General features: G+C 66.8%; 52 protein-coding genes and 1 tRNA gene (1 of these 53 running past the window's edge). 18 read left to right on the top strand and 35 right to left on the bottom strand.

Going from position 1 to position 57,671, the window contains the following annotated elements; translation table 11 throughout:
- The 4 genes in view from QH195_RS11475 to QH195_RS11460 are tightly spaced (at most 6 nt apart) and all read left to right on the top strand, a layout consistent with a single transcriptional unit that may run on beyond the window.
- A protein-coding gene (locus tag QH195_RS11475; RefSeq protein ID WP_280435336.1) for an STM4014 family protein crosses the window boundary here: on the top strand, positions 1 to 598 show its 3' portion. It extends 539 nt beyond the left edge of the window; only the last 598 of its 1,137 coding nucleotides appear in the window; its start codon lies off the left edge, out of view; it ends in the stop codon at positions 596 to 598.
- 1 nt (position 599) lies between these two features.
- Entirely contained in the window at positions 600 to 1,505 is a 906-nt protein-coding gene (locus QH195_RS11470) for an STM4013/SEN3800 family hydrolase (RefSeq protein ID WP_280435335.1), read from the top strand.
- The gene (locus tag QH195_RS11465; RefSeq protein ID WP_280435334.1) at positions 1,502 to 2,836 is read left to right on the top strand and encodes an STM4012 family radical SAM protein; all 1,335 of its coding nucleotides are present in this window, start codon (positions 1,502 to 1,504) and stop codon (positions 2,834 to 2,836) included. The genes QH195_RS11470 and QH195_RS11465 overlap by 4 nt, the downstream gene beginning before the upstream one ends.
- A 6-nt stretch (positions 2,837 to 2,842) precedes the next feature.
- On the top strand, positions 2,843 to 3,766 hold the full coding sequence (locus QH195_RS11460; RefSeq protein WP_280435333.1) for an STM4011 family radical SAM protein: 924 nt from the start codon (positions 2,843 to 2,845) through the stop codon (positions 3,764 to 3,766).
- 22 nt (positions 3,767 to 3,788) lie between these two features.
- On the opposite strand, the gene cycA is transcribed toward QH195_RS11460, so the two are convergent.
- A complete protein-coding gene (gene cycA, locus QH195_RS11455; RefSeq protein WP_280435332.1) occupies positions 3,789 to 5,267 on the bottom strand; it encodes a D-serine/D-alanine/glycine transporter in 1,479 nt (492 codons plus the stop codon).
- Between the two features lie 280 nt (positions 5,268 to 5,547).
- On the opposite strand from cycA, the gene QH195_RS11450 reads away from it, so the two are divergent.
- Complete coding sequence (locus QH195_RS11450) at positions 5,548 to 6,012, top strand: tRNA (cytidine(34)-2'-O)-methyltransferase (protein ID WP_280435331.1); 465 nt, start codon at positions 5,548 to 5,550, stop codon at positions 6,010 to 6,012.
- A 6-nt stretch (positions 6,013 to 6,018) separates the two neighbouring features.
- Here QH195_RS11450 and QH195_RS11445 read toward each other — a convergent pair whose 3' ends face one another.
- From QH195_RS11445 to QH195_RS11430, 4 genes are all read right to left on the bottom strand, one after another.
- Positions 6,019 to 6,246, bottom strand: coding sequence for a DUF167 domain-containing protein (locus QH195_RS11445; RefSeq protein ID WP_280435330.1), 228 nt, complete (start codon positions 6,244 to 6,246; stop codon positions 6,019 to 6,021).
- 6 nt (positions 6,247 to 6,252) lie between these two features.
- On the bottom strand, positions 6,253 to 7,317 hold the full coding sequence (locus tag QH195_RS11440) for a DUF4349 domain-containing protein (RefSeq protein WP_280435329.1): 1,065 nt from the start codon (positions 7,315 to 7,317) through the stop codon (positions 6,253 to 6,255).
- Between the two features lie 300 nt (positions 7,318 to 7,617).
- Positions 7,618 to 11,043: an error-prone DNA polymerase gene (locus tag QH195_RS11435; RefSeq protein WP_280435328.1), complete on the bottom strand. Its 3,426-nt coding sequence runs from the start codon at positions 11,041 to 11,043 to the stop codon at positions 7,618 to 7,620.
- 8 nt (positions 11,044 to 11,051) lie between these two features.
- Entirely contained in the window at positions 11,052 to 11,504 is a 453-nt protein-coding gene (locus tag QH195_RS11430; protein ID WP_280421645.1) for a hypothetical protein, read from the bottom strand.
- A 134-nt stretch (positions 11,505 to 11,638) separates the two neighbouring features.
- Between QH195_RS11430 and QH195_RS11425 the strand changes: the two genes are divergently transcribed.
- Together QH195_RS11425 and QH195_RS11420 are read left to right on the top strand one after the other, a co-directional pair.
- Entirely contained in the window at positions 11,639 to 12,649 is a 1,011-nt protein-coding gene (locus QH195_RS11425) for an SDR family NAD(P)-dependent oxidoreductase (RefSeq protein ID WP_280421646.1), read from the top strand.
- Between the two features lie 28 nt (positions 12,650 to 12,677).
- Positions 12,678 to 13,241 (top strand): hypothetical protein, encoded by a 564-nt coding sequence (locus QH195_RS11420; RefSeq protein ID WP_280435327.1) that lies wholly within the window; start codon positions 12,678 to 12,680, stop codon positions 13,239 to 13,241.
- A gap of 117 nt (positions 13,242 to 13,358) precedes the next feature.
- Here the strand turns inward: QH195_RS11420 and QH195_RS11415 are convergent, their stop codons facing one another.
- Entirely contained in the window at positions 13,359 to 14,615 is a 1,257-nt protein-coding gene (locus QH195_RS11415; RefSeq protein WP_280435326.1) for a serine hydrolase, read from the bottom strand.
- Positions 14,616 to 14,835: 220 nt separating this feature from the next.
- Here QH195_RS11415 and QH195_RS11410 point away from each other — a divergent pair, with 220 nt between their 5' ends.
- On the top strand, positions 14,836 to 16,383 hold the full coding sequence (locus QH195_RS11410) for an MFS transporter (RefSeq protein WP_280421649.1): 1,548 nt from the start codon (positions 14,836 to 14,838) through the stop codon (positions 16,381 to 16,383).
- A 196-nt stretch (positions 16,384 to 16,579) separates the two neighbouring features.
- Here the strand turns inward: QH195_RS11410 and QH195_RS11405 are convergent, their stop codons facing one another.
- On the bottom strand, positions 16,580 to 17,590 hold the full coding sequence (locus tag QH195_RS11405; protein ID WP_280435325.1) for a sulfite exporter TauE/SafE family protein: 1,011 nt from the start codon (positions 17,588 to 17,590) through the stop codon (positions 16,580 to 16,582).
- A 171-nt stretch (positions 17,591 to 17,761) separates the two neighbouring features.
- On the opposite strand from QH195_RS11405, the gene QH195_RS11400 reads away from it, so the two are divergent.
- Entirely contained in the window at positions 17,762 to 18,787 is a 1,026-nt protein-coding gene (locus QH195_RS11400; RefSeq protein WP_280435324.1) for an NADP-dependent oxidoreductase, read from the top strand.
- 7 nt (positions 18,788 to 18,794) lie between these two features.
- Here QH195_RS11400 and QH195_RS11395 read toward each other — a convergent pair whose 3' ends face one another.
- Both QH195_RS11395 and QH195_RS11390 read right to left on the bottom strand, forming a co-directional pair.
- Entirely contained in the window at positions 18,795 to 19,343 is a 549-nt protein-coding gene (locus QH195_RS11395; protein WP_280423020.1) for a DUF6069 family protein, read from the bottom strand.
- A gap of 182 nt (positions 19,344 to 19,525) precedes the next feature.
- On the bottom strand, positions 19,526 to 20,452 hold the full coding sequence (locus tag QH195_RS11390; protein WP_432278387.1) for a D-isomer specific 2-hydroxyacid dehydrogenase family protein: 927 nt from the start codon (positions 20,450 to 20,452) through the stop codon (positions 19,526 to 19,528).
- Between the two features lie 97 nt (positions 20,453 to 20,549).
- On the opposite strand from QH195_RS11390, the gene QH195_RS11385 reads away from it, so the two are divergent.
- Positions 20,550 to 21,398 carry an SDR family NAD(P)-dependent oxidoreductase gene (locus QH195_RS11385; protein ID WP_280435323.1) on the top strand — a complete coding sequence of 283 codons (849 nt, stop codon included), beginning with the start codon at positions 20,550 to 20,552 and terminating at the stop codon, positions 21,396 to 21,398.
- 111 nt (positions 21,399 to 21,509) lie between these two features.
- Here QH195_RS11385 and QH195_RS11380 read toward each other — a convergent pair.
- From QH195_RS11380 to QH195_RS11340, 9 genes are all read right to left on the bottom strand, one after another.
- Positions 21,510 to 21,583: transfer RNA gene (locus QH195_RS11380), tRNA-Leu, on the bottom strand.
- Between the two features lie 58 nt (positions 21,584 to 21,641).
- The gene (locus QH195_RS11375) at positions 21,642 to 22,196 is read right to left on the bottom strand and encodes a hypothetical protein (protein WP_280423023.1); all 555 of its coding nucleotides are present in this window, start codon (positions 22,194 to 22,196) and stop codon (positions 21,642 to 21,644) included.
- 5 nt (positions 22,197 to 22,201) lie between these two features.
- A complete protein-coding gene (locus tag QH195_RS11370; RefSeq protein ID WP_280435322.1) occupies positions 22,202 to 23,680 on the bottom strand; it encodes an amino acid permease in 1,479 nt (492 codons plus the stop codon).
- Positions 23,681 to 23,719: 39 nt separating this feature from the next.
- Entirely contained in the window at positions 23,720 to 25,180 is a 1,461-nt protein-coding gene (locus tag QH195_RS11365) for a peptide MFS transporter (protein ID WP_280435321.1), read from the bottom strand.
- A gap of 83 nt (positions 25,181 to 25,263) precedes the next feature.
- Positions 25,264 to 26,211: a Ppx/GppA phosphatase family protein gene (locus QH195_RS11360; RefSeq protein WP_280435320.1), complete on the bottom strand. Its 948-nt coding sequence runs from the start codon at positions 26,209 to 26,211 to the stop codon at positions 25,264 to 25,266.
- A gap of 52 nt (positions 26,212 to 26,263) precedes the next feature.
- A complete protein-coding gene (locus QH195_RS11355; RefSeq protein ID WP_280435319.1) occupies positions 26,264 to 26,785 on the bottom strand; it encodes a DUF501 domain-containing protein in 522 nt (173 codons plus the stop codon).
- Positions 26,782 to 27,375, bottom strand: coding sequence for an FtsB family cell division protein (locus QH195_RS11350; RefSeq protein WP_280423028.1), 594 nt, complete (start codon positions 27,373 to 27,375; stop codon positions 26,782 to 26,784). The genes QH195_RS11355 and QH195_RS11350 overlap by 4 nt, the downstream gene beginning before the upstream one ends.
- Positions 27,376 to 27,383: 8 nt before the next feature.
- A complete protein-coding gene (gene eno / locus QH195_RS11345) occupies positions 27,384 to 28,667 on the bottom strand; it encodes a phosphopyruvate hydratase (RefSeq protein WP_280423029.1) in 1,284 nt (427 codons plus the stop codon).
- A 145-nt stretch (positions 28,668 to 28,812) separates the two neighbouring features.
- Positions 28,813 to 29,547, bottom strand: coding sequence for a lytic transglycosylase domain-containing protein (locus QH195_RS11340; RefSeq protein WP_280435340.1), 735 nt, complete (start codon positions 29,545 to 29,547; stop codon positions 28,813 to 28,815).
- A gap of 351 nt (positions 29,548 to 29,898) precedes the next feature.
- Here QH195_RS11340 and QH195_RS11335 point away from each other — a divergent pair, with 351 nt between their 5' ends.
- From QH195_RS11335 to QH195_RS11320, 4 genes are all read left to right on the top strand, one after another.
- Positions 29,899 to 31,017, top strand: a complete 1,119-nt coding sequence (locus QH195_RS11335) for a DUF7373 family lipoprotein (protein ID WP_280435318.1) — start codon at positions 29,899 to 29,901, stop codon at positions 31,015 to 31,017.
- Between the two features lie 9 nt (positions 31,018 to 31,026).
- Complete coding sequence (locus QH195_RS11330) at positions 31,027 to 32,247, top strand: DUF7373 family lipoprotein (RefSeq protein WP_280435317.1); 1,221 nt, start codon at positions 31,027 to 31,029, stop codon at positions 32,245 to 32,247.
- A 123-nt stretch (positions 32,248 to 32,370) separates the two neighbouring features.
- Complete coding sequence (locus QH195_RS11325; RefSeq protein WP_280435316.1) at positions 32,371 to 33,933, top strand: serine/threonine-protein kinase; 1,563 nt, start codon at positions 32,371 to 32,373, stop codon at positions 33,931 to 33,933.
- Positions 33,934 to 33,954: 21 nt separating this feature from the next.
- Positions 33,955 to 35,121 carry a DUF7373 family lipoprotein gene (locus tag QH195_RS11320; RefSeq protein WP_280435315.1) on the top strand — a complete coding sequence of 389 codons (1,167 nt, stop codon included), beginning with the start codon at positions 33,955 to 33,957 and terminating at the stop codon, positions 35,119 to 35,121.
- 61 nt (positions 35,122 to 35,182) lie between these two features.
- Here the strand turns inward: QH195_RS11320 and QH195_RS11315 are convergent, their stop codons facing one another.
- The 4 genes from QH195_RS11315 to eccCa form a co-directional block, all read right to left on the bottom strand.
- Positions 35,183 to 35,488: a WXG100 family type VII secretion target gene (locus tag QH195_RS11315; protein ID WP_280423035.1), complete on the bottom strand. Its 306-nt coding sequence runs from the start codon at positions 35,486 to 35,488 to the stop codon at positions 35,183 to 35,185.
- Positions 35,489 to 35,521: 33 nt separating this feature from the next.
- Entirely contained in the window at positions 35,522 to 35,857 is a 336-nt protein-coding gene (locus QH195_RS11310; RefSeq protein ID WP_280423036.1) for a WXG100 family type VII secretion target, read from the bottom strand.
- Positions 35,858 to 35,989: 132 nt separating this feature from the next.
- On the bottom strand, positions 35,990 to 37,432 hold the full coding sequence (locus QH195_RS11305) for a type VII secretion-associated protein (RefSeq protein WP_280435314.1): 1,443 nt from the start codon (positions 37,430 to 37,432) through the stop codon (positions 35,990 to 35,992).
- The gene (gene eccCa / locus QH195_RS11300; RefSeq protein WP_280423038.1) at positions 37,432 to 41,463 is read right to left on the bottom strand and encodes a type VII secretion protein EccCa; all 4,032 of its coding nucleotides are present in this window, start codon (positions 41,461 to 41,463) and stop codon (positions 37,432 to 37,434) included. Before eccCa ends, QH195_RS11305 begins: the two co-directional genes overlap by 1 nt.
- A 173-nt stretch (positions 41,464 to 41,636) precedes the next feature.
- Between eccCa and eccD the strand changes: the two genes are divergently transcribed.
- Together eccD and mycP are read left to right on the top strand one after the other, a co-directional pair.
- Positions 41,637 to 43,103 (top strand): type VII secretion integral membrane protein EccD, encoded by a 1,467-nt coding sequence (eccD, locus tag QH195_RS11295; RefSeq protein WP_280423039.1) that lies wholly within the window; start codon positions 41,637 to 41,639, stop codon positions 43,101 to 43,103.
- 35 nt (positions 43,104 to 43,138) lie between these two features.
- Complete coding sequence (gene mycP, locus QH195_RS11290; protein ID WP_432278390.1) at positions 43,139 to 44,506, top strand: type VII secretion-associated serine protease mycosin; 1,368 nt, start codon at positions 43,139 to 43,141, stop codon at positions 44,504 to 44,506.
- A 419-nt stretch (positions 44,507 to 44,925) separates the two neighbouring features.
- On the opposite strand, the gene eccB is transcribed toward mycP, so the two are convergent.
- Entirely contained in the window at positions 44,926 to 46,392 is a 1,467-nt protein-coding gene (gene eccB, locus QH195_RS11285; protein ID WP_280423042.1) for a type VII secretion protein EccB, read from the bottom strand.
- Positions 46,393 to 46,503: 111 nt separating this feature from the next.
- Between eccB and eccE the strand changes: the two genes are divergently transcribed.
- Positions 46,504 to 48,186, top strand: coding sequence for a type VII secretion protein EccE (eccE, locus tag QH195_RS11280; protein WP_280435312.1), 1,683 nt, complete (start codon positions 46,504 to 46,506; stop codon positions 48,184 to 48,186).
- 27 nt (positions 48,187 to 48,213) lie between these two features.
- On the opposite strand, the gene QH195_RS11275 is transcribed toward eccE, so the two are convergent.
- From QH195_RS11275 to QH195_RS11265, 3 genes are all read right to left on the bottom strand, one after another.
- A complete protein-coding gene (locus QH195_RS11275) occupies positions 48,214 to 49,014 on the bottom strand; it encodes a hypothetical protein (RefSeq protein ID WP_280435311.1) in 801 nt (266 codons plus the stop codon).
- Between the two features lie 129 nt (positions 49,015 to 49,143).
- Positions 49,144 to 49,743, bottom strand: coding sequence for an NADPH-dependent FMN reductase (locus QH195_RS11270; protein ID WP_432278388.1), 600 nt, complete (start codon positions 49,741 to 49,743; stop codon positions 49,144 to 49,146).
- A complete protein-coding gene (locus QH195_RS11265) occupies positions 49,740 to 50,549 on the bottom strand; it encodes an S-methyl-5'-thioadenosine phosphorylase (protein WP_280435310.1) in 810 nt (269 codons plus the stop codon). The genes QH195_RS11270 and QH195_RS11265 overlap by 4 nt, the downstream gene beginning before the upstream one ends.
- A 73-nt stretch (positions 50,550 to 50,622) precedes the next feature.
- Between QH195_RS11265 and QH195_RS11260 the strand changes: the two genes are divergently transcribed.
- A complete protein-coding gene (locus QH195_RS11260; protein ID WP_432278389.1) occupies positions 50,623 to 51,012 on the top strand; it encodes a metal-sensitive transcriptional regulator in 390 nt (129 codons plus the stop codon).
- A gap of 172 nt (positions 51,013 to 51,184) precedes the next feature.
- On the opposite strand, the gene QH195_RS11255 is transcribed toward QH195_RS11260, so the two are convergent.
- The 9 genes from QH195_RS11255 to rpmJ all read right to left on the bottom strand — a co-directional run bounded on the left by QH195_RS11255 (position 51,185) and on the right by rpmJ (position 57,369).
- Positions 51,185 to 52,015, bottom strand: coding sequence for an LLM class F420-dependent oxidoreductase (locus tag QH195_RS11255; protein ID WP_280423046.1), 831 nt, complete (start codon positions 52,013 to 52,015; stop codon positions 51,185 to 51,187).
- Positions 52,016 to 52,154: 139 nt separating this feature from the next.
- Entirely contained in the window at positions 52,155 to 52,661 is a 507-nt protein-coding gene (locus QH195_RS11250) for an AAA family ATPase (RefSeq protein WP_280435309.1), read from the bottom strand.
- Between the two features lie 10 nt (positions 52,662 to 52,671).
- Positions 52,672 to 53,472: a tRNA pseudouridine(38-40) synthase TruA gene (gene truA, locus QH195_RS11245; RefSeq protein ID WP_280435338.1), complete on the bottom strand. Its 801-nt coding sequence runs from the start codon at positions 53,470 to 53,472 to the stop codon at positions 52,672 to 52,674.
- Positions 53,473 to 53,848: 376 nt separating this feature from the next.
- On the bottom strand, positions 53,849 to 54,358 hold the full coding sequence (rplQ, locus tag QH195_RS11240; RefSeq protein WP_280435308.1) for a 50S ribosomal protein L17: 510 nt from the start codon (positions 54,356 to 54,358) through the stop codon (positions 53,849 to 53,851).
- Positions 54,359 to 54,407: 49 nt separating this feature from the next.
- On the bottom strand, positions 54,408 to 55,466 hold the full coding sequence (locus QH195_RS11235) for a DNA-directed RNA polymerase subunit alpha (protein ID WP_195055326.1): 1,059 nt from the start codon (positions 55,464 to 55,466) through the stop codon (positions 54,408 to 54,410).
- Positions 55,467 to 55,638: 172 nt separating this feature from the next.
- Positions 55,639 to 56,244 (bottom strand): 30S ribosomal protein S4, encoded by a 606-nt coding sequence (rpsD, locus tag QH195_RS11230; protein ID WP_280423790.1) that lies wholly within the window; start codon positions 56,242 to 56,244, stop codon positions 55,639 to 55,641.
- A gap of 22 nt (positions 56,245 to 56,266) precedes the next feature.
- A complete protein-coding gene (gene rpsK, locus QH195_RS11225; RefSeq protein WP_030522613.1) occupies positions 56,267 to 56,680 on the bottom strand; it encodes a 30S ribosomal protein S11 in 414 nt (137 codons plus the stop codon).
- A gap of 10 nt (positions 56,681 to 56,690) precedes the next feature.
- Positions 56,691 to 57,062: a 30S ribosomal protein S13 gene (gene rpsM, locus QH195_RS11220; protein WP_280397250.1), complete on the bottom strand. Its 372-nt coding sequence runs from the start codon at positions 57,060 to 57,062 to the stop codon at positions 56,691 to 56,693.
- 193 nt (positions 57,063 to 57,255) lie between these two features.
- Positions 57,256 to 57,369: a 50S ribosomal protein L36 gene (rpmJ, locus tag QH195_RS11215; RefSeq protein WP_025347279.1), complete on the bottom strand. Its 114-nt coding sequence runs from the start codon at positions 57,367 to 57,369 to the stop codon at positions 57,256 to 57,258.
- Positions 57,370 to 57,671 lie beyond the last annotated feature (302 nt).

Raw genomic sequence — 57,671 nt, 5'->3', positions numbered from 1 at the left:
TCATCCCCGGGGATCCGTCCGGGCCACCACTTCGGTCGAACTCACCGCGGACGGCGCGCTGCACAATTCCCTGCGCGTCCGCCGCTACCGCACCGAACCCGAGATCGCCGCGATCGTCGACCGCCTCGCACCGGACGGCCTGCATCTCGAACGGTGGGTGCCGAAATCGACGCTGCGCGGCCGCGCCGCGGATCTGCGGGTGCTGGTCGTCGCCGGCCGGGCGACCCATATCGTCGTCCGCACCGCCGCGGTGCCCATCACCAACCTGCATCTCGGTGGCTCCCGTGGGGATCCGGAAGCAGTCCGGGAAGCGGCGGGGCAGTATTGGCACCAGGCCCTCGACCTCGCGGAGCAGGCGGCGGCCTGTTTCCCCGCCACCCTGTGCGTTGGGGTGGATCTGCTGCCCACCCACGGCTGGCGCCGTTTCGTCGTGGGCGAGGTGAACGCCTTCGGTGATCTGCTGCCCCGGACCACCGGCCTGCCCGGGACACCGTCCGCGGGTCTGGACACCTACGCGGCCCAGGTCGCCGCCGCGCCGCGCTGGTACGGTGCCATGCGCACCGCATCGGCACCGGAGGACATCCATGTACCGGCCTGAGATGAACGAGGTGGTCGGCCGGGACGATCTGCTCCTGCTCACCCTCGACACCCTGCGCTACGACGTGGCCGTCGAAGAGGCCGCCGCCGGCCGGCTGCCCAATCTGACGGCGGTCCTTCCGGACGGCCGCTGGGAAGAACGCCACGCACCAGGCAATTTCACCTACGCCTCCCACCAGGCGATATTCGCCGGGTTCCTGCCGACACCGGCAACGCCCGGCCCCCATCCCCGTTTGTTCGCCGCCCGGTTCGCGGGCAGCGAGACCACCGACCCGGACACCTTCGTATTCGACCACCCCGACCTGCCGACGGCTCTCGCAGCGCTCGGCTACCGCACGGTCTGTATCGGCGGGGTGGGTTTCTTCAACAAGCAGGGCGCACTGGGCAGTGCGCTGCCCGGGTTGTTCGCCGAGAGCTACTGGGAACAGGAGTTCTCGGTCACCTCCCCCACCTCGTTCGAGGCGCAGGTCGCGCGGGCCGAGGAGCTGATCGCCGGAACTCCGGCCGACCGGCGACTGTTCCTTTTCCTCAACGTCTCTGCCCTGCACCAGCCGAATTGGTTCCATCTGCCCGGGGCGACAAAGACATCCGGTGACACCCGGGAAACCCATGCCGCGGCGCTGCGCTACGTCGACCGCCACCTGCCTCGGCTGTTCGATGCACTGCGCCCGCGTGGTCGCTGTTTCGCCATCGTCTGTTCCGATCACGGCACCGCCTACGGGGAGGACGGGTACACCGGGCACCGGCTCGGCCACGATGTGGTGTGGACGGTTCCCTACGCCCATTTCTTCCTGGAACCCGGAATCTCCGGCGCCCCGGAAACCGGCTCGGAGGTTCCCGCCGCGCGGGCAACGCCGCCGGAGGTCGAAGTTCCGCAGGCCCGGCAGAGTACCGAGGACACAGCATGACCTCTACCCGGATTGGGTTACCCCGGCCGTACCAGAGTTACGTCTACGCCTACCCGCACAAGACCGCATACCGCCCGCTGGCACCGCAGCCCTCGTTACGAGACCTGTGGGCCGGCGAACCGCGCGACGCGCTCTCGCTGTACCTGCATATCCCGTTCTGCGAGATCCGCTGTGGTTTCTGCAATCTGTTCACCCGTGTCGGCGCCCCCGGTGATCTCACCACCCGTTATCTCGACGCGCTCACCCGCCAGGCCGAAACGGTGCGCGACGCCCTGGGCGATCCCCTGCGTTTCGCCACCGCGGCCTTCGGCGGCGGCACCCCCACCTATCTCGACGCCGGCGAGCTCACCCGGTTGTGCGATATCGCCGAGCACACCATGGGCGCCGATCTGCACGGTATCGGTTTCTCCGTGGAAACCTCCCCCGCCACCGCGACCGCCGATCGGCTGGCCGTGCTCGCGGCGCGTGGCGCCACTCGGATAAGCCTCGGCGTCCAGAGCTTCGACGAATCCGAGGCACGGGCCGCCGTACGCCCGCAGCGCCGCGCGGAGGTGGAATCCGCACTGGCCCGGATCCGCGACACCGGGGTCGCGAACCTGAATATCGACCTGATCTACGGCATCGACGGGCAGACTCCGCGGAGCTGGCGCGCCTCTCTCGACGCGGCGCTGGCCTGGCAGCCGGAGGAGATCTACCTCTATCCGCTGTACGTGCGTCCGCTGACCGGCCTGTCCCGGCGTATGGACGAGGCCGCGGATCCGGTGTGGGACGAGCAACGCCTGCGGTTGTACCGGCAGGGTCGCGACCGGCTGCTCGCCGGCGGTTATCAGCAGCGCTCCATGCGAATGTTCCGGCGTATCGATGCCCCGGCGAGCGGACCCGACGACTACTCGTGCCAGACCGACGGCATGATCGGACTCGGCTGCGGTGCCCGCTCCTACACCCGGGGCCTGCACTACTCCTTCGATTACGCGGTACAGGTCGCCGAGATCCGCGCGATCATCGACAGCTACACGGCCACCACCGATTTCGGCTACGCGGTGCACGGTCGCGTGATCGACGAGGACGAGGCCCGGCGCCGCTTCCTGCTCCAGTCGATCCTGCAGGCGGACGGGTTGGTGGTCGCCGACTACCGAGGCCGTTTCGACACCGACCCGCATACCGATTTCCCGGTCGAACTGGGCGTACTCGCCGACCGGGGCTGGCTCGCCGGCACCGCCGGTGAGCTGCTGCGGCTATCCCCCGAGGGACTGGCGTATTCCGATGCCATCGGCCCCGAGTTCTTCTCCTCCGCGGTGCGCGCCGCCATGGCCGAGTACGAACTGCGGTGACCGGCCGTGGACCTCACCCTGCTGTATCGCGGCCCCCTCGCCTCCTGCGATTACGACTGCCCGTACTGCCCGTTCGCCAAGAGACGCGATACGCCCACACAGCTACGCACGGACCGAGCGGCCCTCGAACGTTTCACCGCATGGGTGCGCGCGCAGCGTGGCGACCGGATCTCGGTGCTGTTCACCCCGTGGGGTGAAGGCCTGGTCCGCTCCTGGTACCGCCGAGCCCTGGTCGCGCTCTCCCATGAGCCCCATGTGCGCCGGGTCGCCATCCAGACCAATCTCAGCTGCCGTACCGATTGGTTGCGCGAGGCCGACCGCGACACCGTGGCGCTGTGGTGCACCTACCATCCCGATCAGACGCACTACCCGCGATTTCTCGAGAAGACCCGGCAACTGGCCGGAGCCGGGATCCGGTTCAGCGTGGGCATGGTGGGCCTCCCGGACCACCTCGACCGAGCCCACCGCCTCCGTGCCGACCTGCCCGGCCACATCTACCTCTGGATCAACGCCGCCGAGGGCCACACCTACACCGACACCGAAGCTGCCGAGTGGACCACCCTGGACCCGCTCTTCCCGTTCAGCCGCGACCCGCACCGCTCCCTGGGCCGGGGCTGTCGCACCGGCGATACGGTGCTGTCCGTCGACGGCGACGGTACGGTTCACCGCTGCCACTTCGTGAAGGAGTCCCTCGGCAACCTCTACGACGGTTCCTATCGCGACGCGCTGGGCCCGCGCCCCTGCCCGCGCGCTCTCTGCGACTGCCATATCGGTTACGTCCATCTGGAAACCCTCCCTCTCTACGACGTGTTCGCGGGTGGGGTACTCGAACGGATCCCGGCCGGCACCGCCCGGCACGGCGCGGTCGACCTGCCCATACCGGTGGTCCCGGATACGGGCGACGCCCGCACACCGGCTTCGTACCGGTAGTGCGGGCGTCACCCGGGCCGATTCAGCGCAGCGCGGCGGTCTCCGCGAGAACCTTCTCCTTGTGCTGTTGCCGCAGTGCGCCGTGGTGCGGGCTGCGGCGCACGAACAGGTAGGCGATCGCCAGGACGACGAACCAGACCGGTGTCACCAGCAGAGCCTGCAGCGTATCGCTCTCCTGGGTGAGCGCCCAGACGATGAAAACGAAGAACGCCAGGACGGCCCAGACCATCGGGATCCCGCCGGGCATCTTGAACGTCGATGCGGCATGCAGTTGCGGTCGCCGTTTGCGGTAGACGAGATAGCTGGCCAGGATCATCGTCCACACGAACATGAAGCACAGCGACGAGATGGTCGTGACCACCGTGAACGCTTCGACGATCGACTGCCCGGCGTAGAGCAGCACCACACCGATCAACAGGAACGCGCAGGAGAAACGCAGCGCGTTGGCCGGGACCCGACGCGGGGACAGTTTCCCGAACACCGCGGGCGCGTTACCTTCACCCGCCAGGCCGAACACCATCCGTGAGGTCGAGTAGATACCCGAGTTGGCGCTGGAGGTCGCACTGGTCAGCACCACGAAGTTGACCACGCTCGCGGCGATACCGAGTCCGGCCAGGGTGAACATCGCCACGAACGGGCTCTCGTCCGCCGATACCTGGCGCCACGGGGTCACCGCGCAGATCACGACGAGGGCGCCGACATAGAACAGCAGGATCCGGACCGGGATCGAATTCACCGCGCGAGGCAAGGTTTGCTCGGGATTCTTGGTTTCGGCGGCGGTGGTGCCCACGAGTTCGATGCCGACGAAGGCGAACACCGCGATCTGGAAGCCGGCGACGAAGCCCATCGGGCCGGTCGGGAAGAAGCCGCCGTCGTTCCACAGGTTGGCCAGCGAGGCCGGCGTACCGCTGTCACCGGTGAACCCGGTCAGCACCATCACCAGACCGGTCACGATCAGCGCCCCGATGGCGATGATCTTGATCAGGGCGAACCAGAACTCGGTCTCCCCGAAGGCGCGCACCGTGGGCAGGTTCAGAACCAGCAGCACCGCGATACAGACCAGCGCCGGGATCCACACCGGCAGATCCGGCCACCAGAACGCGACATAGCCGGCGATCGCCACGACATCGGCGATACCGGTGACCACCCAGCAGAACCAGTAGGTCCAGCCGGTGAAGAATCCCGCCCACGGGCCGAGCAGATCACCGGCGAAATCCGCGAACGATTTGTAGCCGGAGTTCGAGAGCAGCAACTCCCCCATCGCCCGCATCACGAAGAAGAGGAAGAAACCGATGATCATGTAGACGAGGATCACGGAGGGCCCGGCCAGCGAGATCGTCTTTCCCGACCCCATGAACAGTCCGGTACCGATCGCGCCGCCGATCGCGATCAGCTGGATATGTCGATTGGCCAGCTGCCGGCTGAGACCGCCCGGCCCCTCGGGGTCACCTGTTTTCGCCCCATCATCGCCAGAACCCCCGTGGCCCTGCAGCACGGCCATTTTTCTCCCTCCAGAGTCGATCGGACAGCCCATCCGACCACCATCGGCGGCATCGCGCTGCGCAGCGCTGGCGCACTGCCTACGGAGCAGCCGATCGGCACCGGTACCCGGGGCACCGGGCACGGGGCCATTGCGTAACGGCTGTCCGATTGCATCCGAACTGGTCAGAGCAGGTCCGTCCGGGCCTGTGGCCCGTCGAGGAACGGTACGCCACCCGAAATTCGCCCCGGCCCCGGGCTGCGCCGGTCGAGGCCACCACCACCTGGTTGACTGGTCGGCTGTGTTCCGATTGATGTTCCACGAACCGCGTATACCGGGCAATACAGGTAATGCGATCCGGCTGGCCGCCGGCACGGGCAGCGAGTTACATCTGATCGAGCCGCTCGGCTTCGATATGTCGGAGGCCAAGCTGCGGCGAGCCGGACTGGACTACCACGACCTGGCCTCGGTGACGGTCCATCCGGACCTGGCCACCGCATGGTCGCGGCTGCGTCCGGAGCGGGTGTACGCATTCACGACGAGAGCGGGCACCGCGCACACCGAGATCGCCTACCGGCCCGGTGACGTGCTGCTCTTCGGCGCCGAACCGTCCGGGCTACCGGCCGGAGTGCTCGCCGACGGCCACATCACCGGCGAGGTCCGCATCCCGATGCTGCCGGGACGCCGGTCGATGAACCTCGCCAACGCGGCGGCGGTGGCGGTGTATGAGGCGTGGCGCCAGCACGGGTTCCCGGGCGCGGTCTAGCCCCCGTCAGCCGATCTCGAACCTCTTGTGCCGGGCGGTCGCTCCCGCGGTGAGGCGCACCGCGCTCTTCGGGACCCCGAAGTAGCCGGCGAGCAGTTCGGCAGCCGCCTTGTTCGCTTTTCCCTCGACGGCGGGCGCCCGCACCCACAGCTGCAAGGTGCCGTCGGGGAGTTCTTCCACCAGCGGTCCTTTGCGACTGTTCGGCTTGATCACCGCATGCACTGTGGTCGGCACGCCGCCCTACTCCCCGGCCGGTGCACCGGACTCGTCGGCGGATCCGCCGGATTTGTCCGCGGAACGAGCCGACTTGTCCGCGGGCGCGCCGGGCTCGACCGCCGTTGCCACGGATTTGCCGGCGCCGGGCTCGACGGCCGGCTCGGCGGTGACGTCCGGAGTGCCGGTGCCCACCCGGGGTGCGACCGCGGCGGTGGTGCGGGATGCGTTACGCCGTCCCCGGAAGAGCCGGACGACCGCCGCGACGATCGCGCCGAGCACGGCGAGGAAGCCCAGCCACGGCAGTGCCTGCCCGGCGAACACCACGGCATCCTTCAGCCAGTCGATCAGCGAATTCCACCCGTCGACCACACCGTCCCAGAAGTTGGCCGGTCCGGTATCACCTTTCTTCTCCGCGGTGGTGCTGATATCGATTGTCAGGGTGGAGAGGGTGATCTGGTCGTCGAGGTAGCGCCGCTGGCCGGTGAGGCTGTCGAGTTCGGCCTGCCGGTCGGCGAGTGCTCCTTCGGCGGCGATCAGGTCGGCGGTGTTGGCCGCGCGGGCCATCAGGTCGCGGAGCCGGTCCACCGAGGCGCGCAGAGCGGTGATCCGGGCGTCGAGGTCCTGCCACTGCAGGGTGACATCGTCGCGATTGGTGCTGATCTCGGTGACCTCACCGATCTCCCCGAGACCGTCGATGAACGCGTCGGTTTCGCCGGCCGGGATCCGGATGACCAGATTCGCGTGCGGATCGTTGTCCTCGGTGCCGGGATTTTCGGTGCGCTGATCGATTCGCCCGTCGAGGCGGGCCACCCGGTCGGTAAGGGTCTGCGCGGCGGCGATCGGGTCGTCTGCGGTGAGATCCACCGTCCCCGTGACGACTTCCTTACGGTCGGTGACCTGCGGTTTGTTGTCCGGTGCGGGCGCCTGCTCCCGCGCCGGCGACTGCTGGATCCGGAACCCCGGGGTCGCGGCGGGTGCGCCATCTTCCATCGATGCCGGCGCCTCTGTGGTGGAGCCGGAACCGCCACCGCACCCGGCCAGCAGTACTGAACCACACAGGACCACGATCAACACCCCGAGCTTTCGCATGCTGGCAGCGTAATGCGTGTTCCGGAATCCGGTACCCGAACGCCGAGCCCGCAACCCCCGGCACCGATACCACCCACCCGGCAGCACCACCGCCCGCCGGTCGGCTTCTCGAACTTGCCCTCGCCGAACGCAACGTAACCAGCGGCGGCACCGAGTCTTACGAGGCCCTGAAAGGTTTCGGCCCGTCCCAGCTTTCCGTGCTCGATGCGATGCGCCGCAGGCGCGAGTGTCGAGTGCGGAAAGCAGGGACCTCAGGGGGCCGAAACCCGCGGCGCCGCAGGCGCCGCAAAATAAACACAGCTAACGGAAGTCGCGGGAACGCGAACCGATACGCATATCCAGGCGGCGGAGTTGTTCGGCGTAGATACTCACCGCCCCTTCGGCATTCTGTACCCGCCCGCGGATCAGCAACGCTGTCGCGCCCTGGGCGAGCCGGCGGTAGCGGGTCCACAGACCCGCCGAGCACACCACGTTCACCATGCCGGTTTCGTCTTCCAGGTTCAGGAAGGTGACCCCGCCGGCGGTGGCGGGCCGCTGCCGGTGGGTGACCGCACCACCGACCAGGACCCGGGTTCCGTCGGGGACCGCGAGCAGGCCGGCGGCCGGGATCACCCCGAGTGCGTCGAGGCGGGGGCGCAGGAACTGGGTGGGATAGCTGTTCGGCGAAACCCCGGTGGCCCAGACGTCGGCGGCTGCGTGTTCGAGGTCGCTCATACCGGGCAGGACGGGTGTGCCGGTCGAGGCGCCGGTGCCGGGTAGCCGGTCGGCGCGTTCGCCCGCAGCCGCGCCGGCCGCCCACAACGCTTCCCGGCGCGAATAGCCGAGACTTCCGAGCGCGCCCGCGGTGGCCAGCGACTCCGCCTGTGCGACTGACATTTCCACACGACCGGTGAGGTCGAGGAAAGAAGTGTAGGGACCGCCTTCCGCACGTGCCGCCACGATTTTGTCCGCGAGATCCGAACCGATTCCGCGTACCGCCGCCAGGCCCAGCCGTACTTCGGTGCCCCGCTGTTCCAGCGTGGCTTCGGCGAGACCGGCGTTGATATCCGGGCCGTGCACCGCGACCCCGTGCCGGCGGGCATCGGCGACCAGTGACTGCGGGGAATAGAAACCCATCGGCTGGGCCCGTAGCAATCCGGCGCAGAAAGCCGCGGGATAGTGCAGTTTGAACCAGGCGGAGTAGAACACCAAAGCCGCGAAACTCTGTGAATGGCTTTCCGGGAACCCGAAATTGGCGAAAGCGAGTAGCTTCTCGTAGATACGGTCGGCGAGTTCGCCGGTTATCCCGTGCAGGTCGCGCATTCCCTGGTACAGCCGGCCGCGTAACCGCTCCATCTTCTCCGGAGAACGTTTCGACCCCATCGCGCGGCGCAGTTGATCGGCCTCCACCGGAGTGAATCCGGCGACATCGACCGCCATCTGCATCAACTGTTCCTGGAAAAGTGGCACGCCGAGGGTGCGTTCGAGCGAGTTCCGCAGCGCCTCGTGATCGAAGGCGACCGGCTCCAGTCCGTTCTTGCGGCGGATATAGGGATGCACCGAACCACCCTGGATGGGTCCGGGCCGGATCAGCGCCACCTCGACCACCAGATCGAAGAACTTTTTCGGCTTCAACCGCGGCAGGGTCGCCATCTGCGCACGGGATTCCACCTGGAAGACCCCTACCGAATCCGCACGGCAGAGCATTTCGTACACGGCAGGTTCGGTGAGATCCAGGGTATGCAGTTCGACCGTCACTCCGATGTGCTCGCGCACCAGATCGATCATGTAGTGCAGCGCGGACAGCATACCCAGCCCGAGCAGGTCGAATTTCACCAAACCCGCTGCGGCGCAATCATCTTTGTCCCACTGCAGCACACTGCGCCCGGCCATCCGCGCCCATTCCACCGGGCATACGTCGGCGATGGGCCGATCACAGATCACCATCCCGCCGGAATGGATCCCCAGGTGCCGGGGCAGTCCTTCGATATCGGCGGCCAGTTCGAGTACCGGTGCGGGGATATCGGTGCCGGTTTCCGCGCCGACCCCGGTCCATCGGCTCACCTGCCGGCTCCAGGCATCCTGCTGGCCGGGGGCGAAACCGAGCGCGCGGGCGGCATCACGCACCGCGGATTTCCCGCGATAGGTGATCACATTCGCCACCTGCGCCGCATTCTCCCGGCCGTATCTGCGGTACACGTATTGGATCGCCTCCTCACGGCGGTCCGATTCGATATCCACATCGATATCGGGCGGCCCGTCCCGCTCCGGAGAGAGAAAGCGTTCGAACAACAACTTGTTGGCCACCGGATCGACATTGGTGATCCCGATGGCGAAGCAGACCGCGGAATTGGCGGCCGAACCCCGTCCCTGGCACAGGATGTCGTGCTCGTGGCAGAACCGCACGATATCGTGCACCACCAGGAAATAGCCGGGGAAACCGAGCTGCTCGATCACGGCGAGTTCGTGTTCGAGCTGCCGATAGGCGGCCGGGTTCCGGGTCGGTGGCCCGTACCGGTCGGCAGCGCCGCGCAGGGTGAGTTCACGCAGCCAGGAGTTCTCGTCGTGGCCGGCGGGCACATCGAACGGCGGCAGCTGCGGTGCGATCAATTTCAGATCGAACGCGCATTCCCGCGCGATGAGTACCGAATTCGATACGGCAGCCGGGAATTTCTCGAACAAACCGGCCATTTCCGCACCCGAACGCAGATGGGTGCCACCGGTGGGCGCCAGCCACCCGGCAAGATCGTCGAGGCTGCGCCGGGCGCGGATAGCGGCCAGCGCGGCGGCGCGGCGGCCACGGGCCGGGGTCGCGAAATGAGCAGCCGTGGTCGCGACCACAGGGATCCCTGCCCGCTCCGCCACCGCGGCGAGCGCGCTGTTGCGCTCGTCGTCATCCGGCAGGCCGTAGTGGGTGAGTTCCACCGCGACCCGGTCGGCGCCGAAACGCTCGCACAGGTCGCGCAGGGCAGCCTCGGTGCGCAGCGGTTGCCCGCCGCCCGCAAGGTCCTGTTCCAGCGCCCGCCGCACGCGTCCCTTACGGCAGCCGGTGAGTATCTGCCAGTGCCCACCGGCTGCCGCGGTGAGCGCGTCGAGGTCGTAACGCAGGATCCCCTTCTCCCCGGCTGCCATATGCGCCGCCGCGAGCTCCCGGGACAGCCGCCGATAACCTTCCTGCCCGCGCGCCAGCACCAGTAGATGCTCACCCTCCGGGTCCGGGGCGCCGGTACGCGGTGGGGAGTCCGCACGCACCGGGCCGGCACCCGCGATCCGTGCCGGGTCGGCACCATTGCGCTGCACCGGATCGACATCGTTGCGGGTCCGGACCGAGCCGCCCCCCGGCACCGGATCGGGCTGCGGTACAGCAGTTTCCACCAGAGTGAGTTCCGCCCCGTACACCGTGGGCATACCGTATTCGGCTGCGGCCTCGGCGAATCGCACCACCCCGTAGTAACCGTTGTGGTCGGTGAGCGCGATCGCCGACAACCCCAGCCGCGCGGCCTCGGCAACCATCTCCTCCGGCGGCGAGGCACCGTCGAGAAAACTGAACGCCGAATGCGCATGCAGTTCCGCGTACGGAACCACCGGGCCCGCCGGCCGGACCAGCGGTTCGGCCCGGTACTCCCCGCGACTGCGGCTCCAAGCCGGGGCGTCGCCGCCGTCGCCGGGTTGCTGCCCGGGCTTCGCGCGACCGGACAGCACCCGTTCCAGCTCCGCCCAGGTGGGTGGGCCGTTACTCCATCCCATACGCCACCTCAGCAGGCCACCCGGTCGGTGGACTCGGCGGCCAGCAGGGTCGCGACATGGTCCACTCCGGCCCGGATCACCCGCCCGTAGGCATCGTCGGCGAGAACACTCGCATGCCCGCGGGCCAGCGCCAGTTGCATCCGGGCCACATCGAAGTCGCCGACCAGCCGGTGACTGTCGGCCAGGCTCAGATACAGCGACGGCAGGAATCCGAGCAGCCCGTCGTCGAGCGGGACGCCGGGCACGAATGCCGAGTCGAGCGCCCGGGTATCCCAGAGCAACGCCTCCTCGGCCGTGTCCTGGAGATCGGCCAGGTGATGGGCGACCACGCTCCGGTACAGCGGCTCCCCGTCCGTACCGAGCTGATCCCACAGCATTTGCAGCGCTCGGCGCGCTGCCTCTCGATTCACGCCGCCGAGCCGCACCGCGGCATAGATATCCGCCATCCGATCGTCCGTCATGAACCCAAGTATCGCACATATGTTCGAATGATGAGAGTTGTATTCGAACTCGTTTTCGAACAGATTCGACTCTGGCGCGCTTTCTTACTTTGGAGTAAGTTCGGCCGGGATAGACCTGTACAGAGGGGCTGCTGATGAGCGCAAACGGAACCCGCCGCGACAAACGCGACCTCACCGGCCGCCACGTCCTCATCACCGGCGCCTCGTCCGGGATCGGCCGGGCGGCGGCGGTGGCGGTGGCGAAGAAGGGCGCGGTGGTGCTGCTGCTCGCCCGCCGCGAGGACGAACTCGCCGCGGTGGTGGACGAGATCGGAGCCGGCGGTGGCGCCGCCCACGGATACCCTTGCGATATCACCGATTCCGCCTCGGTCGAGGCGACACTGGCAAAGATCACCGCCGAGCACGGCCACGTGGACATGCTCGTCAACAACGCCGGCCGCTCCATCCGGCGGGCCATCCACCGCTCCACCGACCGGCTACACGATTACGAACGCACCATGGCCGTCAACTACTTCGGCGCGCTGCGGCTCACGCTGGCCCTGCTCCCGCAGATGCGGGAACGAAAATTCGGCCATATCGTCAACATCAGCAGCGCCGGCGTACAGGTGGCCACCCCGCGATACTCCGCCTACCTGGCCAGTAAGGCCGCCTTGGACAAATTCACCGAGGTAGCGGCAGTGGAGACCATGGCCGACGGGGTCACCTTCACCACCATCCACATGCCACTGGTCCGCACCCCGATGATCGCCCCCACCGGCAACCAGGGCCCGGCCGAATCACCGGAGTGGGCGGCTGCGACCATCGTCCGCGCTTTGACCGAGCGTCCCCGGCGGATCGATGTCCCGGTCGGCACCCTCGGCGAATACGGCGCCCTGTTCGCACCGCGCATCCGCGATCTCGTCCTGCACCGCTACTACCGGATGATCCCCGATTCCCCGGCCGCGCGCGGCGAACAGGCCGAACCCCTCCCCCAGTCGCGACTCACCATGGTGCGCGACGTGGAGACCAGCGTCCCCGAGGACGACGACCTCCCCGGGCACCCGCGGCCGTCCGGTCCGCTACCTCGCGTACGGGCGAGAGCGGCGCGGGGCACCGGAGCGGTCCTGCGCCGCGCCGCCCGCTGGGTTCCCGGGACACACTGGTGAGCGCCGCCTCCGATCCCGATCGACTGCCGTGAGCAGCGAGAAAGAGGCGGTACTCGACGCGGTTCTGGAGTTGATCGCCACCCGTGGCGTTGCCGAAACGACCCCGCGGCGGGTCGCGGATCGATCCGGCGTCGACGGCAAAACCCTGCGCAGGCTGTACGGCGACCGCTACGGGATGCTGATGACCGCCGCCAAAACACTCGAACTGACCCGCGACCGCCTGCTGGCCGCGGCCGAAGAAGCCCACCGGCCGACCACGGTGACACACCGCCGCAACTACTTGGAGGCGGTCGTGCGCGCCCTGTTGCTCGGCCTGGCCGACCACCGCGATCTACTGGTACGCACCGAACTGATCGCGAACGCGCGGCTGGTCGGCGGCCTGGACGCGGAGACCCGCTGGATGGGCGAACGCGACCGCGCCGTCGTCGCCGAGGCACTGGTACGAGTGGGCGCCGCCGAGATCGAACTGGAAACCGAGCGGCTGGTCACCCTGCTCAACGGGTTGGCTTTCGAACTCGTCTATCCGCACGGCGCCCGCGAAGGCATCGCCGACCGGGTCCTCCGGCACCATATCGCCTCGATCGTGCACTGACCCGCGCATCGTTGCGCCCGCGCGGGATATCGGGCGGTATGGGCGTCCGGGAGTACGCCTACGAACTGTGCGACAACCGCAGGTTCCCGCACGACAGCGGCGGCCGGCGCCGCCGGGTCAGAGGTCGAAGACGCGCTGGGCGGGCGGTAGCGGCGGGCACGCGGCCGAGATCCGAGCTACGAGTTGCCACGGTCGGTTCCCGTCGACCGACGATTTGCCGCTGGTCAGAATCCCGCCGGCGAGGCCGCGCTCCGGGTCGGCCCAGCCGTACTGGGTGGTGAACCCGCTGCGTCCGAAATGCGCGGCGGTATCGCGGCCGAATTTCGAACGCCGTCCGCCCAATTCGTAGCCGCCGCGGCTCACCCGTCCGGCGACACCCGGCACCCGCGGGGCGGGCCGTACCATCTCGCGCACAGTTTCCGGGCGCATGACCCGGACCCCGTCGAGTTCGCCGCCCCGCGCCAGGATCTCGTAGAAACGCGCGAGTTCGGCGGCGGTCGTCACGAGATTTCCCGACGGCAGTTCCGCGGTGAGGAACGCACGATTGGACTCGCGATTCACCGCATCCTTCGCGAATCCGCCGCCCAGCGCCTTACCCGCGACGAACGAAGCGAGCCGCGACGGCGGCGGCCCGGTCTTCACGCTCGGCACCACCGCGTCCACGTCTTCGGGCCGCACGCCCAGGTTCGTCCAGCGGAACCCCAGCGGGTCCAGTATCCGTTCGGCCAGATGGTCCCGGATCCGTTTACCGGTGGCCCGCTGCACCAGCAATCGCTGGATCAAACCGCTGGTGAGGGCGTGGTAGACGCGGAACCGGCCCGGTGGATAACTGGGTTTCAGCGCGGCCAGCCCACGGAGGGCGAGCTCTTCGTCGAAGGTCATTTCGTGGCCGCGGAAGGGCGGGGTCACGAACGGCACCCCGGCGGAATGGGCGAGCACTTGGCCGATGGTGATCGCGGCCTTACCATTCGCCGCGAATTCGGGGATGTAATCGCTGACCCGGTCGTCGTAGCCGAATGCCCCCTGTTCGATGAGCAGGAACAGCACCGCCGCGGAAACGCCCTTCGCAGTGGAGAATCCGCAGAACGGCGATTCGGTGGTCACCGGAATGCGCTCGGCGTCCGGGCCGTCGCCCGGCGCGTTACCCCAGCCGTGTCCGATCGCCCGGTTCAGCACGACCTTCCCGTTGCGGCGCAGGCACACCTGGATCGCGGGTGTTCCGCCCAGCCGGTACCAGTCGCGTACCGATTCCCAGATCGCGGCGATATCCGCCGGCGCCACGCCTACCTCGGCAGGGTCTGCTTCCGGGCCGATACAGGTGATGTCGTCCAGCTGGGCGGCAACCGGAACCAGGAGCGCGGAATCTGCCTTCACCCGCCCCAGAGTAGCCACGCGAGCCACGACGGGCGGGGCCGAATTCGTGCCGTCGCGGATGCCGGCGGGCCTGCTCGGCACTTACCGCCCAGCGCCCGCGGCCCGGCACGATGACCAGCCCGAACACTATCGTGACAGAGATCACCGAAGGTGGTTACCGGTAACTGTGCTCTGATCATCGGAGAAGCAACCGCTTGTTTCCTCCTGTCGAGAGGTGACCATGACGTCCGCGAATACGCGCCTGTCCCGGGCACACATCTGGCTGCTCACCCTGTCCTCCATGGCCGTCGCACTGGTCATCGCCGCGATGGCCGCGCTGTATACGGCGCTGCCGGAGATCGCCGCCGACACCGGCGCGAGCCAGCAGCAACTCACCTGGGTGGTCGACGGTTACACCCTCGCGCTGGCCTGCCTGGTCCTGTTCTCCGGTGCGCTCGGCGACCGGTACGGCCGCCGGATCATGATGGTGCTCGGGCTGGTCGTCTTCGCGATCGCGTCCGCGATACCGCTGTTCCTGGACGCACCGCACTGGATCATCGCCGCCCGCGCGGTCGCGGGTGTGGGCGCGGCGCTGGTCATGCCGTCCACACTGTCGCTGCTGACCGGTGGTTTTCCGGCCGAGAAGCGCGGGGTCGCGGTGGGGTTGTGGGCCGGTGTGGTCAGTGGCGGCGCCGTCATAGGCATCCTCGGCTCCGGCCTACTGCTGCAGGTGTGGTCGTGGCAGGCGATCTTCCTCGCGATGACCATCGCCGGCGCGGTCCTCGCGATCGCCGGTTGCACGGTGCCGGAATCGGTGGACGAACTGCGTCCGCCGCTGGACTTCTGGGGCGGTATCACGGCCTCCATCGCGGTCGGAGCAGTGGTGGTCGGGGCGATCGAGGCACCGGTACGCGGCTGGGCCGATCCGCTGGTTCTCGGGCTGTTCGGCGCCGGAATCCTCGCCGGGGTCGGGTTCGCGACGGTGGAACTGCGCGTTCCGCATCCCCTGCTGGATGTCCGGCTGTTCGCCGACCGCGGTTTCGGCAGCGGGGCGGTGAGCGTCGGGGTGCAGTTCCTGGTTGCGTTCGGTTACTTCTTGCTGTTCGTGCAGTACATGCAGTTGATCTTCGGGTATTCCCCGCTCATGTCGGCGCTGGCGATGGCGCCCATGATCGCGCCCCTCATCGGGATATCGATCTTCGCGCCCCGGCTGGCCGAACGTTTCGGTCTGCGACTGCCGACATTCATCGGTCTGCTGTGCGTCGGCACGGCGCTCATACTGGTCTCCCGGACCACTGTGGACAGCACCTACATCGATGTCCTGTGGCCGCTGCTGATCCTCAGCACCGGGCTCGGACTGTGCACCGCGCCCGCGACCGCCGCGATCATCAACGGCACACCCCCGGAAAAACACGGGGTGGCGTCGGCGGTCAACGATGCGTCCCGGGAGCTCGGTGCGGCCATCGGGATCGCGGTATCCGGCAGCATCCTGGCAGTCGGCTACACCGACCGGATCGCCCCGGCGCTGCCCAGCCTGCCCGAGCAGGCACGCGGCCCGGTCGGCGATTCACTCGCCGCGGCGCTGGAGGTCACCGAGCAGGCCGGACCGGTCGCGGCACCGCTGGCGGATTTCGCCAAGGAAGCCTTCGTGCACGGAGCCCAGCAGGCCTCGCTGGCCCTCGGCATCCTGACCGTGGTGATGGCGTTCGTGCTGGGTGCGTGGGCGCCCGGCCGGATCCGCAAGACCACCGGACCGGTTACCGAGGAACAGGTACTGACGAACCGATGAATCGGTACCCCCAGGGCCACCGGTGCCGAAACACCGGATCCCGGGTCACTGCCACGGAACTGGACCCGCCGAATACGCGAATCGGCCGATGACCCCACCGATCGAACGACATCCGGCGCAGAGTTCGGCGCCCGCTTCCGTTCGATCCGGGAGCGGGCGCCGAACTCTGCCGGTTTATCCCGGCTGACGAGGAGCACTACCTGACCGGCGCCTCCGCCGATTCGGTGATTCCCGCGTTGTCAGGCGAGGGGGATTCGGTCCGCACCGGCTCAGCGTTGCCGGCAGGAGCTTCGGGGGTCTCGTCGGCGCCGGTCTCGGGATCCGCGGCTGCCGCGGCGGCGCGCGCCGTACGGGATTTCTGCCACGCATAGCCGGTGAGCGCGACCGCCACCACCACGATCACCACGTAGGCGATCGTGCGCGGTGCGCCCTCGATATCGAAGCTCTTGAACAGCGTGCGCGCGTTCGTCAGCACCAGCACACCGCCGACGCCGGTACCGAGCACCGCCGGCGCCACCCGGCTCACCAGCCACGCCGCGAGTGGCGCGGCCAGCACACCACCCAGCGCCAGGCCCGCGATGATCAGCAGATTGTCGAAGAATTCCGAGCCGAGGCCGAGCAGGAACCCGACACTGGCAGACGCCGAGACGATGAACTCCGAGGCGCTCACCGTACCGATGACCCGGCGGGGCGCCGCCCGGCCGGTGGTCAGCAGTGTGCTGGTGGTGACCGGACCCCAGCCGCCACCGCCGCTGGCATCGATGAAACCGCCGAACAGGCCGAGCGGGGTCAGGAATTTCGCGGAGTGCGCGGCCTTCTCCGACGCGGCGAGCTCCAGCGGCGGCCGGGACGAGAACCGGACGATCAGGAACACGCCGATCGCCAGCAGGATTCCCGCGGTCACCGGTGCGGCGGCCTCGGTGGAGATCCGGGAGAGCACGGTCGCGCCGAGAAACGCGCCGACACCGCCGGGCACGCCCAGCCGCAGCACCATCTTCCAGTCCACATTGCCGAACCGCCAGTGCGAGATACCCGACGCCAGCGTGGTCGCCACCTCCGCGAAATGCACGGCCGCGCTCGCGTGCGCCGCACCCGTACCGCTGAGCACGAGCAGCGTCGTCGCGGTGACGCCGAAGGCCATCCCGAGCGTGCCGTCGACGATCTGCGCGCCGATACCCACGAGGGTGAAAACAAGTAACTTGATCATGACGGTGTGCTCCCGAACCTGGACCGGAGATCCGAGGTTACGACGCGCGCGCCGTCCTGGCACCGGTTGCGATCACCGTGAATTCAACCCTACGCCGTGACATACCAGCAGGTCACAGGGTTCACCGGAAAATCGTTCGGCGAGATCTCCCACGCCTGGTAAGACTGGCCGGTGCCCACCCGTACCTGCCGCCGGATAATCCTCCGGGACCGGCCTGCCGCCGGAATCACCGCCACCACCTTCGCCACGCAGACCGTGCCCCGGCCGGTCCCGGCGGCCGGCGAGGCGCTGATCGAGGTGGTCTGGCTCGGTATCGACGCCACCCAGCGCACCTGGCTCAACCCGGCAGAGACCTACATCCGGCCGGTGGAAATCGGTGCCGTGATGCGCGGTAGCGGGGTGGGCCAGGTGATCGAATCGCGCAACCCGGAGCTGCCGGAGGGGCAGTGGGTCTACGGCGAACTCGGCTGGCAGGAGTACGCGGTCGCGCGCACCACCGGCCTTTTCGGCGTGAATCCGGTCCCGCCGGGTATCGAACCCCGCCATATGCTGACGGTTTTCGGGGTCAGCGGACTGACCGCCTATATCGGGGTGAACCAGGTGTTGCGGGTCGGGGAGGCCGATACCGTGCTGGTCACCGGGGCAGCCGGTAGTGTCGGCTCGCTCGCCGGGCAGATCGCCCGGCTGTCCGGTGCGAAAGTGATCGGTACCGCGGGGTCGGCCCGGAAGGCGGACTGGGTACGCGAGACCGCGGGGTTCGACGCCTGCCTGAACTACCGCACCGGCGATGTCCGGGCCGGGCTACGCGAATTCGCGCCGGACGGTCTCACCGCGGTATTCGACAATATCGGCGGCGTTCTCCTGGAACAGGCACTCGACAATCTGGCCGTGCATGCCCGTATCGCCCTGTGCGGCTCCATCTCCTCCGGCTACACCGCCGACGGTTACGGAACCGGCCCGGCCAATTACATGCAGCTGGCGTTTCGCCGCGCCCGTATGGAGGGTTTCCTCTTCTTCGACCACGCCGAAGCCTTCCCGGCGGCACTGGCCCGGCTGGCCGGGTGGGTTTCCGCGGGCGAACTACGCTGGGCCGAAGATATCGTCGACGGCCTGGAGCAGGCTCCCACCGCCCTGCAACGGCTGTTCGACGGGGCGAACCTCGGCAAACAGTTGGTCCGGGTGCGGCCGGCGGAGTAACCCTTGCTCAGTACTGCTGACGTCGGTCGACGGCGCCCGCCCCGATCGACCCCAGCAGCGTGATGATGCACAGCCCGGCGATCAGGTTGATCGCGGCCGTGGCGATCTTGGCGTCCAGCCCGGCCACCAGTGTGAAAGGCAGCAGGACCGCCAGTGCCGTGACCAGGCCCGTGATCCAGTAGAAGAACTGCAGCGGATTCGGCATCAGCGCGAGGAGCAGGTTCAGCAGGCCGGTGGCGGCGATCGCGGCGGCGGCGCCGGCTATCGCGTACGAGGTGGTCGAGACCGTGCCGTAGGCGCCCGCGCCCTCCGGGGAGAGCACCGCGATGTTCAGGATGCCGCGCACCAGCATGATGGCGACCACGATGACCAGGGCCACCACCACAGCGGTGCCGAGTCCGCCCGCCCACAGCCGGCCCAAATTGATTTTGGGCTCCGCCGGCTCCGCATAACCCGGCGGCTCGGAGTAACCCGGTTGCTGCGGGTATCCCGGCTGTTGTTGGTGACCCTGTCGGTAAGGGTCCTGCCGTCCATAGTTGTACGACGGATCCGTCATAGGCAGAAACTACCCCGCCCGGGCCCGGGCGCCCACCCGAATCGGGCAGGCATGTCGCCGGAAATCACGGCGGTGCTGCCGGGAACAACCACCGATCGTCCCGCGACCACGCTCGACCTCGACCGATATCCCCCGGGTGCCTTCGCCGCCCCGCATCGGAGAGCAGAGCACCGGACCGGATCTCAGTAGCCGCGCTCGGTATCGATCACCGCGAGCAGTTGCTCCCCGGCCGCGAAGCGTTCGACGTTTGCCGCGACATGATCTGCCAGTGCCCTGGAGAGCCCCGTGGCGGGGTTGGCGATATGCGGTGTGACCAGCGCCTTGGGCAGGGTCCACAACGGGTGATCGCCGGGTAGCGGCTCAGGGTCGGTGACGTCGAGCGCGGCGCCGCCGATCGTGTTGTCGCGTAGTGCCGCCACCAGAGCATCGGTATCGATGAGCGCACCCCGCGCCACATTCACTATCCATGCCGTCGGCTTCATCCGCGCCAGGGTTTCCGCGTCCACCAGATGCTCGGTATCCGCGGTCGCCGGGGCAGCGATCACGAAATGATCGGCCCGGGACCATATTTCGGCGGTCCGGGTCGCGTCGACGGTTTCTGCCGCACCGGGCACCGGGACACCGGACCGGGTCACCGCCAGAACCTGGGCGCCGAACGCGGTGAGCAGCGGGATCATCGCGCGGCCGATACCGCCACAGCCGACGATCGCCACCGTCGCGCCGCGCAGGGTGCCTACGCGGGCATCGAACTCTGCCTTGCGCCAGGATGTCGCCCGCGACTGTTCGGCGAGGCCGCGCACCCCCGCGAGCAACAGCAGCGTCGCATGCTCGGCGACACTGCCGGCGTACGCGCCGGCCGCGGAGGTCCAGACCCGCCGGTTGTCCACGAGTCCGGCCGCCAGCCACGATTCGATACCGGCGGAGGGCAGTTGGACCCAGCGGACCGAATCCGGGAGCCGAGCCGGGAACGTATCCGGACCCTGCGCCCAGACCACCGCGTCCGCATCGGCGAGCGGGACCAGGACGCCGCCGCCGCGCTCGATTCCAGCGGCCAGGGCGGTCTCGTGATCGGGACCCAGATGGATTCGAGGCGCATTCGTGTTCCGCACACCCCGACTATGCCCGATACATGGGATGACGACACACCGTGCGCGACTCTGCTGATACGTTCGGACAGCTGTCCAGGAAACAATCAGGAGATCGAACATGCAGGTCGCGGGAAACGTTTTCGTCGTCACCGGAGCCGGAAACGGTATCGGGCGATGCGTTGCGCTGGAACTGATCGACCGCGGGGCGATGGTGGCCGGCGCCGACCTCGACGAGCAGGCCCTGGCCCGCACCGCGGCACTGGCCGCGGATCCCACACGTTTCACCACCCACCGGCTCGATATCGCCGACCGTGACGCCGTGGCCGCGTTCCCAGGCATCGTGCTCGCCGCACACGGTCAGGTGGACGGGTTGTTCAATATCGCCGGAATCCCGCAGAACCTGCAGACCCTTGCCGAGATCAGCGACGACCGGATCGAAACCTTGATGCGTGTCAACTTCTTCGGTGCGGTGTGGATGTCGCGCGCCTTCCTCCCGCACCTAGAGGCACGCCCGGCGGGCGTCATCATGAACACCTCGAGCCTGTCGGCGATCGCCCCGTTTCCGGGCTCGGCGGTGTACGGCGCATCCAAAGCGGCACTCGCGCTGTTCAGTTACGGGCTGGCGCAGGACCTTCGCGGCAGCTCGAACGTCACCGTCACCACGGTGCTGCCCGGAACGGTGTGGACCGATCTCGTGCGCAAGGTCTCCCAGCAGATGGGGGCGCCGGAGAAACTTGCCGAGGGTTTCGCGGCGAAACCCGAGAACGTCGCGCGCCGTATGGTCGACGCGACGACCAAAGGAAAGGGCCGGGTCGTCATCGGCAAGGACGCCCACGTCTTCGATACCGTCCGGCGTTTCAGCACCCGCGCCGCCGATCGCCTCGCCTACCTGCAGGTGGGCCGGGGGGTGTACAGGAAGCGGCCCATATCTTCCCCACAGCACCAGGGCCGTGCGCCGAAACCTTGACCGCCGCCCGCGCCTCGCGGGGCACCGGCTGCCGCGGACTCGCTGCGGACCGAACTGGGATCCGGCACCGCTACTGCCGGAGAAAACACCGACCTACCTGCGGCGCAGCGGTGCCCCCAGTGGGACTCGAACCCACACTTGGCGGATTTTAAGTCCGCTGCCTCTGCCAATTGGGCTATGGGGGCGTGCGGACCACACACTACCGACTCGTACACCCGTACCGGAATACCCGGCGCAAGTGGGTCACATGGTGGGATCTGTCTGAATCGCCTGACAGGCCTCGACCAGTACGTCCGCCGCCAGCAAACCCGATTCCTCTGCCGCCTCGCGAACATCGTCCGACAGATCATAATCGGTGGTCACTGCCAGCAACGCCAATTGCAGCGCCTCGCCCAGCCGGCCCAGCCGGCGGGCGATCAGCGTCTCGTCCATTTCCGGGCCCAGGTTCTCCCAGCCCACCGGTTGCACCCCGTCGATTCGGTAGCGGCGCAGTGTGTCCTCGCCGAGCACCTTCATGAAATCCACCGCCGAGGCCATACAGCGGTTGTTCGCGACCCGGTACTCGGTGCGGTCGGCGATCTTGTCGATGAGTACCGCGACGATCGTCGCGGCCGTGAACATACCGTCGCAGACCCTGGCCGGAGCCGCTTCGGGCGGTCCGGGCGGGGCCGTGGCCAGGCCGGTGGTAACCGCGTCGATCCACTCAACCACCAGCTCTGTACCCGAGGCATCGGTTCGCTGTGGTTCGTAGACGTTCGGTTCGTCCCGGCGCCGGAACCACCGCCACGGTAGACGCATCGCCATCACCTCTGTTCGGAAGCGGCCTTGCCGAGCAGCGAATGCCGTCGGCCGTATGCGAAGTACATCACCAAACCGAGCAGCATCCAGACTACGAAACGCAGCCAGGTTTCCACGGAAAGATTCACCATCAGCCACAGGCAGGCCAGCACCGCCAGCATCGGCACCCACGGCACGAACGGAACGCGGAAACCACGCGGCAGGTCGGGGCGGGTGCGCCGCAGGACCACCACACCGATCGAAACCAGCAGGAACGCGAACAGGGTGCCGATGTTCACCATTTCCTCGAGCGTGCCGAAGTCCACGAAGCCGGCCAGGATCGCGCAGACGATGCCGACGGTGATCGTGATCCGCACCGGAGTACCGCGCGAACCGGTTTTCGCGAACCAGCGCGGGGTGAGACCGTCCCGGGACATGGCGAACAGCACCCGGGTCTGGCCCAGCAGCATCACCATGACGACGGTGGTCAGGCCGGCCAGCGCGCCGATGGAGATGATCCGGTGCGCCCAGGTGGCGCCGTGGATTTCGAAGGCGGTGGCCAGGGTGGCGTTATCACCGGCGAGTTCGGTGTAGGGCACCATCCCGGTCAGCACCACCGTCACGGCCACGTACAGGATGGTGACGACGATCAGCGAGCCGAGAATGCCGCGCGGAAGGTCGCGCTGCGGATTCTTCGTCTCCTCGGCCGCGGTCGCGACCACATCGAAGCCGATGAATGCGAAGAACACCAGGCTCGCCGCGGCGAGCAGGCCGTACCAGCCGAAGTTGGTATCCCCGCCGCCGGTCACCCAGGAGAACAGCGACTGGGTCAGCCCTTGCCCCTCCTCGGCGGGCACCGACTCCGGGATGAAGGGGGTCAGGTTTGCGGAGTCGAAGAACGTCAGGCCGACGATGATCACCAGCAGGATGACCCCGATCTTGATCGCCACGGCCACCGCCGAAACGCGCGAGGACAATTTGGTGCCGAGCGCGAGCAGCGTCGTGAGGACCGCGATGAGCAGTACCGCGCCCCAGTCGAAGGTCACTCCGCCGATATCCACGACCGCGGCACCCTGATCGAACACCTGCCCGAGATACTGCGACCATCCCTTGGAAACCACCGCGGCGGCGAGCGCGAACTCCAGCAGCAGATCCCAGCCGATGATCCACGCGGCGAGCTCGCCGAAGGTGGCGTAGGAGAACGTGTACGCGCTACCGGCCACCGGCACGGTCGAGGCGAACTCCGCGTAACACAGCGCCGTGAGACCGCACGCCACGGCGGCGAACACGAACGCCAGCGATACCGACGGCCCGGCGACATTGCCCGCGGTGCGGGCGGTCAGAGTGAAGATACCGGCGCCGATGACAACGGCGACACCGAAGATCGCGAGGTCCCATGCGGTGAGCTCCTTGCGGAGTTTCGCGCCCGGTTCGTCGGTGTCGCGGATCGACTGCTCCACCGATTTGGTACGGAACAGCGAACTGCGGCTTTTCGGGGTCGTCACGGCGGCCTCCTCGTGTTTCTGGCGCGAGTATCGGGAACGCTAGTGCACTCCCGACATATATCGGGTTATCCACGACGACAGCCCCGCAATCACCACGCCGGCCGCGATGGCCACCAGACCGGTGATCCCGAAGTAGGCGAATTCGGCATCTTGCGAGTAGAACCGGGCCAGCACGCCCGAAAGCGTGGTGCCCAGTGCCACCGACAGAAAGTAGAGCGCCATCATCTGAGCGCGGAAATGTTCGGGCGCCAGCTGAGTGGTGACCGCCAGCCCGATCGGCGAGATCAGCAACTCCGAGACCGCGAACACCGCCATGATGAACAGCACCACCAGCGCCGGCACCGCCTTACCGGTGGTTCCGGCCATCGGCACGAAAAGCAGGAACGCTGCCCCCATACCCATCACACCGAGCGCGAACTTGCGGGGCGTGCTCGGTGCCCGGTCGCCCAGTTTCGTCCACAGCAGCGCGAACAGCGGCGACAGCGCGATGATCCACACCGGTTCCACCGAGCCGATCCAGTTCGACGGCGCCGTCCAGCCGAAGATATTCCAGTTCATCCGTTCGTCGGAATACACCGCCAGCACGGTGAAAATCTGCTGGAACAAAGCCCAGAACACCACGTTCGCCAAGAACAGCGGCACGAACGCCCACACCCGGCTCCGTTCGACCGCGGTGACCCGGCGGTGGGTGAGCAGCACGGCGAAATACGCGAGCGCGGCCACCACGATGAGCGCCGTGGTGATATCCGGCAGGTTGTCGATGGTGACCAGGCCGGTCACCAGCACCCCCACGATCACCAGGATCGCGACGAGCAAAAGCCCCGCCAGCGGGCCGAGCGCGCGGCGCGGCAGCGGATCCGGTACGTCGCGGCCGGCGGTGCCGAGATTGCGCCGGAACACCACGTACTGGACCAGCCCGAGCGCCATCCCGACCGCGGCCGCCCCGAAGCCCGCGTGGAAACCCCATTCCTCCTGCAGCAGCCCGGTGAGCAGCGGGCCGACGAAGGCGCCCAGGTTGATTCCCAGATAGAACAGCGTGAAACCACCGTCGACCCGCGCGTCCCCTTTCGGGTACAGGGTGCCCAGCAGCGCGGAGGCGTTCGATTTCAAGGCGCCACTGCCCAAGGCGACGAGAACCAGACCGATGCCGACCCCGGCCAGTCCGGGGATGAGCGCGAGCGCGATATGCCCGGCCATCACCACGACCCCGCCGTAGAAGACGGTCCGTTCCATCCCGATCAGCCGGTCGGATACCCACCCGCCGAGGACGGTGCACAGATAGACCAGTCCGCCGTAGGCACCTACCAGACCGACCGCGGCGTCCTGGTCCAGCCCGAGCCCGCCCTCGGTGGTCTCGTAGTACAGGTAGTAGCCCAGGATCGTGAGCATGCCGTAGAACGAGAACCGCTCCCACAGCTCCACACCGAACAGATTGACCAGGCCGATCGGGTGCCCGAAGAAGGTCCGGCCGGGGACCGCCGTGGATGGTGCTTCCGACATCCTCCGACTGTGCCACGAACCACACCTGCCGCGCGGCATACCGCACCGAACCGATATCGCACTTTGACGCGTGCGCCCCGGAGTCAGGCGATCGACTGGGCGATACCGTCCAGGATGTCGTGTTCGCTGACGACCAGCGCCCGGATACCGGCCCGCTCGGCCAGTTCGGCCGCGAGCACCTCGGTGATCACCGCGCCGCCACCGATGACATCCACCCGGCCGGGATGCATAGGGCCCAACGCGGCCCGCTCGTCGTGATCCATCCCGATCAGCCGGTCGCAGACCGCGTTCAGTTCCGGCAGTTCGATCCGCGCGAGATGCGTTTTCGCCGAATCGTATTCGGGCAGGTCCAGGGCCACCGCGGCAAGTGTGGTCATCGTGCCGGCCACGCCGACCCAGGTGTGCGCGCCGGCCACCGGCACCCGGGCGAAGGCTTCGGTGAGGCGCTCGGCCGCGAAAGCGCGGGCCGCGGCCACCTCGTCTGCCGTCGGCGGATTTCCGTGCAGGCACCGTTCGGTGACCCGCACGCAGCCGATATCGGCCGAGAACGCCGCCCGCACACCGGCACTGTCCCCCACCACCAGTTCGGTGGAGCCGCCGCCCAGATCGACCACCACGAAGGGACCGTCCGCCGGACGCAGCTCACCCACCGCGCCCGCGAACGACAGCCGCGCCTCCTCGTCACCGGTGATCACCTCGGCCTCGGTACCCGGCACCACGCGGCCCAGTTCGGCGCGGGTCATCGCGAAGAAATCTTCCCGGTTCGACGCATCGCGGGTCGCGGAGGTGGCGACCATCCGTACTCGCCGCACCTCGTGCTCGGCCATCAGCGTCGCATAGTCGGCCAGGGCCACACGGGTGCGTTCGATCGCGGCCGGGTCGAGCCGGCCCGTCGCGTCCACACCCTTGCCCAGCCGCACGATCCGCATCTCGCGATGCACATCGGTCAGCGTGCCGTCCGGGCCGATATCGGCGATCAGCAGGCGGATGGAATTGGTGCCGCAGTCCACGGCAGCCACCCTGTCGGTCACAGTGACTCCTTCGAAGCTGGTACATGCGGTCCGCGGCGGCCGAGGTATCGCATCATGATTCGCCCTCCGACGGCACGTACCGTGGCCAGTCCGCCGGTACCGCGGTCCCGCGTAACCCGTTGTCGGCGGCCAGCGCCACCGCTTCGTCCCCGAGCGGATTCACCCCCGGTCCCTTGGCCAGCGCGTGGGCGATCAGTACGTGCAGGCATTTCACCCGGTCGGGCATACCGCCACCACTGAAATCGGTGCCCAGCGGCTCGATTTCGTCGCGCTCCGCCAGATAACTCTCGTGCGCGGCCCGGTAGGCGGCGGCCAGTTCGGGATCGGCGCCCAGGCGTTCGGTCATTCCCTTCATCACGCCCGCGGATTCCAACCGGCTGGCTTCGGCGGTGAGCCGCGGATCGGTCAGGTAGTACAGCGTCGGGAAGGGCGTCCCGTCGGGCAGTTTCGGCGCGGTCTTGACCACCGCGGGCACACCGTCGGGCGTCCGGTAGGCGATGGCGAGCACCCCGCGCGGGGCGCGGCCCAATTGTTCGGCGACGATCTGCAGATCTCGGTCGTCGGATGTGCTCACCTGGTTCCTTCCGGCTGCGGCGCGGGTGGGGCCGATTCTTCGACGGGTGGTTGTTCGGAAATACTGCGCCACAGGTCGGTGTACCAGGGATCCGGAACATCGCGCGGTGCCTGCGGGTCGGGGATGGCGGGTACCTCGATACCCGGGACCTGCACGATATAAGGAGTCTCCCCCGGCATCACCAGCCGCAACCGGTCCCGCGCCTCGGACCGGATATAGGCCGGATCCTCCTGCTGCGCGCGGCGGTCCTTCAGAACGGCGATATCGGCCTCGAGCGTCCGGCGTTCGGCCGCCAGCTGGGCGGCTTCGGAGCGCTGCGTGAAATAGGTACGCATGGGCACCGCCAGCGTCATCGCCAGCGCACACACCACCATCGCCAGAATGATCGCCTTACCGGCGGAAAGGCCCAGAATGGTCCGTTCCGACCAGTCCCGGGCCCCCGCGGTACGGCTGCGGGACCGGCGGGTGGTACGCCGCACCCGTTCGGCACCGCCGTGCACTTCAGCGGCCGGCCGCCGGGACGGCGCGCGCGACGTGCGCCGGTCACCCCGCCCGGCCGGGCTGGTCCCGCGCGCACGCCGCTCCGCCATCTTCTTGCTCAGTCCTCGAAGGTGAACCGGGGGAACGCGACATCGCCCGCGTAACGGGCCGAATCGCCCAGCGCGTCCTCGATCCGCAGCAGCTGGTTGTACTTCGCCACCCGCTCGCTGCGCGCCGGCGCACCCGTCTTGATCTGCCCGCTGCCGACGGCGACGGCCAGATCCGCGATGGTGGTGTCCTCGGTTTCACCCGACCGGTGCGACATCATCGTCTTGTACCCGTTGCGGTGCGCGAGTTCGACGGCGTCCAGGGTCTCGGTGAGCGTGCCGATCTGGTTGACCTTCACCAGCAGCGCGTTCGCGGCGCCCTTGGCGATACCGTCCTCGAGACGTTCCGGGTTGGTGACGAACAGATCGTCACCGACCAGCTGCACCTTGTCGCCGATCTCGTCGGTGAGCGCCACCCAGCCGTCCCAGTCGTCCTCCGACAGCGGGTCCTCGATGGAGACCAGCGGGTACGCGGCGCGCAGTTCGGTGTAGAACTTCGCCATCTCGGCGGCCGTGCGCGCCGAACCCTCGAACTGGTAGGCGCCGTTCTTGTAGAACTCGGTCGCCGCGACATCCAGTGCCAGCGCCACATCCCGGCCCAATTTCAGCCCGGTCTTACCGATCGCGACGCTGATCAGGTCCAGCGCCTCCCGGGTGCCGGCGACGTCCGGAGCGAACCCGCCCTCGTCACCCAGCCCGGTGGCCAGACCTTTCTCCTTCAGCACCGCCTTGAGCGCGTGATAGACCTCCGCGCCCCAGCGCAGCGATTCCTTGAACGTCGGCGCCCCGATCGGCGCCACCATGAACTCCTGCACATCCACACCGGTATCGGCGTGCGCGCCACCGTTGAGGATGTTCATCATCGGCACCGGCAGCACATGCGCGTTCGGCCCGCCGAGATAGCGGAACAGCTCCAGCCCCGACGACTCCGCCGCCGCCCGCGCCACCGCCAGCGACACACCCAGCAGCGCGTTCGCACCCAGCCGGGACTTGTCCGGGGTGCCGTCCAGATCCAGCAGCGCCTGGTCGACGGTCCGCTGTTCGACAGCGTCGAGCCCGATCACCGCCGGCGCGATCTCGTCGAGCACGCCCTCGACCGCCTTCTGCACCCCCTTACCCAGGTAGCGCTCCCCGCCGTCCCGCAGCTCCACGGCCTCGTGCTCACCGGTGGACGCACCCGACGGCACCGCGGCCCGGGTCAGTGTGCCGTCGTCGAGGGCGATCTCGACTTCGACGGTGGGGTTACCGCGCGAATCCAGGATCTCGCGAGCTCCGACCTGTTCGATGATGGCCACGAAAACAACACTCCTTCGGCTGTCGGCACGGTGTGATCAGGGAAGAGCCGTGCGATTGCGAGCCTAATGGGCCCGCTCGCACTCAGTCCATCCGCCGCCCCGCACCGCGCCGAGCTAGGCAGACGTCACGGCAACCGGTGCGCCCTCAGACCCGGCGGCCCACGCTGTAGGCGGCGGCGCGGTCACGGACGAGCTTCATATAGCTCTCCGACTGGTTGTAGGTGAACAGCGCCCGGCTCCACCCCTCCGCGGACAGCAGATTCCCGCCGCTGACACACAGATACCGGGCAGCGGTCAGCGCCGCATCGTCGATACTGTGCGGATCGGCCACCCCGTCCCCATTCGCATCCACCCCCCATTTCCGCCAGGTCTCCGGAATGAACTGCATGGGTCCGACCGCCCGGTCGAAAACCGTATCCCCATCGAACCGCCCACCATCGGTATCCCGGATCTCCGCCACTCCTGGCGACCCGTCCAGCGCAATCCCGATGATCCCCGGCTGCACCAGCCCGTCCTCCCCCACCTCGGCCCCACGATGACGACCGTGATCGCTCTCCACACTCCCGATCCCCGCCAGTGTCGTCCAAGCGATACCGCACTCGGGCCGCGACCTACCCATCACCACCGCCGCGTACCCGTACGCCTCCAACGCCGCCACCGGCATCTCCAGCCGATCCGCATGCTCCACCGCCCACCCGTTCAACAAGGCCGCGGTCCGGCCGGGAGCATCGAGATCGATCACCGGAACCGGCGCCCCGGGGCCGGGTGGGGTCCCCTCGGGAATGGGCACGAGCTCCTCACCCACCCCACACCCGGTGAGAAACAACGCGACGATCGAAGCGGCGATAACGCCGTACCTGCGGGAACGCACACCATCCATCATCCAGATCGGTGGGTCGCCGGTCGGGTACCGCGCGGATTGTGTTCGGTGTCCCACCTGGCCAGGGCGGCTATCGACCTGCACCTGCCGGCGCAGAACGCTGCCGGACTCCGGTACCGGACGGCCCGCGGCTCCCGCGGAACACCTTGGCTGTCAACCGACTACATCAATGCTGGTCGGCCGCCATACGCCGGGACTTGTCCACTTCCGGTACAAAAGGTGCAGTACGATTCCGCGAGATCGCGATCGTAGGGGGCCGCCATGCACCGACCAGTACATACTCCGCTGCGCAGATTTCGCGCGATACTGGCGGCTGGGATCCTGGCGGCGACGGTCGGGGGTTGTGGTTCGGTGGTGCCGGGCGATGCCGTCCGCGCGGCACCGGATCTTGCCGATCTCGATGTGGGGAACTACCCGATAGAACCAGTGGAATACGGAACGGCAGCGGATGAAGATGCGGCCCGCTACCGCGAAGCGCAGCGTTTGGGCGACTTTGTTGCCCTGCCGTTCGAAGCCGATCCCGCGTACGTCACGCGCATGATGGGAATGGGTGGACCGGTCGTACTCGACCGCCGAGATATGCAATCGCTGGTGATCAACGATACTTTCGACGAGGTCGCGGCCGAGCTGGTGGCAGGCTGGGTGCACACATGGTCGACCGGCGGTGAGGTCGATACATCGCAGCAGATGAGCATCGCGGTCCTGATGTTCCCGGACGCTGCGACGGCCGAATCCGTGGCAGTCGGGCTCGAACACGACGATTTCACCTTCAACACCGACAACCGGCCGGTCCAGCTCCCCGAATATCCGCATGCCAAGGCGCATTGGCGGCCTGGCATTACCTCGCTGGGAAGCTGGACCAGCCACGACCGTTATGTCACGTATATCAAGTACAACGATCTATCGGGCAGGGCCGACCTGCCGGCGATGGTGCACCGCACCGAAGCCTTGCTCGATATCCAGTTGCCGTTGCTCGACGAATTCGAGCCTACGCCCGCCGAACGCCTGAACGATGTCGAACTAGATCCGGACAACGTACTGGCATTGACGCTCCCGAAATCCGAATCACTGATTGCCACAACCGGACCGGCCGGGACCTTCCGTGGGCGCGGGGCCCTGTTCGCGCTCAGCGGAATAGAAAGCCTGGACTTTCTCGAGCAGGGGCAGATTTCCGCCATCGGAATGGCCGAATCGGTAGTAATGCGAAGCGATTCCGTCCAGGGCGCGGAAGCTTTGCTGGCCAATTTCAAGCCGAAAACGGAGTCCACCGAATCCACGCCGATCGAAACCCCCGACGGCTTCGACACCGGTCAGGTCCACTGCTACAGCAGAAAACTCGAGGAATACGAGACGAGGCCATCCAACTTCTGCCTATTTCAGACGGGAACGTTCTTCGCACAGGTAGAAGGATCACAGATTCAGGATCTACACCAGAAGACTTCGGCTCAGTATGCCTTGCTTGCAAGATAGGGGGAGACAGTGAAAGTCGCCAAGGGGAGAACCACGCATGCGATACGCTGCCTGACCGCGGCGTTGATCACCATTCTGGCTGCTGGGACGGCAACCGCGTGCTCGCAGGAAGTTTCCGGGTATCCCGAACCCGGCATGAGCCCCGTCGACCTGGCCACGCTGGATTACGGCACCTTCCCCACCGAGCCGACACCATTCGAAGTCGAAGTCAGCTCCGACTGGGACATATACGCTCTCGAGTCACGCAGGATGCTGGATTTCTTGATCTCGCCTTACACCGTGGATCCCGATCTCCGTTATCTCCGAGAGACGTCGATCCTCCGTGAGGGAACGGATACCTTGAACGATCTGACACCCGAGGAATTCGTCCCCATCGCAAACAAGAACTTTTTCGTTTCGGGCGTGGCGACAGGCCGATCCAACAACAGCCTCAGAAATCTCAAGGACACCGTTATCGGTCTCATGCGATTCGGCAACGATCATTACGCTCGCACAGCGGCCGCCGAATTCAATGCGTTTACCGAGTCCAAGTCCCCCACCCGGCAGAAGGTCGAACCGGCCGGGTACGAAGATGCCTACGCCGGCATCTCACCGGATCAGCAGAGAGCACAGCTCTACGCTGCCCACGGCCCGTATGTCATCGTCGCGGGCATCCAGGCACCGGCTACCGAAATAGACCAGACGCGTGAACGTTTGAAAAAGATTCTGGACCTACAGTCCGCTGCCTTGAACGATGTCACCCCGACTCCTCCCGACGAGATGCTGGACCTACCCACCAACCCGGAAGGCATCGTGAACCTGGCGTTGCCCAACGAGTATCAGAACCGCACCGCGTTCGACGATTCCGGCGCCTTCTCCGCGGCAGCCCATCTCCATTGGGAGTACGACGCGGCGGCAATTCCGGACTACAACGCGTACGGCGTCGATCTGGTAGCCCGCAACAACGCCATCGTCTACCGAACGGCAGGAGTTCCTCAAGCCTTTGCCCTGCAGAACGTACTCGCCCGCCCCGGCAAGTACGACAAGGAGATCGATGGACCTCCCGGACTTGCCGATGCCCGTTGCGTTCAGCGCGACGAGACCAGTCTGATGTTCGAGCCCTATTACTGCGTAGTGGTATACGACCGCTACGTCGCGCTGGTCGATGACACGGGCTATGGGGATCTGCCCTCACCGGAACTCTTTCAGTCGACGTCCGCGCAATACGCGATCCTGGCCAACAGTAGGTAACCGGCATGGCAGCGAGCATCGAGGTCGCCGTGCCGCAACGCGAGCCATGGGGCAGGATCTGTTCGACGATGCCCGATAGAACGATTGCTCACTACCCGGGCGGTCGAACCACAGGAGGTAGAGATGGCGTTACCGCCCGGGGCCGTTATCGGTGGCTACCGCATCGTACGCGTACTCGGCAGTGGCGGTATGGGTTCGGTGTACCTGGGACAGCACCCCAGCCTACCCCGTCAGGACGCGATCAAGGTCCTCAGTGAGGAACTGTCCCTCGATCCGGAGTTCCGCGCCCGCTTCGAACGCGAAGCCAACCTCACCGCCGGCCTGGACCATGCCAATATCGTCTCGGTATACAACCGCGGCGAGGAAGACAGCCGGCTGTGGATCGCGATGCAGTACGTGCCGGGCGCGGATGCCGCCGACGAGGCACGCCAAGGCCCCGCCTTCATGCCGCCGCAGCGGGCGATGCACATCATCGCCGAGGTCGGCAAAGGCCTCGACTACGCACACCGCCGCGGTTTGCTTCATCGAGACATCAAACCGGCCAACTTCTTGCTCTCCCGTTCCGCGGAGGACGAACAGGAGCGGGTCCTGCTGACAGATTTCGGCGTGGCGAAGTCTGTCAACGACAGCCAAGACCTCACCGCTACAGGCAAATTCATGGCCACCGTGGCCTACGCTTCTCCGGAGCAGCTGCTGGGGCAGCCGCTCGACCACCGGTCCGACATCTACAGCCTCGGGTGTTCGTTCTATCGGTTGCTCACCGGCCAGAACCCGTTCCCCTCGACGGTGCCGGCCGTAGTCATGATGGGCCACCTGAACGAAGCGCCGCCGCCCATCTCGTCGGTACGCCCGGACCTGCCGTCCACCCTGGACCACGTCTTCGCCAAGGTCCTCGCGAAGGATCCCGCCGACCGATACAACACCTGCGGCGAGTTCGTAAACGAAGCACAGGCAGCGCTTTTCGGACAACCCCTGTACCCCCCTCGGGCCGGGGGCAATACCACGCCACACTCCGGCTATTCGACCACGGGCGGCCCGTACACCAGCGGTTTTCCCAGTGTCCCGAGTTTTCCCGGCAATCAGGGATCCATTGTCACACAACCGCGGGACTCGTACCCTGACCACAATCTCCGACCACCGGCCGTCGAAAGGCGGCGGAGAATATTCGTCTTCGCCGCGGTCACCATTGTCGCTGTTCTTGCCGCCGTCGGTGCTGTCTTCGCGGTATCGCGCGGAAATCCCCGAGACGCGGGTGGGGCAGATCTGGCCAAGGTGCGCTCCGAACATCCCGAGTTCGCGGGTAAAACCGTAGCGGCTTTCAATTACGGGAATTCCATATTTTCCGTGGCGCTCGACGGATCTCCACAGGCAAACTTCCTGCGAGATATCGGTTTCCGTTACAGTGACGAATATCTTCCGCTCAAGAACGAGAAGTCGCCCCGCGACCTGTCACTCGCCGCATTCGATCTTCCGCAACCACTCGACTTGATCATAGTTTCGCGATCCGACAACAGTGCAGGGAACGGTGGCCTGGGCGGATTACCCAACGAGTTCCTTACTTCGTCGGCCAAGATTGTCGTTATCGATGACATAAACGCCGTGCAAGGTTTTCAGGTGTGGACCGATCAATCACCGGCAGCGATGGTCGACAAGCTGGTTCCAGCCATCGCAAATGTCGTCGATTGATCCAGAACAGGGGGAAATATCATGAAGTGGCCCAAAAAAATTGTGGTCGCAGTGGCCACCGTCGCGACAGCCGTGACGACCGGCTGCGGACAGGAGACCGAAAGCGCACCGGTCGTCGATGTTTCAGCACTGCAGCCAGGAAACTACCGGACTTCGCCACGGACGGCCGAAGAGGTACGCAAACCCGAGAACATCGACGCTCAGGAAGCACTTCGATTGGCGAAGTTCGTCCCCTTGATCATGGAAACCGAACCGAAGCTGGTATTCGGCCGAATAATAAATCAGCAGAATCTATTCACACAACTCAACCCTCCGCAGTTCACTGAAAACTTCACAGTAGACGCCCCCGGCTTTGTCGTAGGCTGGGAGACCAGGGGGCAGCGTAGGGAAGACGAACTGCACGGGCGTGCCGTAACTCTTACAGTCCTGCGGTACTCGACGCCTGACCAAGCAACCCATGCAGCGAACTACCTCGCCGATCACTATTTGAACGGGAAATACCCGCCGAAGGGTCCTATCTCCATCCCTGACTACCCCAGCGCAAGAGCATACCTCGGCCAGTACGATAGAATTTACGCTTGGATCGGCCGAGGTGAATACCTGGTCGAGATCGAAGTTGGACCGGGGGTCGATATACCGCCTGATCCAGTTCCGTTGACGAAAACCGCAAAAGCTGTTCTGGATAAGCAATTCACACGCCTCGAGGGTTATCGGCCGACACCTGCCGAGCAGCTCGATGAACTTCCAGTCGAGAATGAAGAGATTATTCGATTCACGCTGCCGGCCGGCGAAAAAGTTCCCGAGGTGGCAATCGGACCGGATGTTGCGCTCCACCTCTCCGAACGCCCCGATCTGACGAAGCGGGCTTTCGAAGACGCCGGGGTCGACCTTCTCTCTCTGGCCGGCGGCGATGCCGGCGCCACCATCTACCGGACGAGTGATTCCGCAGCGGCAGACCGACTGAAAGCCTTCTTCATCTCACAATTGGCGCCTGAGCTCCACCCGGTCGAAGCCCCTCCGGGGTTGCCGTCGGCGCACTGTGTCGAAGATCCGGAAGAAACCCAGTCATTGGCCTGCTACTTCACCAATGGCCGCTATTCGGCCTACATCAAGGATGCTACCCAGATCCAGGAATTACATCAGAAGACCGCGGCGCAGTATCTCCTCCTGAACGAGGCACCGCAGTAACGATAAAGTCCTGTGCCCCAAGCGGTTGGGCTCGAGGCACAGGACTATCGGCAGGATGACGTCACATCCACTTCGCGGCATTCTGCGCATCAGTTGTCGCCATATCGATGGCGCCGTCTTCGACTACCTTTGCGATAGCCTCGATGATGGGAAGAAGCCCGGAGTTGTCGGCGGGGTTCTCGATGGCGTTATTCCATCGTGTCTGCTTATCGAGGTAGGCCTGCTGGGCTCCGGATTCCCACTGGGCAACCAGGCCGTTCACATACCCCAGCAGCTCTTGGTGCGTCTCGGACAAGCGACCCTTCGCAGCGCGAAGGTCACCCGCCATCGCGATCAGCTGGTCCTTCGAGTAATTCACCTTCGACATGGAATGTCCTTAAGTCTGATGTGGCGGCTGGGTTCAGATATTCAAGCTGGATGCGGGTGCACCGAGGTCACCCGAGGCGCCCGCAGAGTTCAGGGCCGCCAGGTTCGCCTGTTCCTGCGCGTCGTAGCCCCGGCCGTTCTCCCGGATCTGAACAGCGATCTCGGCCAGCACACTGTTCAGCTGCTGCGCCTTCGCGTCGTAATCCCCCATGATCCGGATGAAGGCAGCAGCAGCCGCGCCTTCCCACACACCTTGAGAACCGGCGACAATGTCACGGACCCGCCCGATCTCCGACTGGATCTGCGAGTTCACGGTCTCGACATGCTTGGCAGCGGTCTCCATTGCGGCCAAATCGGCAACTACCGACATGATTCCTCCTCGTTACGAGTTCGGATCCGGACCCCCTGCGTCCGCAAACGGTCCGAACTTGTCCTTCATGATGATTGGACGGACTGCCCGCCCAATCGGTTCCAACGAATTTCGGAAAAATCCCGGCCGGGTTCATCGGGTGATGTCCAGCGAGGATGCGAGGTCTTCACAGATAGGTGTAATCGAGTCCTGCCCCCCTGTCTGATACTGGCATCCGATGCTGATCTGGATGCTGTGCTCGACGATAACATGCCAGTCAACGGTCGATCCGCCCTCCGGATGCTCGGAATAGGCGAGGCCGGAGCGGCCGCCGAAGACCACGTCGCGGCGGATCGGGGAGTACAAACCCGGTGCGGCTGTTGCCCTTTTGGCCTCGAGGTCGGCGGCGACCTGCTCGTAGCCGGCGCCGGGAACGAGCAGCTGTTCCTGGATCACCGTGATGCGGGCTTTGAGCCCCTGGGTGGGCTCCAGTACCACGCGGTCGGTCGATGCGGTGGTGGGGTTGGTGACCCGCCAGCCTTCGGGGACAGTGAATGTGATGGGCCCTACGGTCATCGAGCCGGCGCCGGGTGCGGGTTCTGCGGGTTCTTCCGAGTCCTCGGGAGCGCCGGTGGTCGTCGGAGTGGAGGCAACCGCTTCGGAATCTGCTCCGGAGGACATACCGAGGAATACTCCGCCGGCCACCAGGACCGCGAGCGCCATCACCGCCGCGGCGCCGATGTAGAGCGGGGTCTTCGAACGAGGAGGCCTGGTGGCTGCGGCTCGTTCGCGCAGCGGTTGCAGCCATTCGGCGTCGGCGGCAGCCGGTGGGAGGCTGGGGCGCTGATCGATCGGGTCGGTGTTGCGGGCTCGCACCAGGTCGGCGCCGCCGAGTACGAGTAGCTCGGCGTTGCACAGTTCGGCGACCACCTCGGCGACGAGGTTGAGAAAATCGGCATCCGTCCGGCCGACGATAACCACGGAATCGACCTGACAGCCGTGGATCAGGCGTTCGATCATCGAACGGAAGGCGGTGCGGCCGGGCTCGCCGGCGCTGATCTCGACCGCGGCGAGAAGTGGCTGGTGCTCACAGAATTCGAGTCGCGGTCCCCGATCACCCGGAACCACCGTCGATGCCGTGGTCGACAACGGACCGAATTCCAGGACCACGCTGCGCACATCCCGCATCCGCTGGGTGGCGACCACGGCACGCAGGGCGGCCGGTTGCAGTTCCACCCGGCCGGCATGGCGGGCGGCGGCCGAATGCAGGACAGCCAGGCGGTGCGGGTCCCATTCACTGGGGTGCACAACGGTCAAGCGTTCACAGGGCGAAGGAATTCGCAGTTGTGTCAGAGTGTGACCGAAAACGGTGGCCAGCGCGTCCACCGGTTTCGGCATACCGGGGTCGTACGCGATGCGATCGGCAGTGATGAGCTGCGCCGGCGAAACCGCGATCGATGGTGGTGTCAGCGGCTCGCCGACGACGAGCGTACGACCGTCGCTGCCCGGGACCACCGAGGGCACCAAATCGGCGTGGGTATTCGCACTCCATGCCCACAGCCGGGTTTCGGTCAGCGCGATCTCGACTGCCGGCATTACAGCGCCGGCATCCACGAGGTCTGGATGAGCTCGGCACCCGACCGTCCGACCAGGGTCCCCCGGCCGGGAGGCATCGCGCTCGGGCGCACGTTGCCCAGCAGATTGCCTTCTTCTCGGCTGCCGCTCATGACCAGACCCGGTGTGGCCAGATCTCGCATCCGGGAGATAACTGCCTCGTACATGGCCCGGCCCGCGCCGCCCGAACGCCGCGCGATGATGAGATGCAGGCCGATATCCTTGGCGTGCGCGAGATAATCCACGATCTGTGCGATGGGATTACCGGCGGAGCCGCTGGAGACCAGATCGTAGTCGTCGACGACCACATAGAGATCGGGACCGGTCCACCAGGAACGATCCCGCAGCTCCTGGGGCGTGATATTCGGGCCGGGCAGACGCGTCTGCAAAAGTGCCGCGAGATCGCGCATATTGGTCTTGAGTCCCTCGGAACCGGTCGCGTAGGCGGCCAGTCGCTCCTGTGGGAAGGCACCCAGCATGGTGCGTCGGAAATCGACCAGGATGAGCGCGGCCTGATTCTGCGCGTTGGATTCGATGATCCCGCTGACGATATTGCGCAGCAAGGTCGACTTCCCGCATTCGGTGTCGCCGAGGATGAGGAAATGCGGGTTCTCGTCGAAGTTGAGCACGACCGGCGCGAGTTCGGATTCGTTGATACCGATCGGAATCGCGGCATTGCGCCGGTCCGGCGGGCCCTGCCAAGGCCCGATAGCGCGTACGAACTGTTCGCGGTCGAGTTGTTCGGGCAGCATCCGGACCTGGGGAGCCGGCCGGCCCGGAGTCGCCTGCTGGAGCCGGGCGACAGCGTCGGCGACGCCGCGGCTGAGATCCTCGGGGTTCGACGAACCGTCGACCCGCGGAAGCGCGGTGAGCATATGCAGGCTCTCCGGGGTCATACCGCGACCCGGCCGGCCCTGCGGTACGAGCGCGGCGACCTTGCGGCCGAACTCGGAATCGGCCGGATCACCGAGGCGGAGTTCGAGGCGAGTGCCGATCTGATCCTTGAGCTGAGGGCGCGCCTCCATCCAGCGGGACAGGGCGATCACCACGTGCACGCCGTAGGAGAGGCCCTGGACGGCGAGGTTCATGATGGCCTGTTCGAGGGGCTCGAAATCCTGGCGGATGGAACCGTAACCGTCGATCACCAGGAAGGCGTCACCGAACGGGTCCTCGTGGGCGCCGGCGGCGGCCTGGCTACCGGCCGGATCGCCCGCACGCAGACGACGGAATTCCGACATCGATTCGATGCCGAGCTGACGGAACCGTAGTTCGCGGTTGCGCACGATGGTGGTCATCTCCGCGACCGTGCGGCGGACCTTGTCCTGGTCCAGGCGGCCCGCGACCGAACCGACATGCGGCAGGCCCTCGAGACTGGCGAGCGTACCGCCGCCGAAGTCGAGGCAGTAGAACTGCACCTGCTCGGCGGTGTGGGTCATCGACATGGACATGATGAGCGTGCGCAGCATCGTCGACTTACCGGATTGCGGGCCGCCGACCACGGCGACGTTGCCGCGGGCGCCGGACAGGTCCACTACCAGCGGATCACGCCGCTGATCGTAGGGACGGTCGACGATGCCGATGGGTGCGCGCAGGCTCGCGACGGCGTTGTATTCGCCGGTGAGGATCGAGTGCTCGTTGAGCTGGTCGAGCGGCGGGGCCTCGTCCAGCGGGGGCAGCCAGATCGCGTGCGCGGGCCTGCCGTGCCCACGGATCCGGGCGGCGATCATGCCCAGGTTGGAGATCTGTTCGCCGTCCTCCACCAGAGGTTCCGGCTCGCCGATCGGCTCGGGCGCCAGCGGAACACGGTCGGCGGCACGGAATTCGACATGTTTGGCGAGGAACGGCCGTGCGGTGATATCGATTTCTCCGGCACTGGTGGCGACCGAGATATCGCGCTGCGGACCGCCGCCCACATACGGGCCCGAAACATACGAAGCCTGGAAGCGCTGGATCTCACCCGAATCGGATTTCAGATAACCGCCACCGGGTACACCCGGCAGGTTGTACGCGTCGGGTACACCGAGCACCTGGCGGGATTCGTTGGCGGAGAAGGTTTTCAAGCCGATCCGGTACGACAGATGCGATTCCAGGCCCTTGAGTTTGCCTTCTTCCAACCGCTGTGAAGCGAGCAGCAGATGTACATGCAGCGAGCGGCCCAGCCGGCCGATCATCACGAACAGTTCGGCGAAATCCGGGTGCTGAGTGAGCAATTCGGAGAACTCGTCGAGCACCACGAACAGTGCGGGCAGCGGATCCAGATCGGCGCCGGCGGCACGGGCCTTCTCGTATTCGGAAACATTGGCGAAGTTACCGGCCTGGCGCAGTACCTCCTGGCGGCGGTTCATCTCACCGGCCAGGGCATCACGCATACGGTCGACGAGGTCGGCCTCTTCCTCGAGGTTGGTGATAACAGCCGCGACATGCGGGACACCGTCGAGACCGAGGAAGGTCGCGCCACCCTTGAAGTCGACCAGGACCAGGTTCAGCTGATCGGGCGAATGGGTGGCGAGCAGGCTGAGCACCAGGGTACGCAGGAATTCCGACTTACCGGAACCGGTGGCGCCGATGCACAGACCGTGCGGGCCCATACCGGATTCGGCGGCTTCCTTGATATCGAGAACGACCGGCAGGCCGTCGGCGCCGACACCGAACGGCACCCGCAGGCGTTCCCGGCCGTAGCGAGGACGCCAGGCGCTCTCCGGGTTGAAGGAGCCGAGGTCACCCAGGCCCATGAGCTGCGCCCAGGTGTTGATGGTTTCGCCCTCGGTCACCTCGACATCGCTGCTGCGCTGGGTCGCGGCCCGGTACGGGGCCAACCGGCGGGCCACCTGCTGGGCCTGCTCCGGGCTGAGCCGATCGATCATCGCGAAACGTTCCTGGTTACCGGTGGCACCGCGACCCAGGCATTCGCCGTTGCGGATGGTCAGGGTGATCCCGCGGGATACGGCGAGCCGAGGAGCATAGCCGCACAGGTCGATTACGGTGACGCCTTCGTAGCCGGCCTCGCGGAGCTGATCCTCCTCGGCCTCGAGCAGGCCACCGTCCACCAGGATCACCACATGCACCATGGCGGAGTTCGTGGGCTGGTTACGGGAGTAGCGGACGCGGTTGGCGAGGATGGGCGCCAGACCCGCCATCATCTCCCGGATCGACCCGTAGAACATGCGCTGGCTGCCGATACCGTCCTGGGCATCCGGGTGCTGGGTATGCGGCAGCCATTTGGTCCATTCCCATTCCGCGCTGGTGTCGGGACCGCAGACCACCGCCGTGAGCACCTGGTCGGGGCCGTGGAACATGGCCAGCTGGACCAGCATCGCGCGGACCATATCGCGGGCCTGAGCGCGGTCGCCGTCGAGCGCGATCGTCGCGAAACCCTTCACCGCGACCGCGGTCGGCAGATCCGGCACCGTGGAATGGGCGCGGACGAAACGCCGCAGCGATACCGCGGCGATGGGTTCGAGTTCCTCCACCGGGCCGGTTTCCGGCGCCACCAGGCGGGTGGCCAGCCGCTGGCCACCGACCCCGATGCGCACATGACAGAAATCCTTGTCGCTGGGGCGGCGCTCCCACATCCGCGAGGTGCCCGCGAGCATCCAGACCAGGCCCGGTTCGGGATGGCTCCATTCGACTGCGGCCCGCTGCTCGGCGGCGGTCACGTCGACGTCTTTGCGAACCTGGTCGAGATAACGCAGGTAGTCCTTGCGGTCCTCGTTGGCCTCGGCGGCCTTGGCTCCCTTACCGTTGCCCTGACCGGCGAACATGCCGATCATCGAGACCATCATCATCATCGGGAACATCAGCGACATCGGGTTGGACGCGATACCGCCGCCCTGCGTGAACATCAACGCCATCATCCCGACCATGCCGATGATCATCACCACCGGCATGAGCTTCATCAGCAGGTTTCCGGGGGTTACCCGGGGGATCTCCGGGGGCGGTTGCAGTGTTACTTCACCGCCCGGGGTCCGTGGAACCTCCCGGCGCGCACGCCTCTGAAACCGAACCGTGGTCATCGAGCGAGATCCCCCTTGTGGCAATGCGATGTTCGGGCTCAGTGTAGAGGCAGGCGCGAACATGTCGTACAGTTCGACCTGCATTCTGCTGGCCGCGACGTGGGCACGCAACCCGCGCAGGCTGCTGGGAGAACGTGAAAAAGAGCAGGGTAGCGAACAAACTTGGGGGAAGCGTGACGCATGCGCGACTCGACCATATGGAGGAAGATTCCTCGCGGGGTATAGTCCGCGCACCGGATCTCACCAGGGTCACCATTCTGGCCAAACACACGCAGGTCGATATGGCCATCCCGGTCGATGTGCCCGTGGCCCTGGTCATTCCCAGCGTCGTCGATATGGTCGCCGCGCACAGCCGCACCAACGAGTTCGACAATCAGGGCGAACGGTACGAGCCGGCCGATTGGGTGCTGGCGCGCATCGGTCAGCCGCCGCTGTCGAACTCACTGAGCCTGGGCGAACAGGGCATCCGCGACGGTGAGTTGCTGATGCTGGAGAACTCCGCGAACACCGCGCCCACGCCCCTTTTCGACGACATCATGTACAACGTCGCCGTCGCCGACGCGGAACATTTCCGCGGGTGGAATCCGAAAACCGCGCGGACCACGGGTTCGGTGCTGGCTGTTCTGGCCATGCTGGCGGGTTGCACGGGCCTGCTGGCCGCACCCGATGCCATGCCCGGCTGGATCACCGGCGCGATCGCGCTGGGTGTGACCGTGCTGCTGGTGGCGGCGGCGATGGTCCTCAGCCGCGTCTACGGAGATCCGAAAACCTCCCTGGTACTCGGCGGATGCGCATTGCCACTGGCTTTCACCGGCGGAATGCTCATCGTTCCGGACCATTACGGCTGGGCGCATCTGCTGCTCGGGTCCACATTGTTCGGGGCCACCGCGATCCTGGCCTGGCGGGTGACCGGTGTCGGACTCGGGTTGTTCATCGGTGCCGGCACCGTCGCGATTTTCCTGGTGCCCTCGGCGCTGGTCGGGCTGCTCACCGCGCAGCGGCTCGAGGCCGTGGGAGCCGTGGTGGCGGCCGTCGGACTCGGTGCACTGTCGCTGGCTCCGCGTATCTCGATGATGCTCGCGAAACTTCCGCTGCCGCCGGTGCCCGCCCCCGGTACTCCGATCGATCCCACCGAGGACGATCCCGACGACCACCGCGCCCTGCCCACCCTCGACGTCCTGCATGCGAAATCCATCCGGGCACGCACCTACCTGAGCGGACTGGTCACCGCGACCGCACTGGTCACAGTGGTCGGCGCATTGGTGGCCGCCGATCCCGACTACGGCGGCTTCTACTGGCAGGGCATCGCCCTCGCGCTCGTCTGTGCGGCGGTTCTGATGTTCCGCAGCCGGACTTATGCCGGCGCGGAACAGGCCGTCATCCTGATCGTCGCCGGTGCCGCGATCCTGCTGGTCATGCTCACGGCCATGGCGTTCGTGGCCGATCTGCCGATGGCGGCATTCGGAGCGGCGCTGGTGATGGTGATCGCGGCCCTTATCCTCGGCATCATCGTCCCCAACCAGTCGGCGACGCCGCCGATGCGGCGGGCGGCCGAATTGATCGAATACGGGTTCGTGGCCGCGGTGCTGCCGCTCGTGTTCTGGGTGGCCGACCTCTACTCCCTCGTCCGCGGACTGTGAACCGGGGGATCCGCACCGCGGCCGTGGCCGCGGTTCTGGGGGTGAGCACGTCATTGGGGTTGGCGCAACCGATCGCCTACGCCGACCGGCCACCGGCGGTGGATCCGGGCCAGGTACCTTCCGGTGATCCGGCGAGACCGAGCGAACCGACCGAACGCAAGAACAATGCCCCGTGCAACAGTACGGTCGCCGGCGGGGAGGGGCCGACCGTGCCCGCCGCACAGGCGGCACTGGATCTCCCGCATGCATGGCAATTCTCCAGAGGAGAAGGCCAGGTCGTCGCGGTTATCGACACCGGAGTCGCCCGGCACCCGCGGCTGCCGGGTCTGCGGGCCGGTGGCGATTTCGTGGCCAACAGCGGTGACGGCACCGAGGACTGCGATGCGCACGGCACCTTGGTGGCGGGCATCATCGCCGCGAGCCAGGTTCCGGGACAAGGCTTTTCCGGTGTGGCGCCGGCGGCATCCATTCTCACGATTCGCCAGACGAGCGATAAATACGTGAAGGCGGGCAGCAATGCCACCAAATCCCCCGAGGACCTCTCCAAAGAGGGATACGGCAATGTTGCGACCATGGCGCAGGCCATCCGCCGCGCCGCGGATATGGGCGCCACGGTAATCAACATCTCCGAGGTCGCCTGCAGTTCCAGCCCCATCTCCGACGGATCGCTGGGCGCGGCGCTGCACTATGCGGTGCACACGAAGAACGCGGTGGTCGTCACCTCCGCGGGTAATACCGACAACGACAACTGCAAGGGCAACACCAACATTCTGGATCCGCTCGATCCCGCCGCGGATCCGTGGACCAAAACGACCGTCAATGTCACGCCGGCCCGTTACGACGATCTGGTGCTCTCGGTGGGCTCTATCGATGCCGACGGCGCGCCCTCCGAATTCACCGTTCCCGGACCGTGGTTGAGCGTCGCGGCGCCTGGAGAGAACATCGTGTCTCTGGATGCGGTCGGGACCGGGGTCATCAACGGCACCGTCGCGGCGCAGGGCCAGCAGAGTATCAACGGAACAAGTTTCGCCGCACCCTATGTTTCGGGTGTGGTCGCACTGGTCCGCTCACGGTTCCCGGAGCTGTCGGCCGTGGAAGTGATGAAACGGATCCAGGCGACCGCGCACGCACCGGCGGAAGGCTGGAATCCGTACGTGGGCTATGGCGCTGTCGACGCTGTCGCCGCCCTGACCAACGAGGTCACCGACGAACTCCGTCCCAAGCAACCGAATCCGCCGATGAACAAACAACTGGCGATACCCGCGCCGCCGACTCCGCCGGATCACACGGCCCGCAACGTGGCACTCATCGGCAGCGGGATCATCGGCGCCGGTCTGATCATCGGCTACCTGGCATCGTTCCCCACGCGCCGCCGGTTCGGAGTCGGCGAAGACGATGCCTGAGGGTGCTCCCGGCGCCCGGTCCGAGGCCGGGCCGGGTGCGCACCTCCGCTGCGAAAGATTCAGCCCGGCACGCCGTCTCGGTCAGCCGTTCAGCACGAGGACTTCCGCGGTGATGGCGACCCGGGCCAGCACCTTGAACACCCGGCTCAGCGACCACTCGTGAACCGCGCGGTCGATTCGACACCGCGAAGGTCGTTGCCGACCCCGGCACAATGACCCTGGTGACCCCGCGGGACGCAACCGCTGTTCGAGGTCGGGTACAGGTCTTCGGCTCGCGGATCACCGTGCCGGCATTTCCGCGCCGGACTCGGTCTTCGCGAGCCCGATCCGATCATTGCGAGGGTTCCGCGACTTGTATCGCGGAACCTTCCGGTATTCCGTATCTGCTGCGGCAGTGAGTGCCGTAATCCGGCCCGGCCCTATTTCGTGGAAGCGACCGGCTGATCCGCCGGGGACGGGTCCGGTGCGACACCGTCGTGCGCGACCAGCGCTTCTTCCCGGCCCAGGGTCGGGCCGGACGCCAGGAGTCCCACGATCGGCCAGGGCGCGGGTTCGGCCTTCTCCGGCATACCGAGTGCTTTCCCGGCGTCGGCGTTCTCGATCCCGAACCGCACACCGGTGTCGGCGATATAGAAGATGCTGTCCTTACGCCTGCTGTCCGGCTCGATACCGGTGGTCTGGACGTAGGCGCCGGTGCCCGGAGCGATGTAGGTGGAGTCGACGTTCTGTCCCGAACCGTCGGCCTGGGCGAGCGGGACAAGTTTGGCGTTGTCCTTCATCGGCAGGCTCACCCCGGTGATCAGCTGCAGTTCGGCGCGGGTGCCGGTGTTCTCGCCCGCCTCCGGGATCGGTTTCCAGGACAGGCAACTCACCGGCCGGTCCATGGCCTCGAGGATGCTCGGTGCCGTCGCCGGGTAGGTCTGCACCTGCAGGGCCGAAGAAACGGCGGCGCGGGTGCGCTGGGCTTGGTCGATGATGAAATCGCTGGAGGTCTGCGGGTTTGCGTTGCGGATGATGTCCGCGGTCAGCGGCGATACCTGCTGCAAACCGTCGGCGAGCACCACATAGAACTCCTGCGAGGTGCCCACCTGCACCACCTCACCGATCCGGTGGTCGCCGATCTCGTAGTCGGGGGCACCACCGGGGTCGGCGATCGGCGGGGCGATGAGCGGCAGTACCTCGGGGATCGCGTTGATCAGACCCTCGCTCACCGGCCGCGGGGTGGCACCGGTGATGTTCAGGGCGTCGGTGACCGGCCGATCGTTCATATCGACCCGGGCGCGTTTGTTGTCGTACACCAGGTAGGTGTGCTTCTCCCCCTGGACCAGCAGCGCTTTACCCGGCTCCATCGCCGAGGCCTTCGCGCCCAGTTCGAGACCGCCCGCGAGCACCGAAGTCGTCCGGTCCTGGCTACCGTCGTTCTTCAGCACGTCACAGATGGTCCACTGCCGGCCTTTACCTTCGGAATCGAAGTGGATCGCGCCGGGCGCACCGGGAATACCGATCAGCGGACCCCGCGCCTTCTTTCCGACCTCTGATTCCTTGACGATCACCGCTTTCGGCGCGTCACCGGCGGCCAGCCGGGCCGAGGCCAGGTTCAGCGCCGGATGCACCACATCGTTGAGCACCACGTAGACGGCACCGGATTCCTTGCCGATGAGGATCTTGTTGTCGCCCACCTTGTCCTGCGGGCGAAGCAGAGCCAGCACACCGCATCCCGCCAGCACCACTACGGCCAGCACCAGTCCCACCACATAGGCCCGCACCTGGGAACGCATGGGGTCGTGCAGCATTCGCACGTCACGTCGCACCAGCGCATGCTCCATCCGGCGAACCAGAAAGTTGTAGCCGCTGATCTGCCACCGAGTTGTGGGCTTTGAAGGCATCGTCTTCCCCCGAACTGTGCTCGTGCTCGCGGAACACAGTACAGTTCCCGGGGACGTAGTTCAGCTCGGCCGCCCGATAACCGGCCGACACCGGGTACCTGGGGGACTCTTATGGCCGTGCCAGCCACAGCGGGACGCAGGCGCAATCTGCTGTTCGGATGTATTTCGATGCCGAACCTGCTCATCGCACAGGTACTCGCGCTCGGCGCGGCGATCGTCGTGCTGCTGGTGGGGCTGAGCCCGTGGATCGCGCTGGGGGTCGCGGCGGTCACCGGCCTGATCCCGTTGCTCCCGATCGGCCGCCGGGTACTGCTGGATTGGATCGCCACCTGGTGGAAGTACCGCGCCCACCGGGAATACCGGATCGGCGACAGCGACGATTTCCGGGGCCCGGACGACCGTTCGCTCGGGTTGTACTGGGACGAGAGCCGGGTTGTCGCCGTCGTCGAGGTCCTGCCCCCGCCCGGCGGGCTGACCCGGATCGACCGCACCGCGGTCCACGCGTCGCACCTGCTGCCGATGGCCGAACTGGCGACCTGCCTCGCCCAGCACGACATCCTGCTCAGCGGTATCGACATCATCAGCCACGGCCACCGCAGCCGCTCCGGCACCCCGGCGGGAGCCATCTACGAATCGCTGCTGGGCCCGCTGCCGGCCACGGCGCATCGCACCGTCTGGCTGGCGATCGGTTTCGATATGGTCGCCTGCCCCGGCGCCGCGGCCCGGCGTGGCGGTGGCGACGAGGGCGCCGCGCGGTCGGTGACCATCGCGACCCAGCGGATCGTGCGCACCCTCGAGGACGCGGGCTGCGCGTCACGTCTGCTGACGGCATCGGAGATCCGGTCGGCCGTGCGGCAGGTCATCCACGGTGCCGACGCGCGCGATCTCACCCATCGGTGGCGTTACGCCGAACTCGGCAACAGCGTGAACATCGGGGCGGCGATCGACCCGAAACAGCTCGGTTCGGAGATTCTTTCGCAGTTGTGGGTCGCGGAGTCACGGGGCACCACGGTGGCGGTGCGGCTGCGTCCGGGCACGACCGCGGACACCGTACACATCGGAGCGGCCTGGCGGTCGACGCTGCGGGAGATGCCGGAGAAGACGAAGTCGAAGGGAATGGTGTCGGTGAACGGCCGGCACCGCGAAAGCCTGCTCGCGCATCTGCCGATCGGTATCCCCGATGTGGAAGATGTGGTGCCGACCGCCGAATACCCCATCGAGGTCCTGGACGCGCTCGCCCTGCCGTCGTCTGGCTGTGGCCAGCTGATCGGCTCGGATGACGAGGGTAACGGTGTGGCACTGCGCATCATCGGCGCCGGTATCTCCGCGGTGTACGTCGCCGGCGAGTTGTATCTGGCCCAGCAGCTGGTGTTCCGCGCGCTGGCTGTCGGTGAGCGAATTCTGGTCCGCACGAACCGGCCGCAGGCCTGGTATCAGCTGATCGAGACGATCGGAAACCCGGAACGCCTGATGCTGGCGCTGGAGACCCATCAGTCGGACGCCGGGTTCACTGCCACCGTCGTAGACGGTGTGATGGCGCCCGCCCCGCACGCCGGTATCACCACGATCTATGTCACCGGCGACCCGATGGGCTGGCCCGCCACCAAACCGGATCTCTCGATCCAGCAGCCCGGCGCGATCGGCAGCCGGGTTGTCCTGCGCACCGCGACCACCCAGATCCCGCTCAACCTGGTCTCGATCCCCCGCGAACACACCTATATCGGCGAACCCCGGACTCGCCGGCCGGCGGAGCGGCCCCGGCCGGCCCCCGCCCGCCAGCCGCAGCGCCGCTGAGGAAACCGGGGGCGGAGCACGCCGGTGTCATCGGCCGAACACCGTGTTCAACAGGTCGGCCGCGGCCCGGTTCATCGGCACCACCAGCCGCCGGTGCACCCAGGCGATGGGACGTACCACGACCACCGCACCGGCCACTGCCAGTGCCCGCAGCAGCGGCCGCAGCGCATGGCGGTAGACGAAAACACACGGCACGACGACCAGCACGCGGACCACGGCGGTGGCGCCCCGCCACCCGTACGAGGCGATAGTCGCCAGGAGAATCCCGCACGGCCGCAGGACCCATCGCTCCAGCATGCGCAGCGGCCGTACGACGACCCACTGCCACAACCACCGGCCGGTGACCGCGACGGCGTACAGCACCGGCCGCAGAATCCACCGCCGGAACCATTCGGCGATCGCCGCGAGCGCGTACAGCACCGGGCGGAGCAGCCACCGCCATACCAGAACGAGCGCCGGTCGAATCAGGCGCCGCCAGAGCCATTGCTCGACCGCACGGCGCAGTGGGCGCAGCACCCGGTCCAGCAGAAAAGCGCCCAGTGGCGTGAGCACCATCCCCCACAGCACGTGCTGTAAGGCCCAGCCCCACACCACATCTCTCAGGTACAACCACAGCGGGCGCACCAGCCGGTACCGGACGAACCGGCTCACCGGCACCAGCAATCTGTCCAGTACGAAGACACCCGCCGCCACGATTGCCCGCCCGCACAGCTTCAGCGCCTCCCAGACCAGCCGCACCGGAACGAGCAGCACCACCGCGAAGGCCCGTGCCACCCATTCCCCCAGCGATACCGGCCGCCGCGGCTCCGGTGGATCTGTCGATTCCATCGAATCCTCCTCCCGGCGCCATCATCGCACTTCGCTACGACAGACCGCCGATGAAGCTCGGCAGCAGCACTCGACCAACCCGACGTAATCAGCGGCAGTCGGGTTGTGCATCCTGTTCGTGAACCGGTTTCACCCCGGATACGGCTCGCCGGCCCGAGCCGCGGCCAAGGCGTTTCCCCACCAGGCCAGCTGGGAGAGCATCCGGTCGGCAGCATCTATGGCAGCACCATTGCCGGTATCGCCGGCGGAGTCGAACTGTTTGCGGGCGCGGTGGAAGCTCACCGATTCGCGAACGGAGACCATATGGATTTCCGCGACGACCTGTCGCAGCTGCTCCACCGCCCGCAGGCCACCCGACAGGCCACCGTAGGAGACGAAGCCGATCGGTTTGGCCCGCCATTCGTGCTTGGCACTGTCCAGCGCGGTTTTCAATGAAGCCGGATAACCGTGGTTGTACTCCGACGTCACCGCGACGAAGGCGTCAGCGGCCGCGAGTCGTTGCCGGAAACCCTCGCTTTCCGGCGTTTCGGAAAGATCCGGCGAAAGCGGGGTGTGCAGCAGATCGATCACCCCGGTCTCGAATTCCGGCCGGGTGCGGGCCGTGCGGACGAACCAGTCGGCGACCACGGGGGCGAAACGTTCCGGCCGGATACTGGCGACGATCACCTCCAATCGAAGCGGAGTGTCCACCGCACGAGCCCGGCCGGCCGCCTCATCTGCCCGGCTCACGGCAGTTCGAACGGGAGTGCGACACCGGCATGTACTCGGCAGTGCTCGCAGGTATCGGTATCGGCGATGGCGGCGACGGCGTCGTGGACCAGCTTCTTGAAGGGCCCGATATTGCGTTCGAATTCGGCGAAGACGTCCGCTGCCCGCACCCCGTCGCCTTCGGTGAGGCCGGCATCCAGGTCGGTGACCAGGGCCAGGGCGGCGTAACACATTTCCAGTTCACGGGCGAGGACGGCCTCGGGGTAACCGGTCATATTGACCAGCTCCCAGCCCTGCGCCGCGTACCACCGGCTTTCGGCGCGAGTGGAGAAACGCGGGCCCTGGATCACGGCCATGGTTCCGTGCGGTTGCACGTGGACGGCGCTGTCGGCGGATTTCACCGCGACCGCGCGCAGATCGGGGCAGTACGGATCGGCGAACGATACGTGGATGCCGTTGGCATCGAAGTAGGTCTGGGCCCGGCCGGAGGTCCGGTCGACCAGCTGGTCCGGAACGACCACGGTGCCCGGCCCCCAGTCGGGGCGCAGGCTGCCGACCGCACACGGGGCGAAGATCCGCCGGACGCCCAGCGAACGCAACGCCCACATATTCGCCTGATAGGGCACCGTGTGCGGGGAATATTCGTGCCGCGTTCCGTGGCGGGGCAGGAACGCGACCGGACGCCCCTCTACGGTGCCGACCGCTATCGGCGCGCTCGGATCGCCGTACGGCGTGCGCACCGTAACCGGTTCCATGGCGCCGTCGAAAAAGTCGTAGAATCCGCTACCGCCGATAACCGCCAGTGCAGGCCGATCGTGGGATGTCATAGTGTCGATTCTCGCGCGCCGTGCCTGCGAACGCACGGCGGCACCTGACAGAAATCGCCGGTAGATGTACCCTATGGGGGTATTCACGGTCTTCCGACCGGCGCAGAGGAGATACCCGGTGACTTCCGATCCCACCCCCGCCGACACGGCCACCGACACGGCGGCCGCCCATGGGCACACACACCACGGCTACATCACGAGCAAGGAAGACTATCTGAAGCGGCTACGCCGGATCGAGGGCCAGTCGCGGGGCCTGCAGCGGATGGTCGAGGAGGAGAAGTACTGCATCGATATCCTCACGCAGGTCTCCGCGATGACCAAGGCACTGCAGGCCGTCGCGATGGGGCTGCTCGAGGACCACCTGAGCCACTGCGTGGTCGATGCGGCGGTCGCCGGCGGCCCCGAGGCCGAAGCCAAGATCAAAGAGGCCACCGACGCCATCGCCCGCCTCGTCCGCTCCTGAACCCGGCGGGCCCGGCCGCGACGAACCGGAACCTACCTGCGCCTCTGCCGCATATACAGTCGCTCCGTACCGGGCTATCGCGGGCCCGGACGGACTGCGGCCGAGGTAGATCGCAGCCGGCAACCGCGGGGCAGCGGCCCGGTATCCCTGCACCGGGCCGCCTCGTGAGGGCCTACCGGCCGCCCTGTGTGAGCAGCGGAGCCAGAGCACGCACGGTGGCGAGATAGTCCTCGCCCAGAGGTTGCAGCGCGAGGTGGTCGGCACCCGCGTCGATATGCGCGCGGACCTGTTCGGCGACCTGCTCGGCGGACCCGTGCACGGCGAGCGCGTCGAGCAGACGGTCGCTACCGGGCTTGGCGATATCGTCGTCGGTGAAACCCAGCCGCCGGAGGTTGGTGGTGTAGTTACGCAATCCGAGATACATATCGACAACCGAGCGGCCGGTGGCGCGGGCGCTTTCCGGGTCGGTATCGAGGACCAGTTTCTGCTCGGGTACCAGCAGTGCGTCACCGACTGCGGTGCGGGCCTGCTCGGTGTGCTGCGGCGTGGTGAGGTAGGGCAGGGCACCCGCGGTGCGGTCGCCGGCCAATTTCAGAACTTTGGGACCGAGCGCGGCGAGCATGCGACCGGAGACCGGCACCTTCGCGGCGTCCAGTTCGTCCAGGTATTCGACCAGCGCCTCGTATGGGGATCGGTAGGGCTTATCGGCTTCGGGATGACCGCAGCCGATACCGAGCACGAAGCGGCCCGGGAACCGCTGCTCGATCCGGTGGAAGGATTCGGCGACCGCACCGGCCGGCGCGGTCCAGATATTGACGATGCTGGTGCCCACCTTCAGCGTTTCGGTCGCCGCGAGCAGATCTTCCACCACCGGCAGGTCGGCGGTCGGCGAACCACCCAGCCACAGCGCCCCGTATCCGAGGCCCTCCAGCTCGGCCGCCGCTTCGGGGGTGAAAAGCTTGTAGTAACGCCATACGCCGTAACGTCCGAGATCAATCGTCATAACTACCGCAACCCTCTCGTCGGCGGGACCATTCCGTTACCGACCCTATCCCCGAATGCCCGCCGGAATCGGCATGGGCAATCACGTGATACCGAACTCCGGGGGTCGAAAGCTCTTATCGCACCGTGTCGATGCGCCCTCACCCGGCGCTCAGTTCACTACGGATCCTGGCCACGTGCGCCGCGATATCGCCGATATTGTCCACCAGTATCCGCGACTCCAGGAAAGGTTCCCACGGTCGCGCCCGGACCTGTGCCCAGGTCGGATTGCCTTGGCCCGGCCAATCGGGGGTTCGCGTCTCTACGCGGCGGCGATGCTCGGCCACGTCGGAACAAACCACCTCCACATAATGCAGCGGCAGGCTCGATCGCTGGGCCAGATCGCGCCACGTTCTCCTGGCCACCACCAGGTTGTTGCAGGCGTCGACGACCACGGACCGGCCGCCCCGAAGCTGGTCATCGGCCACCCATGCGGCGACGACGTAGCCGACAGGGTTTCCTTCGAACGCCATCAGGGTCGAGACGATGGCCGCCTCCACGGTATCGATGCGTAGGAAGGTCGCTCCCAGCTCGTCGGCAAGGGCACGGGCCAGCGTCGTCTTCCCGGTTCCGGGTAAACCGGCGAAAACCACCAACTGCCCTGCCATGCAGCCGATCCTATCCACCCCCGCAGCAGCCGCCCGACGATATCGACCGCATCTCCCGGGTCTCCGCGTTGCGGGCGGCCAGTGCGGATTCCGCCGGATAGTCCACCGCGACCAGGCTGAGCCCGTGCGCGGGCGCCACCGTAACTGCACTCGAACGCTGCCGTTCGTCCAGCAGCCCCGCCACCCATTGCGGAGTGCGCCGGCCCTCCCCCACTGCGAGGACCGCACCCACGAGGCTGCGCACCATGGACCAGCAGAAGGCGTCGGCGCTCACATAGGCGTCGAGCCGGTGACCCTCGCGCACCCACTCGTATCGCTGCAGTTCCCGAATTGTGGTGGCGCCCTCCCTGCGACGGCAGAAGGCGGCGAAATCGTGCAGGCCGAGCAGGGTTCGGGAGGCGGCGCGCATGGCCGCGAGGTCGACCGGCCGGCAGCCCACCACGCTGCGTGCGGACAGCGGGTCGGCACCGTGGGGCGCGGTGGTGAGGCGGTAGACGTAATGCCGGCGGATCGCCGAGAAACGGGCGTCGAATTCTGCCGGTACCGGGCGTATCCCGATGATCCGCACATCCTTGGGCAGGAATTTCGCCATCCGGTGGATCAACTTGTCCACGTCCACGTCCGCCGCGGTATCGAAGTGCGCGACTTGACCTTCGGCGTGCACACCGGCGTCGGTCCGGCCCGCGACCGTGAGTTGTACCGGCTCCCGCAGCACCTTGCCCAGCGCCTCTTCTAGCTCACCCTGCACGGTCCGCAGTCCGGGTTGCCGCGCCCAGCCCGTGAATTCGGTGCCGTCGTAAGAGATATCCAGCCGGAACCGAACTACCGGGGGCGCTGCAACACGCCTTTCGCCGGTCTCCGGCCGTTCTGATTCACCGTCGGCGCGACGCACCGCGGCCGTCGTCGCCCCAGGGATCGAGCCGGGCGGCGAGGGCTGGGTCGCGCGATCCGGCACCGGTACCTCGGCGTCACGCGGAACCCCGGCCTGCACCGCGACCCCTACGGGCATCCCTGCCGCAGTGACTCGGCGGGCGGCAGCGGCCCGAGGACCGGCCTGCGGTTGCGGCTCGTATTCGCTCACCAGATCATCCTCCGGAAACGGGGGCAGGGGGCGGGGCGCGCGGCGGGGGGGGGGGGGGGGGGGCCCCGGCGACGAACCGTGGTCGCGTACGCCCACGGCAGACGAATTACGCCTTGTCGTCGGCCGCGGCTTCCTCGGCCGGAGCCTCGGGGGCCTCGGCTTCGGTCTCGTCGGCCTTGGTCTCGGCCTCGGCGGCCTGCTCCTCGGCCTGCTTCGACGCGGCCACCCGGCGGGCGCGATCGGCCTCGTTGGTCACGGTCTGTTCCCGGACCAGCTCGATGATCGCCATGGGGGCGTTGTCGCCTTTACGCGGGAGCGTCTTGATGATCCGGGTGTAGCCGCCGTTGCGGCCCTCGAACGACGGACCGATCTCGGCGAAGAGATCGTGCACGACGTCCTTGTTCCGGATCACCTTGAGCACCTCGCGGCGGTCGGCCAGGGTGCCGGCCTTGGCCTTGGTGACCAGTTTCTCGGCGTAGGGGCGCAGCGCCTTGGCCTTGGCCTCGGTGGTCGTGATCCGACCGTGCTCGAAGAGCGCCGTCGCCAGATTGGCGAAGATCGCCTTCTGGTGCGACGCCGACCCGCCGAAGCGAGCACCCTTCTTGGGCTTGGGCATTGTGGGTTCTCCTTGGTAAAGGCCGTTCCGGGGCGCCTACCCCGGTGACCTAGAGCTGTTCGGTTTCGGCGTAGTCCTGCTCGCCGCCGTTGTCGTCGCTGAAAGTGCCGCTGTCGGACCAGGTGCCGGTGGTCGCGTCGTAGCCGACCACGCTGGACGGGTCGAAGGACGCGGGGCTGTCCTTGAGGGACAGGCCCAGCGCGTGCAGCTTGACCTTGACCTCGTCGATGGACTTCTGGCCGAAGTTGCGGATATCCAGCAGATCCGATTCGGTACGCGCCACCAGCTCGCCGACGGTGTGCACACCCTCGCGCTTCAGGCAGTTGTAGGAACGGACGGTGAGGTCCAGATCCTCGATCGGCAGCCCGAAGGAGGCGATGTGATCCGCCTCGGCCGGGGAGGGGCCGATCTCGATACCTTCGGCTTCGACGTTCAGTTCACGGGCCAGGCCGAACAGTTCGACCAGGGTCTTGCCCGCCGAGGCGAGCGCGTCCCGCGCGCTGATGGAGTTCTTGGTCTCCACGTCGAGGATGAGCCGGTCGAAGTCGGTGCGCTGCTCGACACGGGTGGCCTCGACCTTGTAGGTCACCTTGAGCACCGGCGAGTAGATCGAATCCACCGGGATCCGGCCGATTTCCGCACCGGTCGCCTTGTTCTGGACCGCCGGAACGTAACCGCGACCGCGCTCGACGACCAGCTCGATCTCGAGCTTGCCCTTGTCGTTCAGGGTGGCGATATGCATGTCCGGGTTGTGCACGACCACACCCGACGGCGGCACGATGTCATCGGCGGTGACGGTCCCCGGGCCCTGCTTGCGCAGGTACATGGTGACCGGCTCGTCCTCTTCGGAGGACACGACCAGGCCCTTGAGGTTCAGGATGATGTCGGTGACATCTTCCTTCACACCGGGCACGGTGGTGAACTCGTGCAGAACGCCGTCGATGCGGATGCTGGTCACCGCGGCCCCCGGGATCGAGGACAGCAGGGTGCGCCGCAGCGAGTTACCGAGGGTGTACCCGAAACCGGGCTCGAGGGGTTCGATGGTGAACTTCGAGCGGTTGTCGGCGATGACCTCTTCGGTGAGGGTCGGACGCTGGGAAATCAGCATGGGATCAATCCTCCTGTGTTGGGCGCCCGCTATTTGACGCCTCGTCTAGGGGTTGTGCGGGCCGTCCTCTCGACGACCCGCACCAGCGGCACGGTATGAGCGGGTCAGGCCCGAAGGCGGTAGCGCAGCGTCACCACGCAGGGCCCTCGCTCATACCAAATGCACACAGCCGTTACTTCGAGTAGTACTCGACGATCAGCTGTTCCTGCAGCGGCACATCGATCTGGGCGCGCTCCGGCATGGAGTGCACCAGGATCCGCAGCCGGCCCGGGACGACCTGCAGCCAGCCGGGGACCGGACGGTCGCCGACGGTCTCACGGGCGACCTGGAACGGCAGGGTGCCCAGCGACTTCTCCTTGACATCGATGATGTCGTACTGGGTGACCTGGAAAGAAGGAACGTTGACCTTCTTGTTGTTCACCAGGAAGTGGCCGTGGCTGACCAGCTGGCGGGCCTGCCGCCGGGTCCGGGCCAGACCGGCGCGGTACACGACGTTGTCCAGCCGGGTCTCCAGCAGACGCAGCAGGTTGTCACCGGTCTTGCCCTTGAGGCGGTTGGCCTCTTCGTAGTACCGGCGGAACTGCTTTTCCATGACGCCGTAGGAGAAGCGGGCCTTCTGCTTCTCCTGCAGCTGCAGCAGGTATTCGCTCTCCTTGATCCGCGCGCGGCCGTGCTGGCCGGGCGGGTAGGGGCGACGCTCGAAAGCCTGGTCACCGCCGATCAGGTCGACGCGCAGGCGACGCGATTTGCGGGTGATGGGTCCGGTGTAACGGGCCATTGTGCTCTACCTTCCTTCCCGCTTAGACGCGACGCCGCTTGGGCGGACGGCAGCCGTTGTGCGGCTGCGGAGTGACATCGGAGATCGTCCCGACCTCCAGGCCGGCGGCCTGCAGCGAACGGATCGCGGTCTCGCGGCCGGACCCGGGGCCCTTGACGAAGACATCGACCTTCTTGACGCCGTTCTCCTGCGCCTTGCGGGCCGCGTTCTCGGCGGCCAGCTGCGCGGCGAACGGGGTCGACTTGCGCGAACCCTTGAACCCGACGTGGCCCGAGGACGCCCAGGAGATGACGTTGCCGGAGGGATCGGTGATGGACACGATCGTGTTGTTGAACGTGCTCTTGATATGCGCGTGGCCGTGGGGGACGTTCTTCTTTTCCCTGCGACGCGACTTCTGGCTCTTCTTCGGGCCGGAGGCCCGGGACTTCGGAGGCATCTGTTATCCCCTACTTCTTCTTGCCGGCGACGGTGCGCTTGGGACCCTTGCGGGTGCGCGCGTTGGTCTTGGTGCGCTGGCCGTGGACCGGGAGGCCACGACGGTGGCGCAGGCCCTGGTAGCAGCCGATCTCGATCTTGCGACGGATATCGGCCTGAACCTCACGGCGGAGGTCACCTTCGACCTTGAGAGACGAGCTCTCGATGTAGTCACGCAGCTGCGTGACCTGCTCATCGGTGAGATCCTTCGAGCGCAGGTCCGGGCTCACGCCCGTGGCGGCCAAGATCTCCTTGGAGCGGGTACGACCGATGCCGAAGATGTAGGTCAGTGCGATCTCCATGCGCTTTTCGCGCGGGAGATCGACGCCCATGAGACGTGCCATCTGGCAGTTCCTTCACTGTTGCGGAGGTCTGCTCCCTGTCCGTCCCCTCGTCTGGTGGGGCCCCGGCCTCCGTTCCGGGGGTAGGCACGCACACCTTCCGGAAGAAATCCGGAAAAATCCTCAGTGTGCGGCTGGCGCTGGGAGGTCTTCTTTTCGTGCCAATCCGAACCGCGTTCGGTGCTCGGCGCCGGTGTCAGCCCTGCCGCTGCTTGTGCCGCAGGTTGTCGCAGATCACCATGACCCGGCCGTTACGCCGGATCACCTTGCACTTCTCGCAGATCTTCTTGACGCTCGGCTGAACCTTCACGTCCGTCCAATCCTTCGTTGTGGTCCACACCGGGGCGTGAACACAGTTTTTCCCCGGTCGGCAGACCGGGGAAGCCTCTATGTTGTCACCGCCGCGGCGGGTCGCTGCACCGGGCCACCCACTCGAATCCGCACCGGTCGAGTTTCTCGACGCGGTCCGCATCCGATCGGGTTCACACCCGACGGGGGTCCGGGGGCGAAGCCTCCGGGCGGGGTGGGGGGGGGGGGGGGGGGGGGGGGGGGACAGGAAACGAGCAACGAAGAACGGCCCCCCGCACCACCCACACCACACCAAACCACAGC

Origin of the sequence: Nocardia carnea (assembly GCF_029868855.1) — a bacterium.
In the GTDB taxonomy this organism is placed as follows: Bacteria; Actinomycetota; Actinomycetes; order Mycobacteriales; family Mycobacteriaceae; genus Nocardia; species Nocardia carnea_A.
The sequence above is the reverse complement of the archived record's forward strand: the minus strand, read 5'-3'. Positions and strand labels throughout refer to the sequence as shown.

Coding starts and splice junctions, on each gene's coding strand:
- rpsM (WP_280397250.1), bottom strand. CDS start 57,062: ATGGCACGTCTCATGGGCGTCGATCTCCCGCGCGAAAAGCGCATGGAG.
- eccB (WP_280423042.1), bottom strand. CDS start 46,392: ATGCCTTCAAAGCCCACAACTCGGTGGCAGATCAGCGGCTACAACTTT.
- QH195_RS11375 (WP_280423023.1), bottom strand. CDS start 22,196: ATGCGTCTACCGTGGCGGTGGTTCCGGCGCCGGGACGAACCGAACGTC.
- QH195_RS11395 (WP_280423020.1), bottom strand. CDS start 19,343: ATGACGGATCCGTCGTACAACTATGGACGGCAGGACCCTTACCGACAG.
- QH195_RS11435 (WP_280435328.1), bottom strand. CDS start 11,043: ATGGGATGGAGTAACGGCCCACCCACCTGGGCGGAGCTGGAACGGGTG.
- QH195_RS11440 (WP_280435329.1), bottom strand. CDS start 7,317: ATGCGAAAGCTCGGGGTGTTGATCGTGGTCCTGTGTGGTTCAGTACTG.
- QH195_RS11275 (WP_280435311.1), bottom strand. CDS start 49,014: ATGGAATCGACAGATCCACCGGAGCCGCGGCGGCCGGTATCGCTGGGG.
- QH195_RS11470 (WP_280435335.1), top strand. CDS start 600: ATGAACGAGGTGGTCGGCCGGGACGATCTGCTCCTGCTCACCCTCGAC.
- QH195_RS11260 (WP_432278389.1), top strand. CDS start 50,623: ATGGGGGTATTCACGGTCTTCCGACCGGCGCAGAGGAGATACCCGGTG.
- QH195_RS11320 (WP_280435315.1), top strand. CDS start 33,955: ATGAAGTGGCCCAAAAAAATTGTGGTCGCAGTGGCCACCGTCGCGACA.
- QH195_RS11385 (WP_280435323.1), top strand. CDS start 20,550: ATGCAGGTCGCGGGAAACGTTTTCGTCGTCACCGGAGCCGGAAACGGT.
- QH195_RS11465 (WP_280435334.1), top strand. CDS start 1,502: ATGACCTCTACCCGGATTGGGTTACCCCGGCCGTACCAGAGTTACGTC.
- QH195_RS11255 (WP_280423046.1), bottom strand. CDS start 52,015: ATGACGATTGATCTCGGACGTTACGGCGTATGGCGTTACTACAAGCTT.
- QH195_RS11425 (WP_280421646.1), top strand. CDS start 11,639: ATGAGCGCAAACGGAACCCGCCGCGACAAACGCGACCTCACCGGCCGC.
- QH195_RS11405 (WP_280435325.1), bottom strand. CDS start 17,590: ATGATCAAGTTACTTGTTTTCACCCTCGTGGGTATCGGCGCGCAGATC.
- QH195_RS11365 (WP_280435321.1), bottom strand. CDS start 25,180: ATGTCGGAAGCACCATCCACGGCGGTCCCCGGCCGGACCTTCTTCGGG.
- QH195_RS11235 (WP_195055326.1), bottom strand. CDS start 55,466: ATGCTGATTTCCCAGCGTCCGACCCTCACCGAAGAGGTCATCGCCGAC.
- QH195_RS11340 (WP_280435340.1), bottom strand. CDS start 29,547: ATGGATGGTGTGCGTTCCCGCAGGTACGGCGTTATCGCCGCTTCGATC.
- eccCa (WP_280423038.1), bottom strand. CDS start 41,463: ATGACCACGGTTCGGTTTCAGAGGCGTGCGCGCCGGGAGGTTCCACGG.
- QH195_RS11315 (WP_280423035.1), bottom strand. CDS start 35,488: ATGTCGAAGGTGAATTACTCGAAGGACCAGCTGATCGCGATGGCGGGT.
- QH195_RS11410 (WP_280421649.1), top strand. CDS start 14,836: ATGACGTCCGCGAATACGCGCCTGTCCCGGGCACACATCTGGCTGCTC.
- QH195_RS11250 (WP_280435309.1), bottom strand. CDS start 52,661: ATGGCAGGGCAGTTGGTGGTTTTCGCCGGTTTACCCGGAACCGGGAAG.
- rpsK (WP_030522613.1), bottom strand. CDS start 56,680: ATGCCTCCGAAGTCCCGGGCCTCCGGCCCGAAGAAGAGCCAGAAGTCG.
- QH195_RS11305 (WP_280435314.1), bottom strand. CDS start 37,432: ATGCCGGCAGTCGAGATCGCGCTGACCGAAACCCGGCTGTGGGCATGG.
- rpsD (WP_280423790.1), bottom strand. CDS start 56,244: ATGGCCCGTTACACCGGACCCATCACCCGCAAATCGCGTCGCCTGCGC.
- QH195_RS11325 (WP_280435316.1), top strand. CDS start 32,371: ATGGCGTTACCGCCCGGGGCCGTTATCGGTGGCTACCGCATCGTACGC.
- cycA (WP_280435332.1), bottom strand. CDS start 5,267: ATGGCCGTGCTGCAGGGCCACGGGGGTTCTGGCGATGATGGGGCGAAA.
- QH195_RS11430 (WP_280421645.1), bottom strand. CDS start 11,504: ATGACGGACGATCGGATGGCGGATATCTATGCCGCGGTGCGGCTCGGC.
- QH195_RS11310 (WP_280423036.1), bottom strand. CDS start 35,857: ATGTCGGTAGTTGCCGATTTGGCCGCAATGGAGACCGCTGCCAAGCAT.
- QH195_RS11350 (WP_280423028.1), bottom strand. CDS start 27,375: ATGGCGGAGCGGCGTGCGCGCGGGACCAGCCCGGCCGGGCGGGGTGAC.
- eccE (WP_280435312.1), top strand. CDS start 46,504: ATGGCCGTGCCAGCCACAGCGGGACGCAGGCGCAATCTGCTGTTCGGA.
- rplQ (WP_280435308.1), bottom strand. CDS start 54,358: ATGCCCAAGCCCAAGAAGGGTGCTCGCTTCGGCGGGTCGGCGTCGCAC.
- QH195_RS11265 (WP_280435310.1), bottom strand. CDS start 50,549: ATGACATCCCACGATCGGCCTGCACTGGCGGTTATCGGCGGTAGCGGA.